The following is a 56899-nucleotide window of genomic DNA, read 5'->3' on the forward strand; positions in this document are numbered from 1 at the left end:
TCAAGTGCGCCCCGTCGGTGAAAAGCCCTCTAAGCCCAGCAAAAGGATCGGTCAAGCGATTCGATGACACTTTTTTGGCCCGCGTGCGACGAATGTGCGTCAGCGCCGCTTTAATACAATCGGACGGCCTGTTTCCCTCCGTCGCACGAGCATTGGGCTTCTGCTATCGACCCCCGCCATGCCGATCCGTTTTCCGATCCGCGCGGCGTTGCTGCTGCTCCTGTTGTCGTTCATGCCCGCGCCGTCGTTCGCGCAAGCGACTGACGACGGTCCCGCCATTCAGTTGATGCGGGCCGAAGCCGATGTGCGCGCCGTCGACCGCGCTCTCGACCTGCGCGTCGACGACGACACGCGGAACGCGTTGCGCAAACGCATCATCGCGGCGCGCCTAGCGGCCACCGCAGCGACGGCCGATCTTGCCGGGGACCTCGCGCTGGTCGACGCCCGGCTCGCCGGGCTTGGCCCAGCCAGTGTCAACGAGGCACCCGACCTTCGCGCACAACGGCAACGACTCGCGCGCCAGCACACCGCCCTTGATTCGAGCGTGAAGCGCGGACGGTTGATCGGCGTCGAGGCGCAGCAGCTCGCCGACGAACTCGACCAAAGCGTGGCCGAACGCTTCAGCCAGACGATCACCGCGCGCAGCCCCTCGCCGCTGCTCCCCGCCTTCTGGGTCGCCGTTCTCGAGGCGTTGCCGCGCGATTTGCGACGTGTGGAGCATTATGTCGCGACCGGCGTCGACGCGATCGGACGCGGGCACGGATCGATCTGGCCGGCGCTGCTCGGGATGATTGCCGCACTGGCGATCGCCTTTCCGGCGCGTAGCGCCGCGCAGCGCTTCGGGCGGCGCTTTCTGATCGAGGATGCGCCCGGACACCGCGTCCGTCGGTCCGCCGCCGCGATCTGGCGGGTCCTGGTGGGGACGCTCGTGCCGTTCCTGGCGGTGTCGGTGCTGATAGCGGGGTTGCGTTGGTCGCAATGGCTGCCCGCCACATGGGAAGCGATCGCCGACGATGTGACGGTTGCCGCTACCTATGCGTTTTTTGCATCGGCCGTTACAGGGGCGCTGCTGTTGCGCCATCAGCCGAGCTGGCGGGTGGCGCCGATCGCAGACGATGTCGCCACCGAACTGCGTCCATATAGCTGGTTGCTCGCCGCGACGGCGTTCGTCAGCTACATGCTGGAGCGGATCAACATCGAGATCGGGATCAGCCCTGCGGCGCAAAGCGCGACGCATCTGCTGGAGATCATCCTCCATCTCCTGGTGCTCGCGGGTGCCTTGCTGGCACTCGGCCGATTGCGCGCGAACCGTGCCGACGAGTCGGCGACCGCACCGGCGCGCGCCGGGCTGGGCGCGGCGGCGCTGTTCGCTTGGGTGCTGGCGCTCGCGACGCTGGCGGCGTTGCTGCTTGGCTTCCTGGGCTTCGCGCTGTTCACCATGAAGCTAGTCGGGTGGAGCATCGTGCTTGCCACCGCCACCTATCTCCTGATGGCCGCGGCCGACGATCTGGCGATCACCTTGTTTGCGCGCGACAGCACCCTTGGCCGCGCGGTGTCGCGGGGTTTGGGATTGCGTGGCGCGGTGGTCGACCAGTTCGGGGTGCTGCTGTCGGGCGTGACGCGCGTGACGCTTGCGTTGATCGCGCTGGGGCTGTTCTTCGTGCCGTTCGGCGCGGGCAGCGGGATCGGCACCCTGGTCGCGCGGATCGGCTTGCTCGCGCAAGGGGTTCAGGTCGGCGGCATCGCGGTATCACCGGGGGCGATCGTGCGAGGCGTCGCGGTGCTGTTCATCGGGCTGACGCTGGTGCGCGCGTTCCGCCGCTGGCTGGAGGAAAAGTACCTGCCCGCCACCGATCTCGACGGATCGGCGCGCAATTCGGTGGCACTGGTCGCCCGCTATGTCGGGATCGCGCTGGCCGTTATCTGGTCGCTCGCTTCGCTGGGAATCGGAGTCGAGCGCATCGCGTTGTTGCTGTCGGCGCTGTCGGTCGGAATCGGGTTCGGGCTTCAGGCGATCACATCAAACTTCGTCTCGGGCCTGATCCTGCTTGCCGAGCGTCCGATCAAGATCGGCGACTGGATCCGCGTCGGCACCGACGAGGGAGACGTAAAGCGGATCAGCGTCCGCTCGACCGAGATCGCGCTGCCCGATCATTCGACGTTGATCGTGCCCAACTCGGAACTGATCACCAAGTCGGTGCTCAACAAGACGCTCGCCGGGCCGCTCGGCCGTATCCAGGTCCAATTTTCGGTTCCGCTGGAGACCGATGCCGACCGCGTGTGCATGATCGTGTCCGACACGTTCGCCCAAGAGGCCGAGGTGCTCGACGACCCCGCGCCGAAAGTGTTCGTCGATTCGATCGCCGACGGCAGGATCTTCTTCAATTGTTTCGGGCACGTCGCGTCGCCGCGCGTCGCCTATGCCACGCGCAGCGCGGTTCTCACCATCCTGCTGCGGCGTTTCCGCGCCGAAGGCATCGAGATCGGGACGATGCCGCAGCGCTTGGAGTTGATCGACGGCCGGCAGATTCCGGCTTAGCATCTTGTTAACCTTTTAGCGGTAAAATCCGACCCGGGGTGTCAAACGCGGGGGACGCGCGTGCGCGGAGGGAAATGCTGGCGACTGTATCGCTGGTACGCCGATTTGGGGAGCGATCCGCGACTGGCGGTTGCGCAAGCCGTGTCGCTCCAGCGGCAATTGCCCTTCCTCTATGCCTTGCTGCTGGTCAATTCGCTGGCAATCGTCTTAACCCACCGCCATGTCGCGCCATTCGCGATCAGCACGACAGTCCCGCTATGCCTGTTCACGCTCAGCAGCCTGCGGCTTCTCCACTGGTGGCGGCGTGCGAACCGCGATGAACAGCTGAATGCCGGCGATGCGCGCCGCCGCCTCCGAATGATCACGTTGATCGGGATGTTTCTGGCCGCCGCGTATATCACATGGTCGATCGCGTTGCTGGGGTACGGCGACGCCATCCAAAAGGCGCACGTGATGATCTACGTCACGACGACCGCGATCGGCTGCATCTTCTGCCTCGGCGCGCTGCCGCAGGCGGCGTTGCTGGTCGGATTTATCGTGATCCCGAGCTTCATCGGCGCGTGCCTGGCGCGACAGGACATGATGTACACCGTGATCGCGGTGAACGTCGCGCTGGTATTGGTCGTGCTGCTCCATGTCCTGTTCAACAGCTTCGACCACTTCCGCAAGCAAGTGATCGCACAGACCCGGCTCAAGCGCCAGCATGACGAGCTGATCCGCCTGAACCAGGACAATGAGCGGCTGGCGCATACCGACAGTCTCACCGGACTGCCCAACCGACGCCGCTTTCACGACGACCTCGCCGAACTGGTTGCCAGCGGCGGGGCCGGGCCGTTCGCGGTCGGGCTGCTGGATCTAGACCGATTCAAGCCCGTCAACGATACCTTCGGCCATCATGTCGGCGACATCTTGCTGGTTCAGCTCGCCGAGCGAATGCGCCCGATGCTGTCGGGGGGCGCGAGCATCTATCGGCTGGGCGGCGACGAATTCGGCGTGCTGATCCCCGGCAACGTGAGGACCGCGGCGATGGTCGGCGCGCGGCTGTGCGCGGCGCTCGAAGAGCCGTTCGCGATCGGCGAGTTGACTGTTTCGGTCGGCGGCTCGCTGGGCATCGCGCAATCCCCCGACGCCGGACACGTCGCCACCGAGCTGTTCGATCGCGCCGATTACGCACTTTACCACGCCAAGCGCATGCAGGGCGGCGGGCTGTGCATCTTCACCCCCGATCTGGAAAGCGCGATCCGGCGCGACCGTGCGATCGAAGCGGCGTTGCAAGCGTGCGTTTTCGACGAGGAACTGCACCTTTACGGTCAGCCAATCGTCGGTGCGCGAACCGGACAGGTCGAAGCGGTCGAACTGCTCGCGCGCTGGCGCAGCCCGATCGTCGGCGAGATCGCCCCCAGCGACTTCATCACGATCGCCGAACGCTCGACGCTGATCCACGGCATTACGTTGGCGATGTTTCGCAAGGGACTGGCGGCGGCGCGGCTGCTGCCGTCCGACGTCGCGCTGTCCTTCAACATTTCGGCCTGCGACCTCCACTCGCCCGCGACGCTCGCCGCAATCGAGCGCGAGCTGTTCGCGTCGGGAGTTGCGGCGTCGCGGATCTGGATCGAGGTCACCGAAACCGCCGTGATGCGCGATCCCGCCGCGGCGGCGCGGGTACTGCAACGCCTCAGAGGTTTGGGGATGAAAGTAGCACTCGACGATTTCGGCACCGGCCATTCCAGCCTCAGCAACCTCCACCAATTACCGCTCGACAAGGTCAAGATCGACCGCAGCTTCATCAACGATCTGCAGGCGCAGCGCGGTTGGGCGGTGGTCGAGGCGATGGTGGGCCTGTGCCGCGCGCTGTCGCTCGAATGTGTCGCGGAGGGGGTGCAGACCGCGGAACAGCTCGAGACGCTGCTGCGCATGGGGTGCGAGCATATGCAGGGCTTCCTGTTTACCGAGCCATTGCCCGTCGCCTTGCTACCCGACGCGGTCCGCATCATCGGGCGCCGCGCCGCTGCCTGAAGATGAGCCCGGCCCGTTTGTCGCGGGGATGGCCGGCGCGACCGGTTCGTGGCGGAGCTGACCGCTTTCCCGACACGCCGCAACACTCTACCCCGCCGCCCATGTCGCGTTCCCTTGCCCCCACCTATCGGCTGCTCGCCGCCTTCTCGCTGGCGCATGCCGGAGCGGTGATCGGGTATCTGCCGTTCCTCTCGCTGTTACTACCGCTCAAGATCGATCGGCTGGCGGGCGAGGCGCGGATCGGCTGGTTGACAGTGGCGGTAGTTCTCGGCGCGGGGGTGGCAAGCGGGGCGAACATCCTTTTCGGCTGGCTCAGCGATCGGCATTATGCGCGAGGCGGCGGGCGGCGCGGCTGGATTGCGGGCGGGCTGGTCGCGCTCGCGATCAGTTACGCGGGCATCGCGTCCGCTGCGCAGCCCGCGACGCTGATCGTAGCGGTGCTGGCGTTCCAGCTGGCGGTCAACGCCGTGCTCGCGCCGATGATGGCGATCATGGCCGACGAAATCCCCGACGATCAACGCGGGCTGGCCGGCGGCTTGCTCGCGATCGGCCCGCCGGCGGCGGGTGCGGTATCCGCGTTGCTCGTTGCCGATCCAAATGGGACTGACGCCGGGCGTCTCGCATTGATCGTTGGACTCACGATCGCGGCGATCCTGCCGCTCCTCGTTATCCGTCGCCCGCCCATCCCGGCCGCACCGGCCCTGCCCTCCGCCGCTCCCGCACATCGGTTGTGGGTAGCGAGCCTCTCGCGGTTGCTGGTGCAGCTCGCGGGTGGCGCGCTCTCACTCTACCTCCTCTATTACTTTCAGAGCATCGCCAGCTCGGTTCCGCCGGCGACGCTGGCCGCGCGCGTCGGCACGCTGCTGACGATCAGCTACATTCTTCCGCTGCCGGTTGCAGTTTTCGCGGGACGACTGTCCGATCAGGCGGACCGCCGCACGCCCTTTCTGGTCGGCGCGGCGATTGCGGCGACGCTTGGGCTGCTGGCGATGGCGACACTCGCCCATCCGCTCGGTGCGGCGATCGGCTTCCTCGTCTATTCGGTCGCCGCCGCGGTGTTCCTTGCGCTGCATCAGGCGTTCGCGGTGCGAATTCTCCCCGATCGGCGCCATCGCGGCCGTGATCTGGGCGTCATCAATCTTTCGAACACGGTGCCGTCGCTGCTCGGCCCGCTGCTAACTTGGACCTTGGCGAAGCCAGGGGATTTCACGATTCTTCTGCTGGTGCTCGCGGGGCTGACGCTGACGGGCGGCGTGCTGATCCTGCCGTTGCGGCGGGTGCAAACGCAGACAGGTCCCGCTTGACGGCTCCGGGGCCGCCCCGCCGCTACCGCCCAAGCGCCTCGACCAGCACCTGCACCTTGCGCTGCCGCCATTGCGGGGTCGGCGCGACCAGCCAATAGCCCATCCGCGACGGCTGCGCTTCGCCCACCACCACGACGCGCCCGGCGGCGATGTCGCGGGCCGCAAGCATCTCCGGCACCGTCGCGCGGCCCAATCCTGCCGCGGCCGCATCAATCGCCAGCCCGGCGTCGCCGACCCGGACCTGCCCGGCGCTTTCCGGCTCGGGCGCGCCCGGCCACAGGATAGCGGTGTCCGCCGCACGATCGGCGCGCGCGACCGTCACCAGCCCCTCGCTCTCGATCGCCTCGCCCTCGTGCGTACCCGGGCCTTCACCCCAGCGGATCGCAAGGTCGAGATTGGCTTCGGTGAAATCCATCCCCTCGTCCGCGGCGACCAGCACGAAGCGCAGGTCTGGGTCGGTCGCGGCAATATCGGCGAGGCGCGGGAGCAGCCATTTCTCGGTCACGTCGCGTGGGGCCGCGATCGTCAGCGACTTGGACGATTGCCCGGCCTGCATGGCGCGCACCGCTTCCTCGAACTCGAGGAACGCCTGCCGCAAAGGCGCGAGCCCCGCCTCTCCCTCCGGGGTCAACTCCAGCCCCTTGGTGGTGCGGCGGAACAGCACGACGCCAAGCGTATCCTCGAGTGCGCGGATCTGCTGCCCCACCGCCGCCGGGGTCACCGCCAGCTCGTCGGCGGCGCGGGTGAAGGACAGATGGCGCGCGGCGGCGTCGAGCACGCGCAGCCCGTTGAGCGGCAGGTGCGTCCGCTTCACCGCGTCACTCCGCCACCGCCGGCGCGTGGAGCGCGAAACGCGGGATCGCGACATCGAACACGCGCCCGTCCTCAGCGACCATGCGATAGCTGCCCTGCATCGACCCGCTCGGCGTTGCGAGCGGACAGCCGGAGACATAATCGTAGCTGCCCTCGGGCTGGATCACCGGCTGTTCGCCGACGACGCCCTCTCCTTCGACGGTGTGGCGCGCGCCGCGCCCGTCGGTGATGATCCAGTGCCGGGTCAGCAATTGCACTGCGCCCGCCCCGTCGTTCTCGATGCGGATGTGATAGGCCCAGAACCACCGCCCGCGCCCCGGCTCGGATTGTTCGGCGAGATAGCTGACCGAAACGCGCACGGTAACGTCCTCGGTCGTCGCGGCGTCGGTGAACAACGCCTCCATGCCGGTGGCGGTGCTCACAGTCCGACCTGCCGCAGCGCGCGATCGAGATCGCCGATAAGGTCCTGCGGGTCTTCCAGCCCGACGTTGAGCCGCAGCAGCCCCTCCGTCACGCCCATCTCGGCGCGCGCCTCGGGCGAAACGCCGTAGTGGGTCGTTGAGGCCGGATGCGTCATCAGCGAGCGCGAGTCGCCGATGTTGTTCGATATATCGATCAGCTCCAATGCATTGAGCAAGGCATGCGCCTGCGCGCGGTCTTCGACCTCGAAGGCGAAGATTCCGCCCACCGCGCTCATCTGCGACATCGCCAGTTCGTGCTGCGGGTGGCTGGGCAAGCCGGGGTGGAGGATGCGCGGCACACGCGTCTCGAGGAAGCGCCCGACCAAGAGCGCATTCTCCGACTGGCGGCGGATGCGCAGATCGAGCGTCTCCAGCCCCTTGAGCACCACCCAGGCGTTGAAGGCGCTCAGCGTCGGCCCGGTGTTGCGCGTGAACGGCAGCAAGGTATTGTCGATGAAGTCCTGCGTTCCGCACACCGCGCCGGCCAGCACGCGACCCTGTCCGTCCATCATCTTCGTCGCGGAATAGGCGGTCACGTCGGCGCCGAATTCCATCGGCCGCTGGAGGGCGGGCGTCGCGAAGGCATTGTCGACGACGCTGGTGATCCCGCGCTCGCGCGCGATCCCGCACACCGCGCGCAGGTCGACCACGTCCATCGTCGGGTTGGCGGGCGTCTCGAAGAAGAACACCTTGGTGTTGGGGCGCACCGCATCCTCGAACGCCTGCGGATCGCGTGCGTCGACGGTGGTGGTCTGGATGCCGAACTTTGGCAACAGGGTATCGACCAGCCAGCGGCACGAGCCGAACGCCGCGCGCCCGGCGACGACATGGTCGCCTTGTTGCAGCTGGCACAGCAGCACGGCGGTCATCGCCGCCATGCCGGTCGCCATCGTTCGGCACGCCTCGGCACCTTCCAGCAGCGCGATCCGCTGTTCCAGCATCTCGACAGTCGGATTCTGGAGTCGCGAATAGGTCATGCCGGTCTGTTCGCCGGCGAAGCGCGCCGCCGCATCCTCGGCGCGATCGTAACAATAGCCCGATGTCAGGAACATCGCTTCGGATGTTTCGCCATATTCCGACCGGGCGGTGCCGCCGCGAACCGCGAGGGTCGCAGGGCGCCAGTTCTGGGTGATCGACCGATCCTGTCCGCTGTGCCGCTTCATGCCCCCGCTTAGCCTCCGCGCACCCGCCAGAACAAGTCAAACCAGCATCGCGCGGGCTTGTCGCCGTCGCGCTCCTGTCGCAAGCCCGCGCGAGGCGTGACGGAGGAAATGCCGCGGTGACGACATTCGGACGACAGCAGGGATCGCCGCGGCTGATCGCGCTCGGCATCGCGCTGTTCAGCTGGCTGATGTTCGTTTTGCGCCTGTCGATGCCGACCAAACCGGTATTCGACGAGGTCCATTACCTTCCCGCCGCACGCGCGCTGCTTGCGCTGTCCGGCCCCACAAACATCGAACATCCCCTGCTCGCCAAGGAATTGATCGCGGCCGGCATCCATCTGTTCGGCGACGTGCCGTTCGGATGGCGCATCGCCTCGACGCTGGCGGGCAGCGCGACGGTTGCCGGCGTGTTCGCGCTGACCCACTTACTGACGCAGCGGGTCCGTCCGGCGCTGCTCGCCACGGTCTTCGCGCTGCTCGGCTTCACGATCTACATCCAGGCGCGGATTGCGATGCTCGACACGTTCATGGTCGCATTCCTGATCTGGGGCATCGTGTCGCTCAGCTCGGCGATACGCGACGGCAGCGTGGCGCGGTGGAGCGCGGGCAGCGTGCTGATGGGGCTTGCCACGGCCTGTAAATGGACCGCCGCACCCTATGTGGGAGCGGCCGCCGTCACCTTCGTGCTGATGCGCCGCGAACGACGACAGCGCTGGCCGGGGCTCGGGACCGTTCCGGCGTTGGCGTTGCTCGGCGGATTGTCGGTCATCACCTATTTCGTGACCTTCGCGCCCGCGTTCTTCTACGCCAATGATGCGCTGACACTTCACTCCCTACCGCATTTCCAATGGGATATGTATCTGCGCCAGACGCAGAAGCTGCCGCCGCACACCTATCAGTCGAACTGGTGGACATGGCCGCTGCTGATCCGCCCGATCTGGTATCTCTACGAGCCGGTCGATGGCGCGCAGCGTGGCATTCTGCTGCTCGGCAATCCCGCGGTGATGTGGGGCGGGCTGGTCGCGGTCGTCGCCTGCTATCAGGCGTGGGTGCGAACCGGCGCGGCGCGGCTGCTCGCGCCGGCCGCGCTCTGGACCTTTTCGGTGGCGATCTTCGCGATCATCCCGAAGTCGCTCGGCTTTTATTACTATTACTATCCCTCGAGCGTGCTGCTGTGCGTCGCGTTGGCGGTGGCGATCGATCATCACCGCGCGGTGCTCGGGCGATGGGTCGAGCTGTTCCTGCTGCTGGTGTTCGCGCTGTGGCTCTACTTCCTGCCGGTACTCAGCGCCCAGGCGCTCGCCAACCCGGCGGCGTTCCACCGCTTCACATGGTTCAACAGCTGGGTGTGATGCCACGTCGGCGACTCAGCGATAGCGCCCCCACGTGAACCGCGACGACAGCGCGTAATTCCATACTGCGCCGACAAGCACGCCGAGCAACGCCGACGCTGCCCATGCGCCCTGCCGCACGTCGTGGAGGAACGCCGCCACCCCCACGTTCGCCACCGCTCCGACCGAGCAGACGAGACAGAACGCCACCCAGCCGTCGAGCAGCGCACGCGCGCCGCGCAGGCGTCGGTCACGGTAGGTCAGAACATTGTTAAGAAAGAAGTTGAAGGTCATCGCCGCAAAGGTCGCGATGATCTGCCCGGTCAGGAACGTCAGCCCGGCCACGACATAGAGCAATGACAGCACGCTCATATGCACTCCGGCCCCCAACGCCCCGATCATCGAGAACATCGCGAAGCGTACCGGCACGACGCGGCCCAGCCGCCGATCATAGAGCGCGATTAGATATTCCATCGCCACGACGTGATCGAGCTTGCTCTCCCCGATCGCGCGCGTGCGGAAGACATAGGGCAGTTCGACGAAGCGGAGCCGGCGCGGCGCGGCGCCGATGATGTCGAGCAGGATCTTGAACCCGATCCCGCCCAGTTTCGGCACCAGCCCGCGCAGCACCTCGGTCCGGATCGCGAAGAAGCCGCTCATCGGGTCGCTGAGATCGGTGCGCACCACACGCGCCGCGATCCGCGTCGCGAGCGCCGATTTCGCGACCCGATCGCGGTCCCACTCCCCGGTCCCGCCGCCCGCGACGAACCGCGAACCGATCGCGAGGTCGAGCGTGGGGTCGTCGCGTAGCACTGCGACCATCTTCGGCAGCAGCGTCTCGTCATGCTGGAGGTCGCCGTCCATCACCGCGACAACCGGCGCGGCAGTCGCGCACATCCCCTCGATGCACGCGCTCGACAGCCCACGCCGCCCGATCCGCTGGATCACCCGCACGCGCGGGTCATGCAGCGCCAGGTCGCGAACCGCCTGTGCGGTGCCGTCGGGGCTGTCGTCGTCGACGAACAGCACCTCCCAGTCGAGCCCTGCCAGCGCCGCCTCCAGCCGCGCCACCACCGCCGCGACATTGCCGCGCTCGTTGAAGGTCGGGACGACGACCGCGAGGTCGAGCATCGGCACCGATCCGTCATTGCGAGCGTAGCGAAGCAATCCAGGGCGTCCTGATCCGGCCCTGGATTGCTTCGCTACGCTCGCAATGACGTGTCATCTCGGCTCCGTCGTTCGCTGGCACCCCTACAGCGCCGCCAGCACCGCATCGCCCATCGCGCGCGTCGTCGCGAGGCCGCCCAGATCGGGGGTGCGCACCCCTGCCGCCAGCGCCGCCGAAACCGCCGCCTCGATCCGGTCGGCGGCGTCGCCGGCCCCCAGCGAATGCCGCAGCATCATCGCCGCCGACAGGATCGCCGCGCACGGATTGGCCTTGCCCCGCCCCGCAATGTCGGGCGCAGAGCCGTGGATCGGTTCATACAGCCCCTTGCCGTGCGCATCGAGCGATGCCGAGGGCAGCATCCCGATCGATCCGACGCACATGCTCGCCTGATCCGACAAGATGTCGCCGAACAGATTGCCGGTCACGATCGTGTCGAACGCGCCCGGGTTGCGGACCAACTGCATCGCGGCATTGTCGACATACATGTGCGTCAGTTCGATCTGCGGATAGTCGGCGGCGACCTCGATCACCACGTCGCGCCACAATTGCGAGGTTTCCAGCACGTTCGCCTTGTCGACCGAGCACAATTTGCCGCGTCGCTTCGCCGCGGTTTGAAATCCCACATGCGCGATGCGGCGGACTTCGTTTTCGTCATAGCGCATCAGGTCATGACCTTCGCGCAGGCCCGCCGCGGTGGTGCCGCGGCCCTTGGCGCCGAAATAGACGTCGCCGTTCAGCTCGCGAACGATCACCAGATCGATCGCCTTCGCCACCTCAGGCTTGAGCGTCGAGGCGTCTTCCAGCCCGGCGAACATCCGGGCCGGGCGGAGATTGGCGAAGGTGGTCAGGTGCTTGCGCAGCCCGAGGATCGCCTGTTCGGGGCGCAGCGCGCGTTCGAGCGAGTCGAATTCGGGGTCGCCGACCGCGCCGAACAGCACCGCATCGGCGCGCTTGGCCAGCGCCAGCGTCACCTCGGGCAGCGGATGCCCGCTAGCGCGATAGCCCGCGCCGCCGACCGGCGCCTCCTCGAACACCAGCCCGAGATCGAGCGCGTCGAGCACGCGCCGCGCCTCGGTGGTCACTTCGGGGCCGATCCCGTCGCCGGGCAGGATTGCGATGAGCTTGCCGTGTGTCATGGCCGCACCGCATGGCGCGCCCGCGCGCGTCACGCAACCGCCCTCTTCAATCGCTCGACGAGCCGCGCGCGTGCCGGCAACGGATCGCGGCGGCGTTCGAGCAGCACGTCGCGCGCGAGGAAATGGCCGGTGATCGCAAGCGCCTCAAGCACTTGCGCGCCGCCCGCCGCGCCACCGTCGCGCAGGAACGCGGGCAGCGGGAACAGCCGCGCCTCATAGCCCGCCGCCGCGCCGCGCGAGACCGCCGCGCCGCTCTTCGGGCTGACGAAGGCAAGGTCGTCGGTGGCGCCGGTGGCGATGCACGCGGCGAGATCGAGCCCGAAGCCGAGTTCGGCGAGCACCAGCAATTCGTAGCGCGCCATCGCCGCCGCCCAGCCCCGCGCGCTGGGTGCCGCTTCGATCGCGTCGAGCACGCCGCCGAGCGCGTCGTAGAGATAGGGGTAAGGCTGAGCCTCAGGGAGCGCCGCGGCGGTCAGCGCGGTCAGCCAGTCGAGCCCCGCAGCCGGGAGCGCCGATTCGTGGAGCGCCGCGCGGCTGTGCACCAGTTCGCAGGTCAGCGCGGCGAGTTGTTCCTCGGTACGCGCGCGCCACTCGCCGCGGATCAGATTGCCGGGCTGAAGGACCGGCCGCAGCCCGCGTGCGTGCCCGCCGCGGACGTAGCCGGGGCGGACGCCATCCTCGCGCGTCAACGCCCGCGCCACCGCGCCATGCTCGCCGTGTGCGCGGACGGAGAGCAGGATGGCGTCGGCGGTCACGTGCATTAGAACGTGCCAGTCACAAAGCCGTCACCGCGCATGATAGAAGTCGTACACCTGCTGCGCGACCGCCGCGCTCACGCCCGGCGCTTTCCGCAAGTCCTCCAGCGACGCATTCCGCACCGCGCGCCCGGTGCCGAAGTGCATCAGCAGCGCCTTCTTGCGCGCCGGCCCGATCCCCGGCACTTCGTCGAGCGGGCTTGCCCCGATCGCCTTCGCGCGCTTGGCGCGGTGCGCGCCGATCGCGAAGCGGTGGACCTCGTCGCGCAATCGCTGGAGATAGAAGAGCAACGGCGCATTGACCGGCAGCGTCAGCTCGCGCCCGTCCATCAGGTGGAACACCTCGCGCCCCTCGCGCCCGTGGTGCGGCCCCTTGGCGACCCCAACCAGGCAGACGTCCTCGATCCCGAGATCCTCCAGCACCGCCTTGGCGGCGTTGAGCTGCCCGCGTCCGCCGTCGAGCAGCACCAGATCGGGCCATGTCTCGCCGTCGCGATCGGAGTCCTCCTCAAGCGCGCGCGAAAAGCGCCGCGTCAACACTTCGCGCATCATCGCATAATCGTCGTCGGTCGCCGCCTGCTTGATGTTGAACTTACGATACTGGCCCTTGCGGAACCCCTCCGGCCCCGCGACCACCATCGCCCCCAGCGCGTTGGTGCCCTGGATATGGCTGTTGTCATAGACCTCGATCCGGTCGGGCGGGTCGCCCAGCTCGAACAGCTCGGCCAGCTCGCGATGCAGCCGCGCCTGTGTCGTGCTCTCGGCGAGCCGCCGTTCCAGCGCTTCCTTCGCATTGCGCGTCGCCTGATCGAGCAGCCGCCTGCGCACCCCGCGCTGCGGCACGGTCAGCTCAACCCTGCGCCCGGCCTGTTCGGACAATGCCTCGACCAGCACCTCGGCGTCGGGCAGGACGCGGTCGATCAGGATTGTGCGCGCCGGCGGCACCTCCTCATAGAATTGCGCCATGAACTGCGTCAGCACCTCGTCCTCGGGCACGTCGGCGGTGTGCGCGGGGAAGAAGCTGCGGTGGCCCCAATTCTGCCCGCCCCGGATGAAGAACGCCTCGATCCCGATCAGCCCTTCGTGGCACGCCAGCGCGAAGATATCTGCGTCGCCCACCCCCTCGGCATTGATGAACTGCGACCCCTGGATGAAGGTTAGCGCCTTCAGCCGGTCGCGCAGGATCGCGGCCAGCTCGAAGTCCATATTGGCAGCGGCCGCCTCCATCTGCGCACCCAGCTTGGCCTGCACATCAGTGGCCTTGCCGGCAAGGAACTTCTTCGAGTCGCTGACCAGCTCGGCATAGCCGGCTTCGTCGATCCGCCCAACGCACGGTGCCGAACAACGCTTGATCTGATACAACAGGCATGGACGGTCGCGCGTCTTGAAGAACCCGTCGGTGCACGACCGAAGCAGGAATAGTTTCTGTAGCGCGTTGAGCGTGTTGTTGACGCTCCCCGCACTTGCGAACGGCCCGTAGTAATCGCCCTTGGCGCGCCGCGCGCCGCGATGCTTCTGGATGCGCGGGAATTGATGGTCGGCGCGCAACAGGATGAACGGAAACGACTTATCGTCGCGGAGCAGCACGTTGTACGCGGGGCGGTAGCGCTTGATGAGCTGCGCCTCGAGCAACAGCGCCTCGGCCTCGTTATTGGTCGTCACGATCGTCATCGACCGCGTCTGCGCGACCATACGCTGGAGCCGCTTGGACAGCCGGTCGACCTGCACGTAATTGCCGACACGATTCTTCAGCGCGCGCGCCTTGCCAACGTACAGCACGTCGCCTTTGGCATCGTGCATCCGGTACACGCCGGGCTTGAGCGGCAGCGTCTTGAGCACGTTGCGGATCGCCGCCACCCCGCCTTCCAGATCGGGCGCATCGGCGCCGCGGATCGCGTAGGTGGCCTTTTCCTCGTTGAAGCGGTCGGGGGGGCCGTAGCTGCCTGTCATCCTCCGCGATCTAGGAAGTGCCGCGCGGTGGGGCAACGGGGTGCCGTCGCCAAGTTACACCGTCACCCCTGCGCAGGCAGGGGCCTCTGGCTGCCGTCGCCTCTCGGACCGCCCGACACAGCGAGCGCGCGACGTGTGTCATACCGGGCGCCTCACTCGACAGACATGGCCCCCCTGCCTGCGCAGGGGCGACGGCTTGTTGTGGCACCGCATCCCCCTTCTTCGCCACGGACGGTATCCAGGATGATCGCGGCGGCCTTACCTGCCCCCCGCCTTCGCCCAATCGGCGATCTTCTTCTCCAGCACCGGCATCGGCAACGCGCCGGTATCCAGCACCTGCGCATGGAATTTCCGCGGATCGAACCGCGCGCCCAGCGTCTTCTGCGCATTCGCCTTCACGCGGGAGATCGTCAACTGGCCGATCTTATAGGCAAGCGCCTGCCCGGGGATCGCGATATAGCGCTCGACCTCGGCCGTCGCGTCGGTGCGCGACATCGGCGAGTTGGCGAGCATGTACTCGATGGCCTGATCGCGCGTCCAACCCTCGGCATGGATGCCGGTGTCGACCACCAGCCGCATCGCGCGCAGCATCTCGTCGTTCAACCCGCCCATTCGCTGGTATGGATCGGTTTCCATTCCGAGCTGCGGCCACAAGGTCTCGGAATAAAGCGCCCAGCCCTCGACATAGGCGGTGTTGCCACCGAAGCGCATGAACGCGGGGAGGGCGTCGTTTTCCTGCGCGAGGCTGATCTGGAAATGATGCCCCGGCACCGCCTCATGGAGATAAAGCGTCTCCATTTCCCACATATAGCGCGTCGGCAGGTCGTAAGTGTTGTAATAGAAGACGCCAGGCCGCGAACCGTCTGGGGTGCCAGACTGATAGGAGCCGCCAGCGTCGGTCTTCTCCTTGAACGCCGGAACCGGGCGGATCTCCAGCCGCGTTTTAGGGATCAGCGAGAATTGCTCGCGCACCCGCGCGTCGACGCGGCGGCCAATCGCTTCATAACCCTCGCGGAGCTGCGTCGCGGACGACGGCTGAAAGCGTTTGTCGGTGCGCAGGAAAGCGAAGAAGTCGGGGAGTGTGCCCTTGAAACCGACCTTGGCCTTCTGCACCTCCATCTCGCGGGTGATCCGTGCAACCTCGGACAGACCGAGCTTGTGGACCGCATCGGCCTTGAGCGGCAACGTCGTATTCGATTCGATCAGGTAATCGTAGAGCTTTGCGCCGCCCGGCATCGCCGATAGCCCGACGCTGTCGCGCGCCACCGGCAGATAATTGTTCTGGAGGAAATCACGCAGCCGCTGCTGCACCGGGTTGAGCACCTCGGCGATCTGGCGGGTGTAGGCGGCGCGCAGCCGTGTCTGATCGGCGGCCGGCATCGCCGCGGGGAAGGTCTTGACTGGACCGTAGAACGGCGACGCCTCGGCACCGCCCGCCAGCAGATTGTCGAGCTGCCCGATCATGTTGTGGACGACCAGCTTGGGCTGAACGATCCCGCTCTTCATACCCTCGCGAAAGCGCGCGATCGCGGCATCGATCTGCGCGGCATATTGCGCGTTCCGCTTCAGGTTGTTGTCGTAATCGGCAACGGTCTTGAACGGTGCCGCGCCCTGCCCCGACGCCAGCTCGGGGTAGAAGGTATGCAAACCGTAGAAATGGTCGAGTGGGCGGACAATCTGCGTCTCGATAAGATCCGGCGCATAGCCCCGTAGATTCAGCTCGGCCTGCTGCTTGAACACGTCATAGGCGATCTGGTCGACCGGCGTCAGCTTCGCCCGGTCGATCGTGGCGAGCGTCGCGAGATCCTGCCGCGTGGCGTCACGCTCGGCGGCGAGATGCGCGTCGGAGAAGAAGTCGCCGAGCTGGTCGGCATAGCGCATGTCGCCGCGGAACAGCGCCTGCACCGGGTTGCGGCGCAGGCTGCCCTCGTCGCTGTCATGGAAGAGCTGGCGGAGCCGCGCGTCGGCACTTGTCGCGGCGGTCGGCGGCGCGGCGGGCGCTTGCGCCATCGTGGGTGCCGCGGCCGAGGCGAGCAACACTGCGGCAGTGATCGGGAATCGCATCGTCGGGCTTCCTTCCGGTCAGATGACGCTCGGCCTGTCCGTCGTTGCGAGCGTAGCGAGGCGATCCAGGGCCGATCAACGTCCGGTGATCCCCGGACGGATCCTCACCTCGTTCGTCGCACCGGCCTTGAGCCGAGGCCCCGCTTCTTGCGACATCGGTCGGTAGCGGGATCCCGGATCAGGTTTGGAATGGCGGAAGGAGGATGTTGGAGCCCGGGGAGTCGGTCGATCCTGGATTGCTTCGCTACGCTCGCAATGACGCAAGAAGGCTGCTTGTCAACGCCATGCCGTCCTCGCGATCCGCAAGAAAGATGGCCAGTCTCAAGACCGACCAAAAACGAAAACGGGCGCTGATCGCGCCCGCCTCGTCCCGTCTGACAAGCGATCAGCTCAGTTGAGGCGCCCCACGCCGGAGATCGCACGGTCGATCAACGGGCGGTCGGCATCGGCGCCGTGGCGCTCGGCGATCAGCGCCGCCGCCGCCGCGGTCGCGGCCTCGGCGGTGCGCGCACGGACCTCGGCGATCGCGGCGCGCTCGGCAGCGGCGATCTTGTCCTCGGCCATGCGCGTGCGGCGCTCCATCAGCAACTCGGTGTCGTGCTTGGCCTTGGCGACGATCTCGGCCGCCTCGTGGTGCGCGTTGTCCCGCATCTTTGCGGCATCGACCTCGGCACCGCGCGCGCGGGCGGCATATTCATCGCGCAGCGTCTCGGCTTCCTTGCGGAGCGCGGCGGCTTCGTCGAGCTGGTGGCGGATCTCGGCGATGCGTTTGTCAAGCATCGCACCGATCGCAGCCGGCACCTTCCAGATTACCATGCCGATCAGCACGACCAGCGCCGCAATGCCGACCCAGCCGGTGTCGTTGAGACCTAATGCGGTCGGCGCAGCGTGCGATTCACCGTCGCCGGCGGTGGTGCCGGCATGGATGCCGCTGCCGTTCGCCATATCCTGATGCTCGAGCGGCTGCGCCTCGAGGTCCTGCGCCAGCGTGGAAGGATTAGCCATGATTCAGCTGCCTGCGGACCGCCTCGTTGGCGGCGTCCGTGGGGACCGCGACGCCAGACAGGCGCTGCACCAGCTCCTGCGCGGCCTCCGTCGCGATCGTCTGTACGTTGACCATCGCCGCCGCCTTGGCATTGCCGATGGCGACGTCGTGATGCGCGATACGCTCTGCCAGATCGGCATCAGCGCTGCGTAGCTGCGCCTCAGCCGCGGCCTGGGCGCGCGCCTTGGCGGCGGCGACCTCGGCCTGCGCCGCGGCGCGCGCGGCGTCCATGTCGGCGTTCCAAGCCGTCTCGGTCCGATCGGCTTCGACCCGTGCCGCCTCGGCGGTGGCAAGGTCCTGCGCAATCTGCGATTCACGCAATTCCATCACGCCCTGCACTCGGGGCACCATCATCTTGCCGATCCCGAAATACAGGATGCCGAAGGTGATGAGCAGCCAGAAGAGCTGCGAGGCATAGGTGGCGGCGATCTGACTGATTTGGGGCATGGTGATCCGCTTCCTAGGTCAGCCCCGCCCGCTGCGGGCGGGGCCATGTCGTCGGCGTGGTTACGCGACGAACACCAGGATGATCATCGTCACGAAGGCGAGCAGGCCCAGAAGCTCGGCACCGGCGAAGCCGATGAACAGGCGGCCCTGCTGGCCGTCGGCAGCACCCGGGTTGCGCAGCGCGCCTTCGAGGAAGGCGGCGAACACATTGCCCACGCCCAGCGCGGCGATGCCCATGCCGATCGCAGCGAGACCGGCACCCAGCAGCTTGGCGGCGTTTGCGTCCATGATAATAACTCCCGTTCGAAAAGATTCAGTGGTGGAAAAGAAACTCAGTGCAGGTTGACCGCGTCGTTCAGATAGACGCTGGTCAAAAGGGCGAAGACGTACGCCTGGATCGCCGCGACCAGCAGCTCCAGCAGCGTGATGCCGATCATCAGCACGAAGCTGGGCAGCGACACGATCGCCATATAGCCCGGCCCGAGATTGATGCCGTTGATGACGAACGCCGCCAGCACCTTGAGCAGGATGTGCCCCGCGGTCATCGCGACGAACAGCCGCAGCCCCAGCGAGAACGGGCGGACGAGGAAGCTCAGCAGCTCGACGACGAAGATCAGCGGGATCATCGGCAGCGGCGTGCCGTGCGGCACGAACAGGCTGAAGAAATGGAAGCCGTGCTTGCCGAAGCCGACGATCAGCACGATCGAAAAGCTGATGATCGCCAGCACGCCAGTGACGGTCAGATGGCTGGTGATCGTGAACGGGTGCCAGCCCGGCACGATGCCGACCGGCATCAGGCCAAGGACGTTGGCGAACAGGATGAACATGAACAGCGAGAAGACGTAGGGGACGAAGCGCTTGCCCTCCGGCCCGACGTTCGAGACCAGCATGTTCTGGACGAAGCCCGTGAAGCCCTCCACCGCCGCCTGCCAGCGGCCGGGAACCAGCTCGCGCTTCATCCCCCCCAGCATGAACAGCCACAGCGCGACTAGCGTGATGACCATCCACAGCGCGGAATTGGTGAAGGACAGATCATAGCCGCCCACGATCCAGGGCCGACCGAGCACAGGCTCGATCAGGAACTGGTGCATCGGATCGATCTTGCCGCCTTCTGCCGCCACTGCCGGATTCCCGCTTCTCACATACGTCAAGCGCCCGGGTCGCCCGGACGCTTGCTCGTCAACCGAATGATTTGCCTGAACGCCACGCCGATCCCGAGGAACAGCATGACGATCAGTCCCCACGGCGCGGTGCCGAACCAGCGGTCGATACACCAGCCGATCAGCGCCGATCCGACCAGACTTCCGATCAGGGCGGCGAGTACGCGATTGCCGAGCGAATACCCTGCATCCGCATCGTCACGCACCGTTCCCTGCCGAATCGCTTCGTCCCTGCGCGCCTGCTCCAGTCGACGATCGAGCTGTGTCAGGCGCGGGTCGTCCGCGTCGTGGAAATCCCGTCCGGAACCGTTCTCCGCCACGCAGCCACCCTCACCCTGGTTTTTTCTCGCCGGGGACAAGGGTGCGCGCAAGCGGCGAGCAGCCCCGCCAAGGCAGGGTCCGGTTAGACGGGGGGTCCGGGGGTGTCAACACCGCCGTCGCTCCTGCGAAGGCAGGAGCCTAAGTCTGTGCCGTCCCGCGCAACATCCGAGCCACTACCACCGCCTATGCGTCATGCCGTCCCGAAGTACGAGACAGCCATGGCCCCCGCCTGCGCAAAGGCGACGGGATCAGACACAGCGCGGATCGCGCTGCGGCGCGCCCGCGCCACGCGTCTGCCACGATCCGTCAGGCGCACGGTATTTTTCGCCCGTCTTGGTCTGCGCGATCAGGTTGCACCCGCTGGTGAAGGCAAGCTGCTCGACGGTCGCGCCCGACGCCTGCGCCTTTTGCGTGTAAGCCGCCTTGCGCTGGATGTTGATGTTGCTGACCAGGGCACGCAGCGATGCCGATCCACCGCCCACGATGCCCAGATAGCCATCGGGCTGCTCGCCGACCTCGCCCGCGGCGCGCGCCGCGGCATAAGCCGGGTCGCGCTGCGCCCAGGCAGCGACGGGCAGGGCCACCGCGACCAGCGCGGCGATCACGACAAGGCTCTTCATACGCATGGCTTAGAAAATCCCCGGGTTCTGCTGGATCAGCGACTTGGCCTCGTTGTCGAGGCGATACACCACTTCCTGCGTCACGTTGATGTTGAGGTTGATCTGGATCGGCTTGTCGGGGGCGGAAATGTTCACGCAGCCTCCCAGTCCGCCGGCCAGCATCGTCATCGCCATCAGGGCATAGGTCGTGGGGCGCATCGCGTTCGTCAATCCTGTTGCCGTCATGGTACATTCTCGCTTGCGGGCGGCTGAACGCCCGTCTTCCGGTTCTGCTCGTCGATCAACGCCTGCAGGTTGCGCTTCACCAACCGCTGCGGGTCGTAGAAGCTCGCCGCCGAATCGATCAGCCCACGGAAGGGCGCGCGGATCGTGATGTTGAAGCGGATCGGCAGGCGCGTCAGCCGGCGGAGCAGGAAATTGCTCTTCGCCCCCTCGCCTTGCTTGATCCCGGTAAAGCTGACGCCTGTCACCATCTCGCCCGCGAGTGGCCCGTTCATCTGCACGTCGAGGCTGCGGTAGGTCAGCGAGCGCAGCGACTGAAACGCCAGATTGCCCCAGAAGCCCAAATCCTTCTCGGTCAGCTCGCCCAGATAGGCGATCGACCCGCCGCCGGCGCGCGCCGTTAGCCGCCCGTCCGCGATCCGCCCGCCCTGTTCGTCGAAGAGCATCGGCAGCACGCCGTCAAAGGTGCCGGTGGCGTTGAGGTTTGAGAAATCGAACTGTTGCAGGAACTTGCCTGCATCCATCCCTTCGACCCGAAAGGTCATCCGCCGCGCGGCGTCCGATCCGAAATCCAGCACGGTCGGCTCCAGCGTCAGCGTGCCGCCCGCGAACGGCCAGCGCGCGGTATCGACTTGCACCTTCAACTCGGGGAGCAAGCGGTAGACGATCCGCCCATCGGTCACCGCGATACCCGGATTGATCGAGGTCACGGTCGCCACCTGGTCCGGCGCGCTGACCAGCCCGAGCAAGTCGGTGAAACGAATCTTCCCTGCCAGCCCCTCGACCGGGCCGAACGCCGCCGCCAGGTTCATTGCGTCGGTCGAGAAGGTGCCGCTGCTGTCGACCTTTTGCGGGGTCCAGCGGATCTCGCCCGCGCCGCGCATCGTGCCCGCAACGTCGGCGATCACCCCGAAGGTGAGGCGCGTAAGCAGCTCCGGCTGAAATCCCTTGGTAAAGGTGATCCCCGGCACCGTCAGCGTCGCCTTGCCGCTGCCGCTCGACAGACGGTGATCGATTGCCAGCTCCGCGATCGACGTGCTCGTGGTCGGCTCGACCAGTCGACCGGTGGCGTGGATCGTTCCACCCTCGAGCACGAACGCGACGTCGCGCGCTGCCATCGGCTGGAAGCGCGGCGACGTGGCGGTGTCGGCGACGCGAAGCGCCCCGTCGAGCACCAGCCGGCGGCCATCGAACCGCCATTTGCCCTCGCCCGCGCTCATCAGCAGCGGCACCGTCCCGACCTGACCGCCGGCGCCGGTGAACGTCCCCTGCGCGCCGCCGCCGGTTACCTGACCCACCAACTGTGTCGCTGCGATCCGGGTCGTGCCGATCGTCGTCGCGACGTCCCGGAGCGCGAAGCGGCGATCCGCGAGCGTCAGCGTCGCGCTGCCGGTGTCGAGCCCTAGGGCCGATCCGCCGAGCGTCCCTGCGAGACGCGTCGCGCCGAGCCGCGCGCCGCCACGCACGCTCCCGCCGGCAATCTCGACCAGCGCCGCGCGGATCGGGCAGAGCCGCAACGCGCCATGAGCCAGCATGAGACTGGAAATCGTCAGTCGCTCGAAGCCGACCGGCGTACACCCGCTGTTGACCGTCAATCGTCCGCGCCGGTCCCACAATGCCGCGATGGGCACTTGCAGCCGTTCGACACGGCCACTCGCCAGCGGCCCGCTGAGCGTCGCCTCGGTCGTGATCCGCGTCGCGCCCTGCCCGCCGGTCGTGAAGCGCACCGGCGTTAGCGTCAGGGTCGCGCCATCTCGAGCGTAGCGGGCGATCTGTGCCGTTCCGCTGATCGCGGCACCCGGTGCAGACTGCGCCAGGCGCACCGTCGCGGCGGGCAGCCCGCCGCCGCCGAGCGTTATCTGCCCGGCGAGCTGCACCCCCGCCGGGTGCCCGATCGTCACTGCGCCGTCGTCGAGCACGGCGCGCGCGCCGCTCGCCGCCGTCATCGTCGCACGCTCGATCGTCAGTAACGTTTGCGCGCCGGTCGCCAGCGCGAGTTCGGCGGCGACCTGCATATCGCGGCTCGCGCGCGCCGCATCACGGGATGCACCCGACAGCAACGGTGCGACCGGCAGCCCCGCCGCACCGTCGCCCAGGGCCGCGATCCGGCGCTGCCGTGTGGGGGCAAGTGCGACATGCTGCGCGACGAGGCGGCCCGCCAGCGTCGCGCGACCGTTCGTCAGCCGCCATTGACCATGCCAGTCGGTCGCTCCGCTGCTCGCCGCCGCGGTCTGCACCCCGTCCACCATCACGGTCGCGACCCCGCTCGTGCGATCGGCGTCACCGCGAAAGCGTGTCGCCAGATTGACGTTGCGGAGGGTCGCGGCGGTCGTCCTAACCCGCGACGCGGTGACCTGCGTCCGCCCGAACCAACGGTCGAGCCGCGGGGACAGGCCGAGATCGAGGTCTCCGGCTACCGATTGCGCCATCACGCCACCGCAGGCGATTGCGGTGGCGCGCGCCGGGCCGGCGACGCGGGGTGCGGTTGCGGTCACGCGCAGCGCCATGTCGGCCCGGAGCGCGCCGATCCGGCATCCCGCCACCGACAGAAGCGGCGCGGTGGCGACCAGCCGCCCGCGAAAGCCGTCGTTGAGCCGTCCACGCCCGCTCAGCCGCAACGCCGCCGCCCCGAAGGGAGAGTCGAGCGCGATCCGCGCATCCGCCACGTCGACGTCGAGTGCAGGCAATGCCACCGGTCCGCCCGACGACGCGGGCAGCAGCCGGTCGATCGCACCCAGCGACAATTTGCCATCGCGCAGCCGCGCCGCCACGCGCACATGCCCGGCGCGCACCGCCACCAGCTTCGGTCCCGATAGGGTCAGGTCGGTCTGGGTCTCGACCCAGTCGGCGACCAAGTCGGGCCGCGCCGGATCGCCGATGACCACATCGGTCAGCCGCTGCCGCCCAAGCCCCAGATCGGCGATCTGGTAGCGCGCGGGCACGCCCTTTGCCGCCAGTTCCTTGTCGATCACCCGCGTCGCGATCGGCACGCGTGACAGCCACAGGCCGCCGCCGGCCGCGAGCGCCAGCAACGATACCGCCACCACTATGCGCCGGCCTGCGTCGCTCACGCGCGCCCTGTCGATTGCTGGCCTGCATCGCTCATCGTGCCGCCGTCATAGGGCAGCGCGCGGCGCACACGCAATTGCGCGGGGCGACGAACCGACCTACCCCGGCGCGCATGGCCGAAAACGACGACGAAACGCGCGCGCTGGATGCAAAGGGGCACCGTGCCCGCCTGCGCGCGCGCCTGCTCGCCGATCCGGATGGGCTGCTCGATCACGAATTGCTCGAATATCTGCTCGCGTTGGCGATCCCGCGACAGGATACCAAGCCGCTCGCCAAGGCATTGCTGCGCGAATTCGGCGGGCTGCCGGGCGTGTTCACCGCCGACCCGACCGCGCTCGCGCGCGTCCCCGGCATGGGCGACACCAGCACCGCAGCGGTCCGCGTCGCGCATGCCACCGCGATCCGGCTCGTGCGCGCCCGCACCCGCGAGGCGCCGGTGCTGTCGAACTGGCAGGCGCTGTCCGATTATCTTCATGCCGATATGGCGCACGACATGGTCGAGCGGTTCCGCGTACTGCATCTAAATACCCGCAACATGCTCATCCGCGACGAGGTGATGGCACGCGGCACGATCGACGAAGCGGCGGTGCATGTGCGCGAGGTCATCAGGCGCGCGCTCGATTTCGGCGCCGCGGCGCTGATCCTGGTCCACAACCATCCCTCCGGCGACCCCTCACCCAGCCGCGCCGACATCGACATCACCCGCGCGATCATCGCGGCGGGCAAGCCGCTCAACATCGCGGTCCACGATCATCTGATCGTCGGGCTGAACGGGCAGGTCAGCCTGCGCGCGAAGGGACTGATCTGACGATCAAGGCAGCAGGAAAGTGCCCTCGATCGTCGTCACGCACGTCCCGCTCAGCACGACCCGATCTTTTACGACGTGGCAGCCGATCCGGCCGCCGCGCGCGCTCGCCTGATAGGCCGAGAAGCGGTCACGCCCCAGCCGCTGCGCCCAATACGGTGCGACGACTGCGTGCGCGCTCCCGGTGACGGGGTCTTCGGGAATGCCGAATGCCGGGGTGAAGGCGCGGCTGACGATGTCGCTGGCGTCGCCGGGCGCGGTGACGATCACCAGCCATCGCCCCTGCGCAGCGAGCGCGGCCTGATCTGGCGAGCAGCCGCGCACCGCCGCTTCGTCCGCCAGCACCGCGACCGCGTAGCCGGCATCGTGCCACAGCGTCTCCACCGCCTCTACCCGGAGCGCAGCCACCACGTCGGGCAAATCGCGCGGCACCGGGGCAAGTGAAGGCAGCGCCAGCGCGTAGTCAGCGCCGTCGCGCGCGACCTCCAGCACCCCCGACTGACGCGTGCGGAAGCGCACCACGTCGCGATCCGGATCGGACGCGAGCACGACATGCCCGGCGGCGAGCGTTGCGTGGCCGCACAGCGCGATCTCGGCGACGGGCGTGAACCAGCGCAGCTCGAAGTTCGCCGCTCCGCTGGCGTCCGCCACCAGAAAGGCCGTTTCCGACAGGTTGTTCTCCTGCGCGATGCGCAGCAGCGTCGCATCGTCGAGCCAGCCCGGCAGCGGCATTACCGCCGCCGGATTGCCCCCGAAGGCCTGCGCAGCGAAGGCATCGACCTGCGTGAACGGAATGCGCACCGCCCGCCGCCTACAGCCGTTTCGAGAACCAGTGCGGCGTCACATCCGCCTCGACCAACGGGTTATCGGTATCGACATGCCCCTCGGGATCGAGATGTATCAGCGTCTCGACGCGCGGAAAGGTATCGCGCAGCGCGTGCTCGACACGCTCGACGATATCATGCGCGTCACGCACCGACAGAGTCGCATCGACCTCCATGTGGAATTGCGCGAAATCGTGGCTGCCCGCGCGGCGCGTCCGGAAATCGTGGATGCCGCGGATGCCCGGCTGGCGCGCGGCGACCTCCATGAAGGCGGCGCGCTGCGCCTCGGGCCATTCCTTGTCCATCAGCATGTCGATCGCCTGGCTCGACGCCTGGAAGGCGCCCCATGCCAGCCACGCCGCAATCGCGATGCCGAAGACGGGATCGGCGCCCGAGATGCCGACATATTGGTCGAGCACCAGCGCTGCGATCACCGCGACGTTGAGCAGCATGTCCGACTGGTAGTGGACGTTGTCGGCCATGATTGCGATCGAGCCGGTCTGGCGGATGATGCTGCGCTGATAGGCGAGCAGCACGAAGGTCGCGACGATCGCGGCGATCGATACGCCGATCCCCAAGCCGGCGTCCTCGTTGGCGACGGGATCCGAAAAGCGGCGGATCGCCTGCACCGCGATCCCGATCGCCGAGGCGGTGATGAGCACGACCTGGAACAATGCGGCCAGCGCCTCGGCCTTGCCGTGGCCGAAGCGATGATCGTGGTCCGCGGGCTCGGCGGCGAGCTTGACGCCATACAAGGTCACGAGGCTGGCGAGCAGGTCGAGGCCGGTGTCCGCAAGGCTGCCCAGCATTGCGATCGATCCGGTATGCCATGCGGCATAAGCCTTCACGATCAACAAGGTGCAGGCCATCGCCACGCTCGCCAGCGCGGCGCGCATCGCGAGCGGGATGATGCGGCGGCGTTCGTCGCGGGTCATGGGAACAGCAGCCCTTCGGTCCATCCGCCGTGTTCGTCGGGCGTGAACACGCGCCGTTCATGCAGGCGATGCGCGCGATCGTGCCAGAACTCGAATTGGTCGGGGGTGATGCGATAGCCGCCCCAATCGGGCGGGCGCGGGACGTCCTGCCCGTCGAAGCGGGCCTTCATTTCGTCGAAACGCGCCTCGAAAGTGGCACGGTCATCGAGCGGGCGCGACTGCTCCGACGCCCACGCGCCGAGCTGCGAATCGCGCCCGCGCGTGGCAAAATAGGCGTCGCTCTCTTCGTTACTGGCATGGGTCACCGCGCCCTCGATTCGGATCTGACGACGCAGCGACTTCCAGTGAAAGAGCAACGCCGCCTGCGCATTGACGGCGAGATCGGCGGCCTTGCGGCTGCCACGGTTGGTATAGAAGACGAATCCGTCCGGCCCGTGCCCCTTGAGCAGCACCATCCGCAGCGACGGCCGACCGCGGGCATCCGCGGTCGCGAGCGCCATCGCATTGGGATCGTTCGGCTCGCTCTCGCGCGCTTCGGTGAACCAGCGGTCGAACAAGGAGAAGGGATCGTCGGCCATGCCGGCGCTTTTATCGCCATCGGATCGAAAGGTCATCATTGTCGTCGCGACCAACTAGACGCAGATCAAAGGGCGGAACCGTGTCCGCGCCCGGCGATTGAATCGCTTTCGCAACGAGGGGCGAATCCGATGGCGGCGCGCGCATATTGGCAGGGACAGATCCGGTTGGCGCTGGTGTCGATCCCGGTTGAAATCTATTCGGCCACCAAGTCCGGCGCGCAGGTCGCGTTCCACCAGATCCACGAGCCGAGCGGCCAGCGAATCAAATATGAGAAGGTCGCACCCGGCGTCGGCCCGGTCGACACCGACGAGATCATGAAGGGTTTCGAGATCGAGAAGGGCGAATATGTCCTTCTCGAACAAGACGAAATTGACGCGGTGAAGCTCGAGTCGAAGAAGACGCTGGAGCTGACGCAGTTCGTCGACGCGCACGAGATCGACGTGCTCTATTACGAGAAGCCCTATTTCGTCGTCCCCGCCGACGACCTTGCCGAAGAAGCGTTCATCGTGTTGCGTGAAGCCTTGCGCCGCACGAAGAAGGTGGGCCTGGGGCAACTCGCGATGCGCGGGCGCGAATATGTCGTCAGCCTGAAGCCGTGTGGGCGCGGCATGATCCTGGAAACCTTGCGCTACGCCGACGAGGTGCACCGCGCACAGGGGTATTTCCGTGACATTCCCGACGATAAGCCCGACGCCGAATTGCTGGATCTTGCCGAAGCGCTGATCGAGAAGAAGGCCGCCGCATTCGATCCGGCCGGGTTCCACGACCGCTACGTCGACGCGCTCAAGGACCTGATCGAGCGCAAGCGCAAGGCGAAGGGGCGCAAGATCATCGAGGACAAGGGTGGCGACGGCGCGCGCCCGGGCTCGAACGTGGTGGATCTGATGGCGGCGCTCAAGAAGTCGATGGAGGGCAAGGGCGAAACCCCGGAGAAGAAGACGTCGACGCGCAAACCTGCTGCCCGCAAACCGGCGGCGAAGAAAAGTGCTTGAACGTCATAGCCGTAGCGGGAGGGGCACGTGACGACGGATCCGCTTGCCCTCTACAATGCCAAGCGCGATTTCGCGAAGACCGCCGAGCCGGCCGGGACGCTCGCGCCGGGCAAGGGAAACAGCTTCATCGTCCAGAAGCATGATGCGACCCGGCTGCACTGGGATTTCCGCTTGGAAGTCAATGGCGTCCTGAAAAGCTGGGCGGTGACGCGCGGGCCGAGCCTCGACCCGAACGAGAAGCGTCTCGCGGTGCGGACCGAGGATCATCCGCTTTCTTATCAGACGTTTGAGGGGACGATCCCGGCCGGGGAATATGGGGGCGGGACGGTGATGTTGTGGGACCGCGGCACCTGGTCGCCGGTCAAGGGCAAGAGCGCCGCCGATATCGACAAGGGCCACCTTCATTTCATCCTCGACGGCGAGCGGATGAAGGGCGAGTGGCTGCTGATCCGGCTGCGCCCGCGCGGGAAAGAAAGGCGCGAAAACTGGCTGTTACGCAAGATCGAGGATGGCGAGGCCGGCGGCACCGACACGCTGGTGGAGACCGCGCTGACCAGCGTTGCGACCGGGCGGACGATGCAGGAGATCGCCGAGGGCAAGCGTGGCGGCGCACCGGCGAAACCTGGCCGGAAGCGCAAGACGGGCAAGCCGCCGGCGTACGAGCCGCCGCAGCTTTGTACGCTCGTGGAGCGCGTTCCGAGCGGTGCGGGGTGGATACATGAGGTAAAATACGACGGCTATCGCGCGTTGGTCGCGGTCGGGGGCGGCAAGGCGAAGGTTTTTACGCGCAGCGGGCTCGACTGGAGCGACAAATTTCCCGGCATCGCCGAAGCCGCCGCCGCGCTGCCCGCGACGACCGCGCTGATCGATGGCGAGATCGTCGCGTTCAAGGACGGCCGACCCGATTTCTCGACGCTGAAGGATGCGATCGGCGCGGGCGGCGCGATGACGCTGTTCGCGTTCGACCTGCTCGAACTCGATGGCGAGGATCTGCGCGACCAGCCCAACGTCGCGCGCAAGGAGCGGCTGCGCGCGCTGGTCGGCGATGGAGAGGAAAGGCTGCGCTTCGCCGAGCATATCACCGGTTCTGGAGAGCAATTGTTCGAGACGATGTGCCGCGAAGGGTATGAAGGCATCGTCTCCAAACGCGCCGACGCGCCGTATCGCGGGCGGCGGACGCCGGCGTGGCTGAAGATCAAATGCACCCGGCGGCAGGAATTCGTGATCGTCGGCTGGCTGCCCTCCACCAAGTCGCGCGGGCTGCGGTCGTTGCTGCTCGGGGTGCATGACGGCGACACGCTGCGCTATGCCGGCAAGGTCGGCACCGGGTTCGACAGCGCGATGATCGACAAGCTGCGCACGCGACTCGACAAGCTGGCGCGGAAGACCGCCACCGTCGACGCGCCGCGCGCCGCGGTGAAGGACGCGCATTGGGTGAAGCCCGTGCTGGTCGCGGAGGTCGCCTTTGCCGAGACGACGCTCGACGGCGTGCTGCGGCATTCGAGCTTCATCGGGCTGCGCGGCGACAAGCCGGCGGCGGAGGTGGTCGCCGAGGCCCCCGCCCCGGTGCCGGCGGTCGAGTCGCGGATCAAGGTGACCAATCGCGATCGCGTGATCTTTCCCGAGAGCGCCGTCACCAAGGGCCAGCTCGCCGATTATTATGCCGCGGTCGCCGGGATCATGCTGCCGTGGGCCGGGCATCGCCCGGTCAGCCTCGTGCGCTGCCCGCAAGGACGGGCGCGGCAATGCTTTTTCCAGAAGCACGACGCCGGATCGTTCGGTGACACCGTGCATCAGGTGCCGATCCGCGAGAAGGACGGCAGCACCGAGAATTACCTGTATGTCGACGATGCCGACGGGCTGGTCGCGTGTGTGCAGATGGGGACGATCGAGTTCCACGGCTGGGGATCGCGCGTCGACGCGCTCGAACGGCCCGACCGGATGGTGTTCGATCTCGATCCCGACGAGGGGCTCGGCTTCGAGGAAACCAAGCGCGCCGCCGTGCACCTGAAGGAACAGCTCGCCGAACTGGGGCTGGTGAGCTTTCCGCTGCTGTCGGGGGGCAAGGGCGTGCATGTCGTCGTGCCGCTGACCCCCAAGGCCGAATGGCCGGCAGTGCGCGACTTCGCCGAACGCTTTGCGCGGGCGCTGGCGCATGCCGATCCAGAACGGTTCGTGGCGGTGATGAGCAAGGCCAAGCGCAAGGGTCGGATCTTCATCGACTATCTGCGCAACCAGCGCGGCGCTACCGCGATCATGCCCTATGCCGCCCGCGCGCGCGCCGGCGCGCCGGTCGCGGCGCCCGTGTCGTGGACCGAGCTGCGCGACCTCGACAGCGCGGCACATTGGCATGTCGGGGATGCCGATGCGTTGATCGCACGCGCCAACGGGCGATCGCTGAAGGGCTGGGGCATCGCCGATCAGGTGCTGCCGGACCTTTGAGGCGGGTCGGTCGATTCCGATTGCTTAACCCGGCTGCGCCACTACGGTCCCGACCGGTTGGCTGAAGGAGGAAACGCTGGCCACGCAGCCCCTCTTCGACCCCGGCACCCTTGCCCGCCGCCGTTACGACGATTATGCCGGCGCACCGTCCGACACGATGCGCAGCGGCAATGCCGCGCCGTGGCTGGCGGAGCTCGAGGAATTGTCCACGATCGCCGGCGACGATCTCGGCCATGCGCGCGAGCGGGTGCAGCGGCACGCGATCGATATCGGCACCGGCTTTCGCATCATCGGCGAGGACAGCGAGCGGCCGTGGCCGGTCAGCCCGATGCCGCTGCTGATCGAGGCGCAGGAATGGGCATCGATCGAGCGCGGGATCATCCAGCGCGCCGACCTGTTCGAGACGATCCTCGCCGATCTCTACGGCCCGTCCAGGCTGGTGGAGCGCGGGCATTTTCCCGCGACGCTCGTCACCGGCAGCCCGTTCTTCCTGCGGCCGCTGGTCGGGCTCGAACCGCCGGGCGGGCATCATCTGCACTTCGTCGCGATCGATCTGGGGCGCAGTCCGTCGGGCGAGTGGCGGGTGCTGGCCGATCACCTGCGCGCGCCGACCGGGGCGGGCTATGCGCTCGAAAACCGGCTCGCGGTCAGCCGCACGCTCGGCGGGTTGCAGGCCCGGCTCAACGTCCGCCGCCATGCGCCGTTCTTCGCCGCGTTCCGGGAGGGGCTGGCGGCGGCATGCCGGCGCAGCGATCCGCGCATCGGGTTGCTGACGCCCGGGCGTTACAATCCCAGCTATCCCGAACAGGCGCATCTGGCACGCTATCTGGGGCTGTTGCTGGTCGAGGGCGACGATCTCGCCGCGCTGGAGGATCGGCTCTACGTCCGCACGATCGCGGGGCTGAAGCGCGTCGACGCGCTGTGGCGGCGGCTCGACCCGCGGCTGCTCGATCCGCTGGCGTTCGATTCGCACTCGCGGATCGGGGTGCCGGGGCTGATCGACGTGTGGGCGCAGGGCAATGTCGTGCTCGCCAACGCGCCCGGCGCGGGAGTGCTGGAAAGCCCCGCGTTCGGGGCCTTCCTGCCGCAGCTCAGCACGCGGTTGACCGGCGCGGACCTGATCCTGCCCAATATCGCGACCTGGTGGTGCGGGCAGCCGCGCGAGGCGGCGCATGTCGCGGGCGAGTTTGGGTCGATGCTGCTGTCCCCGGCGTTCGGCGCGCGGACGCTGGGGCTGCCGGGTGACGCGCCGGTGGCGGGGGCGGACCTGACGGCCGAGCAGCGCGCGTCCTTCCTCGACGACCTCACCCGCCGGCCGCAGGATTACGTCGGGCAGGAGATCATCCGGCTCTCGACGATGCCGGTCATCATCGAGGACCGGCTGGAGCCGCGGCCGTTCACGTTGCGGGTGTTCGCGGCGCGCGATGCGCAGGGAAACTGGCAGGTGTTGCCGGGCGGGTTCGCGCGGATCGGGGAGCATCCGGACCCGCGCGCGGCGGTGCTGGGCGAGGGCACGTGGTCGGCCGACGTGTGCGTGCACGGGGCGGAGCCGGTGTCGCCGGTGTCGCTGCTGCCCGCGCCCGATTCGCTGCACGTACGGCGCAATCCGGGAACGCTGCCGAGCCGCGTCGCGGACAATTTCTTCTGGCTCGGCCGCTATCTGGAACGCGGCGAGGCGTTGCTGGCGGCGATCCGCGTCATGCTGGGCCATTCGATCGACGCCGATACCGGCGCGGCCCCCGACGAGGCGACGATCGCCAAGCTGGTCGCCGAGATCGTCGACAGCGGCGCGGCCCCCACCCCGGCCAGCTTCCGCCGCGCCGACCTGATCGCGTTCGCGCGGATCGCGATGGAGGCGCGCGACGGCTGGCAATCGGTGGCGGCGATCAACACCCATGCGCAGCGGATCGCGGGCGGATCGCGCGACCGGCTGTCGGTCGACATGGTGCGGCTGCTCGATGCGCCCTTCCCGACGCATCGCGGGATGCTCGACCGCGCCGGCTCGCTCCAGCGCCGCTATGCCGCGATCGCGGGGCTGTCGGCCGAGCATATGGGGCGCACCGCGGCGTGGCGGTTTCACGATCTCGGCCGGCGGATCGAGCGCGCGCGCGCGATCACCCGCGCGGCGCGGATCTTCGGGATGAGCGGCGCGTCGGCGGGCGATCTGTCGACGTTGCTCGATCTCGCCGACAGCCAGATCAGCTATCGCCAGCGCTATCTGACCGGGATCGCGCGGGTGCCGGTGGTCGACCTGACGGTGCTCGATCCGGGCAATCCGCGCGCGCTCGCCTTTCAGGTCGATTGCATCCGCGCGCATCTCGCCGCGCTGCCGGTGCTCGACGACGACGGCATGGCCGAGCCGCAGCAGATCGAGGCGACCGAGCTGCACGCGTTGGTCGCCCCGGCACAGGCGGCGCTGCTCGATCCCGAGACGCTGTCGGAGGTGGAGCATCGGCTGTTCCGGCTTTCGGAGGCGATTGCGCGGCGATATTTCCTGCAGGGCGCGGAGCCGTTGCGGGCAAGCGGGTTGACGCTGGCGTGAACCCAATTGTTCTTTCCACTACCCCCGTTCGCCCTGAGGAGAGGCTGAGCCTGTCGAAGCCTCGTCTCGAAGGGCGCGCGCCTCGAGGTGCTTCGAGACGGCATTTCGACCAGCTCATGCCTCCTCAGCACGAACGGAGATTGGGAGCGGAGACTATGTCGACGGTGGAGCATCAGCTGCTCCGGCTGTCGGAGGCGATCGCGCGGCGGTATTTCCTGCAGGGCGCGGAGCCGTTGCGGGCGAGCGGGTTGACGCTGGCGTGAACCCGATTGTTCTCTCCACCATCTCCGTTCGCCCTGAGGAGAGGCTGAGCCTGTCGAAGCCTCGTCTCGAAGGGTGCGCGCCTCGAGGTGCTTCGAGACGGCATTTCGACAAGCTCAATGCCTCCTCAGCACGAACGGGGATCGGGAGCGGAAAAGTTTGACCGATGCGCTATGACATCCGCCACATCACCCGCTTCGATTACGGCAATGCGGTCAAGTTCGCGCGCTGCAACCTGCGGCTGAAGCCGATCGACTGGCCGGGGCAGAAGCTGGAGGATTATGCGCTGCACGTCGCGCCCTCGGGGCGGACGATGGATGCGCATGCCGAGGCCGGGCTGGCGCATGTCACGCGACTGGTGGTCGACGAGCGCGTGCGGCGGCTGACGATCGAGAGCGTCGCGCGGATCACGGTCGACCGGCTGGTGCCGGTGCCCGACGCCAGCGACCCGACGATCGCCGAGGTCTGCGCACTGGCGCGCGCGTCGGTGGACGTGTCGGCGGCGGGGCCGGCGGCGTATCTGTTCCCATCGCCGCTGATCCCGCTCGACCGCGCGATCGCCGATTATTGCGCGCCCGATCTGTCGCCGGACCGCAACGTGCTGGAGGCCGGGATCGCGCTGGCGCGGCGGATCCAGCGCGACTTCGCGTTCGATCCCGCCGCGACGCTGGTCGATACGCCGCCGCACGAGGCGTTCGCCAAGCGCAGCGGCGTCTGTCAGGATTTCGCGCAGATCATGCTGACGGGCTTGCGCGCCGCCGGGCTGCCCGCGGCCTATGCCTCGGGCTATATCCGCACCATCCCGCCGCCCGGGCAGGAGCGGCTGGTCGGCGCCGACGCGACGCACGCGTGGGTGCTGATCTGGTGCGGGCCGGTGCGCGGCTGGGTCGGGGTCGATCCCACCAACGGCATCTGGATGGCGGGCGACCATATCGTCGTCGCGATCGGGCGCGACTATGCCGAGATCGCGCCGGTCGACGGCGTGGTGCTGGGATCGGGCGCGCAGGCGATGGAGGTCAGCGTCGACGTCGCGCCGATCATCGAGCCGATCGCGGAGCCGATCGGAGAGCCCGCGTAACGATTGCGCTTCGCGCGACACTCCCCCACATAGGCGAGTAACACACCAACCGGGGACGACATGGCCGATCCATATGCGACGCTGGGCGTGGCGCGCGGCGCCAGCGAGGCGGACATCAAGAAAGCGTATCGCAAGCTCGCGAAAGAGCTGCATCCCGATCGCAACCGCGACAATCCCAAGGCGGCGGAGAAGTTCGGGCAGGTCACCAGCGCCTACGACCTGCTGACCGACAAGGACAAGCGCGCGCGCTTCGACCGCGGCGAGATCGACGGCGATGGCAACCCGACCGCGCCGTTCGGTTTCGGCGCCGGGGGCCGCGGTCAGGCGGGCAATGGCGGGTTCCGGCCCGAGGGCTTCGACATGAGCGGCATGGGCGGCGGTGCCGGCGGGCCGGACATGAGCGACATCTTCGAGGGGCTGTTCGGCGGCGCGCGCGGGCGCGGCGGTGCGGGCGCGGGCGGGTTCGCCAGCGGGTTCGGCCGGCGGCAGCCGCCGCCCAAGGGCAGCAACGTCGCCTATTCGCTGCGCGTGCCGTTCACCGATGCCGCGACGCTGGCGCCGCAGCGCGTGACGCTGGCGAGCGGCAGCACGATCGACCTGAAGCTGCCCGCCGGGGTCGAGACCGGCACGCAGATGCGGCTGGCGGGCAAGGGCGACGACGGCCCCGGCGGCGCGGGCGACGCGATCGTGACGATCGAGGTCCAGCCACACCGCTTCTTCACGCGCGAGGGCGACGACGTGCGACTCGACCTGCCGATCACGATCAAGGAAGCGGTCGAGGGCGGCAAGGTGAAGTGCCCGACGGTCGACAAGCCGGTGATGATCACGGTGCCGACCGGGGCAACCTCCGGCAAGACATTGCGTTTGAAGGGAAAAGGCTTTCACCGCAAAGGCGGCGAGCGTGGCGATCAGCTGGTGACGCTGATCGTCGACGTGCCGGCGGACGATGCGGCGTTAAAGGCGTTCGTCGCCGGCTGGGACGGCGGGGGGAACCCGCGCGCCGCGATGGGCGTCTGAGCGTGCGTGACCGACGCCCCCCTTTCGCTGACGCCTGAGGACCGCGCGCGCCATCACGGTGCCGCGCGGCGCAGGCTCGACCGGCAGCTCGCGCGCGTCCGCCCCGGTGCCTATGCGTGGGAACTGTTCCGACGTGCGGTGATCGGGGTGTGGACCGACGGGTTCATCCATGCCGGCAACCTCGCCTATCTCGCGCTGATGACTGTCTTTCCGTTCTTCATCGTCGCGGCGGCGGTGGCGTCGCTGTTCGGGCAGAGCGACGAGGTGCAGCACGGACTGGCGAGCTTCCTGTCGGTGTTGCCGCGCGACGTGGCGGAGGTGCTGCGGACGCCAATCGCCAATGTGTTGCAGGCGCGGACCGGGCCGTTGCTGTGGTTCGGCGCGCTCGTCGGGTTGTGGACGGTCGGCAGCTTCGCCGAGACGATCCGCGACATCTTCCGTCGCGCCTATGGCACGCGGTCGTCGCAGTCGCTGTGGCGCGCGCGGCTGGGGCTGAGCATCGCGATCATCGCCTCGGTGGTGATCGCGCTGTTCGCGTTTCTGGTGCAGGGTATCCTGACCGCGGCCGAGCAATTCATCTATCGCCTGCTGCCGGTCGCGCAGCATGTCGCGGAGTGGCTCAACATCGCGCGGCTGGTGCCGGCGGCGATCATGTTCGGCGCGCTGTACATGCTCTTCTTCTCGGTGACGCCGGGCAAATATCGGCGCAGCGATGCGCGCAAATGGCCTGGCGCGCTGTTCACGACATTCTGGTGGGTAAGCATGACCGCGGGGCTGCCGTGGGCGCTGTCCCAGCTCGGCGGCTACGACCTGACCTATGGCAGCCTCGCCGGCGTGGTGGTGATGCTGTTGTTCTTCTATCTGATCGGGCTGGGGCTAGTGTTCGGCGCGCACCTCAACGCGGCACTGGCGGAGCCGCCCGAACCGGTTGTAGAGGGGACCGGACAGGGTGAATAATGAAGCAGGTACACGCGTGAACGGATTGATGGCGGGCAAGCGCGGGCTCATCATGGGGCTGGCCAACGACAAGTCGCTAGCCTGGGGAATTGCCAAGAAGCTGAGCGAGGCCGGCGCGGAACTCGCCTTCTCCTATCAGGGCGCGGCGATGGAGAAGCGCGTGCGCCCGCTCGCCGAGCAGCTGGGCGTCGCGCGGCTGTTCGATTGCGACGTGGCGGACATGGACGCGCTCGACGCGACCTTCGCGGCGCTGGCCGAGGAATGGCCGACGATCGACTTCGTGGTCCATGCGATCGGCTTTTCGGACAAGTCGCAGCTGCGCGGGCGCTATTACGACACGACGCTCGACAATTTCCTGATGACGATGAACATCTCGGCCTATTCGCTTGTCGCGGTGGCGCAGCGCGCGCGGCGGCTGATGCCCGAGGGCGGGTCGATCCTGACGCTGACCTATTATGGCGCGGAAAAGGTCATCCCGCATTACAACGTCATGGGCGTGGCGAAGGCGGCGCTGGAGACGAGCGTGAAGTATCTCGCGGTCGATCTCGGCCCCGACAACATCCGCATCAACGCGATCTCGGCCGGGCCGATCCAGACGCTGGCGGCGCGCGGGATCGGCGACTTCAACTATATCCTCAAGTGGAACGAGCTTAACGCGCCGCTGCGCCGCACCGTGACCATCGAGGATGTCGGCGGCGCGGGGCTCTACATGCTGTCCGATCTGGCGAGCGGCGTGACCGGCGAGATCCACCATGTCGACGCCGGCTATAACGTGATCGGGATGAAGGCCGAGGACGCACCGGACATCGCGCTGGCGTGAGCACGACAGGCGTGACGATCGCGATCCGCGCCGCGCAGGGCGGCGACGTCGCCGCGATCGACGCGCTGCTCCGCACCGTCTTCCCGCGCGCCGACGAGGCCGATCTGGTGCGGCAGCTGTGCGTCGACGGCGACATGGTGCTGATGATGGTCGCAGTCGACGAGGACGCCGACGAGGTTGGGGGCGCGCTGGTCGGAGCGGTCGCGTTCAGCCGGATGGCGGTCGATGTCGGCGGCAAGGCGATCGCGGCGGTCGCACTCGCGCCGGTGGCGGTCGCCGAAAGCTATCGTCGGCAAGGCGTGGCCGAGGCGTTGATCCACGCCGGGATCGAGCGGATCGAGGCGGCGCGCGTCGTGCTGTGCTTCGTCCTGGGGGAGCCGGCCTTTTACGCCCGGTTCGGCTTTCATGCCGATTACGCGAGGAACTTCGCATCGCCGTACGCGGGCGCGCATCTGATGGCCTTGCCGGTGCAGGGCGGGTTGATGCCGTGCGGGGAGCGTGGCGAGGCAGCGCATGCGCCGGCCTTCGCACGGCTTGGCTGAGCAAGGGCGGCGCGCAGAAATCGCTCCGCACTTACGGTAAGTTAAGCACCGATTCTTACAAACCTGCGGAATGGATCACCGTTCCGACCGGCTGTTACTCGTGGCGCAGGCGGGTGTCGGCGTCGCCGCACTTGCGATCATGAGCCTGTATCCGCCCGCCGAGGGGCGCATCCTGCTGATTCCGATCGTCGACCGCGACGCCAACGCCACCGCGCGGCTGGCGCTGTCGTCGGGGGCGGCACTGCTCGGCGAGGGGCCGCTGCGCGGATCGCTGGTGGTGGTGGGGAGCCGCGCGCGGATCGCGGCGCAGCTTCGACCGTGGCGCACCGTGATGCTGGCCGCCCCGCCGGCCGGCTGTGGGCCCCTCCCGCGACAAGGGACCGTCGCATGACCGCCGCGACCGATCCGCTCGACCGGATGCGCCTGTACGGCGTCAAGGGCTGGGCCTGGGCAGGCTGGATCGTGCTCGCCGGGCTTTGCGTGGGCGACGTGCTGATCGGCGGCGGCAAGCTGCCGATAGTGCTGGCGATCGGGCTGCTCGCCAACATCGGGCCGACCGCGATGATGATGCTGGGCAGGCACGATGCGGTCGCGCGGGCGATGATGGGATCGCTGGCGACGGTGCTGCCGGCACTGCTGGTGTTCGTGCTGCAAGGGCGCGCGTGGCAGATGGACGCGCATATGTATTTCTTCGTCGCGATGGCGGCGTTGCTGGTGCTCGCCGACTGGCGGCCGATCCTGCTCGCGACCGGGCTGACCGCGGTGCATCATCTGCTGCTCGAATGGTTTGCGCCCGACTGGGTGTTCGACGGCAACGGTGATCTGGGGCGGGTGCTGTTCCATGTCGTCGCGGTCGGGTTGCAATTCGGCGCGCTGACGGTGGTGACGCTGATGCTGGAGCGGCTGTTCGCGGCGCAGGAGCGCAGCCTGCGACGCGCGCGCGAGCTGACCGCGATCGCCGAGGAGGGCCGCCGCGCCACCCAAAGCGCGCTGGAGCAGGCGCGGCTGGCCGAGGAAGTCGCGGCGCGCGAGCGGCGGCGGCGCGGGGAACAGGCGGCGCAGCTTTCGCAGGAACGGCGCGGCGAGCTGATGATGCTGGCGGGCGAGTTCGAACGATCGGTGACGTCGATCGTCGGCGGGATCGCACAGGCCAGCGAGCGACTGGAGCAGGCGGCGATCCAGCTCGAAGGCGGAACCGCCGCGGCGCGCGGCGACGCGGTGTCGGCGGCGACCAGCGCCGGCGAGGCCGCGACCGATATCGCGCAGGTCGCGGCGTCGATCCGCGATCTGACGCGCTCGATCCAGACGATCGCAGTGGCGGCCGAGCGGCAGTCGCACCTGACCGATGGGGTCAGCACCGCGGCGCAGCGCAGCGTGCAGACCGCGGCGATGCTGGAGGAACAGGCGGTGCAGATCGAGGGCTTTCTCGACGATATCCGCCGGATCGCGGCGCAGACCAACCTGCTGGCGCTCAACGCGACGATCGAGGCGTCTCGCGCGGGCGAGGCGGGGCGCGGCTTTGCGGTGGTGGCGGGCGAGGTGAAGGCGCTCTCCGCCGACACGACGCGCGCCAGCGACCGGATCGGGGTGCTGATCGCGGGGATCCGCGAGGGGGTGGCGGAGACGGGCGAGAAATTGCGCACGGTGACGCAGGCGGTGGCGGAAGTGTCGGGGGCAGCGCGCGGGATCAAGGTGGCGGTCGACGAGCAGCGCAGCAGCGCGCTGGCGGTCGATGGCGGCGCGGCGCGCGCGGCGGATATGGCGGAGGCGATCGGCGGCGGGATCGGTGCGCTGGTCGAGACGGTCTGCAAGGCGTCGACGCTGTCGGCGACGGTGCGCAACAGCGCGAGCGCGCTGGCGACCAGCGCGCGCGATCTGCACGGGTCGACGAACCGGTTCGTGGCGTTCCTGACGTGCGAGCGGGCGGCGGCGGAGTAAAGGGTGTTTGCTTGGGTGTTTCGCGGCGCCCACACCGTTCGTGCTGAGCCCGTCGAAGCACGTGCCGCAGGCGCATCGTACGGGCACGCCCTTCGACAGGCTCAGGGCGAACGGAGGAGAGAGTTGGAAATGCTCATCTGCTGCACCGCCTCCAGCGCGATACCCGCCAGATTCTGCGTCCGTTTGATGTAGCGGATGCGCAGCCGGCCGGCGGGGCGCGGGAGCGCGTGGAAGCGTTCGTAATGATCGCGATAGGCGGCCGGGCAACGGATCGCGCCGTGCGCCTGGGCGATCACCGCCGCGGCGTCGCCGAGCAGTACCGCCTCGGCGAGCCCGAGATCGTTGGCGAGCGTCAGCGCGGCGGTCAGCGCCAGCCACTCGGCCTCCATGCTGCTGCCGGGACCAAGATCACGGCGCATGTACGTCCGACCGCCCGCGACCAGCGCATATTCCATCCCGGCGGGCGAATAGCCGCCGTCGAAGAATATCTTCATGCCGCCCGCCACGCGCCGGGCGCGAGATCGCCGAGCGACCAGTCGCCGACCCGCCAGCGGATCAGCCGCAGCGTCGGGTGGCCGACCGCGGCGGTCATGCGGCGCACCTGCCGGTTGCGCCCCTCGCGGATCGTCAGCGCGATCCATGTGTCGGGAATGCTCGCGCGGTAGCGGATCGGCGGCGTGCGCGGCCACACGTCGGGCGCGGCGAGCGGTTCGACCTCGGCGGGGCGGGTCATGCCGTCCTTGAGCAGCACGCCGGTGCGCAGCGCCGCCAGCGCGGCCGCGTCGGGCACGCCCTCGACCTGCACCCAATAGGTCTTGGGCAGCTTGAATTTTGGGTCGGCGATCCGCGACTGGAGCCGGCCGTCGTCGGTGAGCAGCAACAGCCCCTCGCTGTCGCGGTCGAGCCGACCGGCGGGGTAGACGCCGGGCATGTCGACGAAATCCGATAGCGTCGCGCGCGTGGTGGGCGAACCTCGGTCGGTGAACTGGCTCAGCACGTCATAGGGCTTGTTGAACAGGATCACCGTCATGCGCGCGCGATCTGCGCCGCCACCGCCTCCGCCACGCGGATGCCGTCGACCGCGGCCGACAGGATGCCGCCGGCATAACCCGCCCCCTCCCCCGCCGGGTACAGGCCGCGCGTGTTGAGGCTCTGCATGTCTTCGCCGCGCGTGAAGCGCACCGGCGAGGAAGTACGCGTCTCGACCCCGGTCATCACGACATCGGGGTGGTCGTAGCCGTTGATCTGGCGGCCGAACACCGGGATCGCCTCGCGCATCGCCGCAATCGCGAAGTCGGGCAGGCATTCGGCGAGATCGGTGGGGGTGACGCCGGGCTTGTACGACGGCACGACGCTGCCGAGCGTCGTCGAGGCGCGGCCAGCGAGAAAGTCGCCGACGCGCTGCGCGGGGGCGTGATAGTTCGAGCCGCCCGCGACGAAGGCTTTCGCCTCGATCTCGCGCTGCATGGCGAGCCCGGCGAGCGGGTCGCCGGGGTAGTCGCGCTCGGGATCGATCGCGACGACGAAGCCGGAATTGGCGTTGCGCTCGTTGCGGGAATATTGGCTCATGCCGTTGGTGGCGACGCGGCCTTCCTCGCTGGTCGCGGCGACGACGGTGCCGCCGGGGCACATGCAGAAGCTGTAGACCGTCCGCCCGTTCGAGCAGTGATGCGAGATGTGATATTCGGCCGCGCCGAGCACCGGATGCCCGGCATCGGGGCCGAAGCGCGCGCGGTCGATCCACGATTGCGGATGCTCGATGCGGACACCGATCGAGAAGGGCTTCGCCTCGGCATGGACGCCGGCCTCGACCAGCATTCCGAACGTATCGCGCGCGCTGTGGCCGATTGCCATCACGACATGCTCCGCCGCCAGATAGCCGCCGTCGTGGAGGTGCAGGCCCTTGATGCGGCGCTCCCCGCCCTGCTCGACGACGTCGAAGCCGGTGACGCGGGTCGAGAAGCGATATTCGCCGCCGAGTTCCTCGATCGTCGCGCGCATGCTCTCGACCATCGTCACGAGGCGGAAGGTGCCGATATGCGGATGCGCCTCGATGAGGATTTCCTCGGGCGCGCCGGCCTTGACGAACTCGGTCAGCACCTTGCGGTTGAGGTGGCGCGGGTCCTTGATGCGGCTGTAGAGCTTGCCGTCGGAGAAGGTCCCCGCCCCGCCCTCGCCGTACTGGACGTTCGATTCGGGGTTGAGGACACTGCGCCGCCACAGGCCCCAGGTGTCCTTGGTCCGCTCGCGCACCACCTTGCCGCGCTCGAGGATGATCGGGCGGTAGCCGGCCTGCGCGAGGATCAAGGCGGCGAACAGGCCGCAGGGGCCGGCGCCGATCACCACCGGGCGCGGCGCGCCGTCCTTTGCGGGTTCGGGGGCGCGGTAGCGGGTGTCGGGGGTGAGCGAGACGTCGCGGTCGCGGCGGTTGCGCGCGAGCACGGTGCCCTCGTTCTTCACCGCGACGTCAACCGTATAGACGAGCTGGATGCGGCCATGTTCGCGCGCATCGTTGCCGCGCCGCGCGACCGTGAAGCGGATCAGGTCGCGCGGGGTGATGCGCAGCCGCTTGACGATCGCGGCGGGCAGCGCCTCCTCGGAATGGTGGAGCGGCAGTTTCAGGTCGGTGATGCGGATCATGGCGGCGGGGCTTTAGCGGGGTTCGCGGGGGGAGGCGAATGTTGCGAATGTTGAGACGCGAGCGGGGGTATGCGTCGGGGCTGCGGCTATGGAATGAATAGCCGAATGCGGGTGGTGTAGGACATCGCCCACCCCGTCATTGCGAGCGGAGCGCGGCAATCCAGGGCCGGATCAGGACGCCCTGGATTGCTTCGCTGCGCTCGCAATGACGGCGAGCGTCACCGCCAGCCCAGCGCCGGCGCGACGTGGCGGAGGATGTTCTCCAGCACATGCGCGTTGTAATCGACGCCGAGCTGGTTGGGGACGGTCAGCAGCAGCGTATCAGCCTCGGCGATCGCCTCATCGGCGCGGAGCTGTTCGATCAGCCGCTCGGGCTCGGCGGCGTAGGAGCGGCCGAACACCGCGCGCATGTTGTCGATGACCCCGATCTGGTCGCCGCCGCCGTCGCGCCCGAAATAGGCGCGGTCGCGATCGTCGGTGAGCGCGAAGATCGAGCGCGACACGGAGACACGCGGGGTGCGGGTGTGGCCGGCCGCCTTCCACGCCTCGCGATAGGCGCGGATCTGCTTGGCCTGCTGGACGTGGAACGGCTCGCCGCTCTCGTCGGCCTTCAGCGTCGAGCTTTGCAGGTTCATCCCCATCTGCGCTGCCCAGACCGCCGTGGCGTTCGATGCCGAACCCCACCAGATCCGCTCGCGCAAGCCGTCGGCGTGCGGCTCGAGCCGGAGCAGGCCCGGCGGGTTGGGGAACATCGGCTGCGGATTGGGCTTGGCGAAGCCCTCGCCGTCCAGCAGCCGCAGGAACAATTCGCTGTGGCGGCGGCCCATGTCGGCATCGCTCTCCCCGGCGGCGGGGGCGTAGCCGAAGTAACGCCAGCCCTCGATCACCTGCTCGGGCGAGCCGCGGCTGATCCCGAGTTGCAGGCGGCCGCCCGCGATCAGGTCTGCCGCGCCCGCATTCTCGGTCATGTAGAAGGGGTTTTCGTAGCGCATGTCGATGACGCCGGTGCCGATCTCGATCGTGCGCGTCCTCGCGCCGACCGCGGCGAGCAACGGGAACGGCGAGGCGAGCTGCTGCGCGAAATGGTGGACGCGGTAATAGGCGCCGTCCGCGCCGAGTTCTTCCGCGGCGACCGCGAGGTCGATGGACTGCAGGAGCACGTCGCTGGCCGAGCGGGTGGCGGAGCCATGCGCGTTCGACCAATGGCCGAAGGAGAGGAAGCCGATCTTTTTCATGTGATGGTCTTTCGAGAACCCATCTCCGTTCGCCCTGAGGAGGGGCTGAGCGAAGTCGAAGACCCGTCTCGAAGGGCACGCGCGCGGGGCAGTGCTTCGAGACGGCATTTCGACAAGCTCAATGCCTCCTCAGCACGAACGGGTTGGGGAAAGGAACGGGACGACGAGGTATTCAGGCCGCCACCTTCTCGTCGAAGCTGCGGCGGGCTTGCTCGACGTGGGGCATGTTCTCGATCGTCCAGCGGTACAGCGCCTTGAACGGCTGGTGGAGCGAACGCCCGAGCGGGGTGATCGCGTACTCGACCGCGACCGGCGAGGCCGGGATGACGCGGCGCGAGACCATGCCGTTGCGCTCCAGCCGGCGCAGGCATTGCGTCAGCGCCTTTTGCGTCACGCCCTCCAGATGGCGGCGGATCGCGTTGAAGCGCATCGGCCCGGCGTCGAGCACGGTCAGCACCATCATCGACCATTTGTCGGCGATCTGGTCGAGCAGCGCGCGGCTGGGGCAATCGACCGAAAAATGCTGGCAGACGGGCTGGTAGCCGGGGGGCGGCGAAAGGGTGGCGGTTTCCATGAGTATACCTAGTCGATCGCAGGTGCGTTATTGACCTCAGGTTTCCGATATATACCTGAAGGGCCGCAATCACAAGAAAAGGCGCCGTGGATGTCCTCCGCTTCGGTCGATACGTTGTTCCGTCCCTTCTCGCTCGGCTCGCTGGAGCTGCCCAACCGCATCGTCATGGCGCCGATGACGCGCACGATGGCGCCGGGCGGCGTGGTCGGCGAGGCCAATGCCGCTTACTACCGCCGCCGCGCCGAGGGCGGCGTCGGGCTGATCCTGTCCGAAGGGACGGTGATCGACCGGCCATCGTCGCGCAACCATCCCGGCATCCCGTTCTTCCACGGCGACGACGCGCTCGCCGGCTGGAAGGGCGTGATCGACGCGGTGCATGAGGCAGGCGGCAAGATGGGGCCGCAGATCTGGCACACCGGTGCGACCAGCGGCCCGCCGGCGGGCGACTGGGCACCGCCGCAGCCGGTCGAAAGCCCGTCGGGCTATAACGCACCCGAGGAAGCGCGCGGTCAGGCGATGAGCGACGAGGATGTCGCCGACACGATCGCCGCCTTCGCGCGCGCGGCGGCCGAGGCCAAGGCGCTCGGCTTCGACACGGTCGAGATCCACGGCGCGCACGGCTATCTGATCGACCAGTTCTTCTGGGGCGGCACCAACCAGCGCAACGACAATTACGGCGGCGCGACGATCCGCGAACGGTCGCGGTTCGCGGGCGAGGTGGTCAAGGCGGTGCGCGCGGCGGTCGGGCCGGACATGCCCGTGATCCTGCGCGTGAGCCAGTGGAAGCAGCAGGATTATCGCGCGCGGCTGGCCGAGACGCCGGAGGCGATGACCGACTGGCTGCTGCCGCTGGTCGAGGCCGGGGCGAACGTGCTGCATTGCTCGCAGCGGCGCTTCTGGGAACCCGAGTTCCCCGAGCTGGACGGCGAGGGCGGGCTCAACTTCGCGGGCTGGGCCAAGAAGCTGGCCGGCGCGACGACGATCAGCGTTGGCTCGGTCGGGCTGTCGGGCGAGTTCCTCGCGGCGTTCGGTGGCGAGGGATCGACCAGCACCGATCTCGACCGACTGGTGGCGCGGATGGAGCGCGACGAATTCGACCTGATCGCGGTCGGGCGCGCGCTGATCAGCGACCCGGAATGGGTGGCGAAGGTGCGGGCGGGCGATGCCGCGGGGCTGAAGGGCTTCGAGGCGAGCGCGCTGGCCGAACTGGTGTGACCTTGAACGGTATGCAATAATCGCGATTGCCTCCCCCTGCGTGGCCGATATCATGGCCGCTCAGGGGGAGCTTTCGAACGATGCGATGGTGGACGACGGCGGCGGTGTGCGCACTGGCCGCAGGGGCGGCGAACGCGAGCGAGACGCCGCTTTATCAGCCCGCGCCCGACTGGGTGAAACCCGCCCCGCCGATCACCCCCGCGCAGCTGACGGCGGCTGCGCCGGTGCTGGTGCTGCTCGACACGCAACAACGGCTGAAGGACGGGCAGGTGTGGCGCTATGTCGACACCGCCACCCGCGTCGCCTCGCCCGAGTTGATGACGCAGGCCGGGATGCTGGCGATCCCGTGGCAGCCCGATCAGGGCGATTTCATCGTCCACCGCGTCGAGATCATCCGCGGGGCCGAGCATATCGACCTGCTGGCGGGGGGAAAGCGCTTCACGGTGCTGCGCCGCGAGACGAGCCTGGAGCAGCGCGAGATCAACGGCGTGGTGACCGCCAACCTGCCGATCGAGGGGCTGCGGATCGGCGACGTGGTGCACACGACCATCTCGATCACGCAGACGGACAAGGCGCTGAAGGGCCAGATGCAGGCGCAGGCCGGGCTGGTCGTGGCGCCGCAGCGCGCCGGCTATGCCCGCACCCGGTTCCTGTGGCCCGCCGACACCGCGATGCGCTGGAAGGTGCAGGCCGAGGGTGCCAAGCCGGTCGAGACGACCGCGGGCGGGATGCGCGAACTGGTGATCGCGGACGCGCTGCCCAAGCAGCCCGACATGCCCGGCGACATGCCCGCCCGCTTCGTCCAGCCGCCGTTCGTGGAGGTGGCCAGCTTCCCCGATTGGGCGGCGGTGGCGCGGACGATGGCGCCGCTGTACGCGACCGACGGGCTGATCGCGCCGGGCAGCCCGCTGGCCGCCGAGGTCAAGCGGATCGAGGCCGCCGACCGCGACCCGGTGAAGCGCGCCGGACTGGCGCTGGAGCTGGTGCAGGAAAAGATCCGCTACCTCTACAACGGCATGGCCGGGGGCAATTACACGCCGCAGGCACCGGCGCAGACCTGGACGCTGCGGTACGGCGACTGCAAGGCCAAGACGCTGCTGCTGCTGGCGCTGCTGCACGCGATGGACATCGACGCCGAGCCGGTGCTGGCGCCGGCGCAGGCCGGGGACGTCTTCTCCGACCGCCTGCCCTCCCCCGGCGCGTTCGACCATGTGCTGGTGCGCGCGACGATCGGTGACGAGGTCCTGTGGCTGGACGGCACGATGACCGGCACGAAGCTGACCGATCTGCGCGACGTGCCCGCATTCCGCACCGTCCTGCCGGTTCGCGCCGCGGGCGCGACGCTGATGCCGGTGCCGTTCCGCGCACCGGCGCGCCCCGACGGCGACATGACCGTCGTGCTCGACAATCGTGCCGGGGTGACGCTGCCCACGCTCGCGACCGTGACGATGAAGATGCGCGGACCGGGGGGCGCGATGCTGGGGCTGGTCGCGACGCAGGCGACGCCGGAGCAGACGCGCGAGATGGCGCAAGGTGCGCTCACCCCGGTCCTGGGCGAGTTGTGGGTGGTCGATCAGTCGCTGGGGTTCGATGCGGACACCGGCATCGGCACGCTGACCGCCACCGCGATCATCTCGACGCAGTGGAAGGAAGAGCGCGGACGGCGACGGCGGCTGTCGCTCGATCGCACGCTGGACGATCTGTCGTTCACGCCAGACCGCGGCCGCCCGGCATGGCGCGCGATCCCGGTCGCGCTGGGGCAGCCGTCACGCACCCTGTATCATCTCCGCGTCGAGATGCCCGGCGACGGCAAGGGCTTCGATATCGAGGGCGCACGCAGCTTCGACGCGCCGCTGGCCGGTCGCACGGTGAAGCGCAGCGTCGCGCAGAGCGGCGCGACCATCAGCGTCGACGACGACGTGGCGCTGATCCAGCCCGAGGTCGCGGTCGCGGCGATCCCGGCGGAGCGCGCGCGGGTTGCGCTGGCGCGGACCCGCAAGCTGGAGGTCGCCGCCCCCGCCTCGCTGCGCGCGCATATCGCGGAAGTGATGAGCGCGCGGCAAGGCGACCGGCTGAAGCCGCTGGAGGCCGCCTATGCCAAGGCGATCGCCGCCGAGCCGACCGAGGCGGGCGCGTACCAGAACCGTGCCAATTTCCGGTCGGGCATCTTCGATTTCGCCGGGGCGATCCCCGATTTGAGCAAGGCGATCGAGATCGCGCCCGACGCGGACCTGCACCTGCGACGCGCGTACCTCTATGCCATGACAGGCGATGCGAAGCGGCAACGCGCCGACCTTGACGAGGCGCTGGCGCTGAGCCCCGACGCGGCGGGCGCGACGATGCAGATGGCGCGCTTCATGCTGGATCACGGCGAAAAGGACGCCGCGCTGGCGATGCTGGACGAGCGGATCGCGGCAGGCGGCAGCGAGGTGCCCAATTATATGTCGGAAAAGGCCAATCTGCAGGCACGTGCCGGCGACGCCGCCGGGGCGGTGGCGACGATGGACGCCGCAGTCGCGGCCAACCCCGGCAATGCGCAACTGCTCAACAGCCGCTGCTGGACCAAGGGGACCGCGCGCATCCAGTTGGACAGCGCGCTGAAGGACTGCACGCAGGCGATCGAATCCGGCGCGCGGCTGGCCGCGCTCGACAGCCGCGCCATGGTCTATTTCCGGCTCGACCGGCTCGACGCCGCGCTGGCCGATCTCGACGCGGCGCTGGAGGACGAGCCGGATCTGCCGGCCAGCCTGTTCCTGCGCGGCGTGATCCGCAACCGGATGGGAAGAAAGGCGGAGGCCGCCGCCGACCTGCTGGCCGCGCGCACGGCGTGGCCGGTGGTGGATGCGGAATATGCGCATTGGGGCATCAAGCCGTAACGGACCCCATGCCGCCGCTTGTGCGTAGGGACCGTATATCCCGCGCACGGAGAGCGACATGACCGACAAGCAACCGATGCAAGCCGACGGCGAGGGCACCGCGCCGCACGATCCCGACGGCACCGGCGAGGTGGCGAGCCGGCGGGACAGCAGCGGCGAGAGCCAGGGCGGCGCCTATCCCAACCCGCATTCGGGCAAGCAGGGCGGGCACTTCAAGGGCGGGCAGAGCGAGCGCGGCTATCACGGCGGGAATCAGGCCGGCGAGGAGAAGGACGGGCATCAGCCGAACGCGCCGTCGACGGAGTGAAATTTCTGCCGTCACCCCTGACTTGATCCGGAATCCCGCTCCGGCCGACCGCAGAATAGGAAGCGGGGCCCCGGATCAAGTCCGGGGCGACGATACTCTGGTCAGTAACCCGCCGGCAGGCGCTGGCCCTGATTACCGTCCGCCGCGCAGGTATCCGGATGCTTGCGGCATTCCTCGTCGCGCTTTTCCTGCTCCTTGCGCAGCTTGCGGACGTATTTCTCGTCACGCTCCTTGGAGCTGGTCGTCATCAGATCGGCGGTCTTGCCGACCGCCTTCACCGGCAGCGTCGCGACGTTCCACGCGGTGCGCACGCACCCGCTGGTCGCCAGCAACACCGCGCCCGCCATCACCACCTTACGCATCATTCCTACCTCCCGCCTTTCCGCGTCGCATAGCAGCGGAAAGCTGAACAATTCCCATGAGAATCGTTCGCACGGACCTCCGCTTGCCCACCGACGTTCTTGCCGGGTCAGCGGAGAGGCGGAACACATGCACTTCACGATCAATGGCCAGTCGCACGAGGCGGAGGTGGATGTCCGCACCTCGTTGCTCGATCTGTGCCGCGAACATCTGGGGCTGACCGGCTCCAAGAAAGGCTGCGACCACGGGCAATGCGGCGCGTGCACAATGCTGGTGAACGGGCGGCGGATCAATTCCTGCCTGACGCTGGCGGTGATGCACCAGGACGACGAGATCGTGACGATCGAGGGGCTGGGCACGCCCGAAAACCTCCACCCGCTGCAATCCGCGTTCGTGCGGCACGACGGGTATCAGTGCGGTTACTGCACGCCGGGACAGATCTGCTCGGCGGTCGGGATGCTCGACGAGGTGAAGAAGGGATGGCCGAGCCATGCCTCCGCCGATCTGACCAGCGCCGACCTCGACAATGCCGAGATCAGCGAGCGGATGAGCGGCAACATCTGCCGCTGCGCCGCCTATCCCAACATCGTCGATGCGATCCGTGAGGTCGCCGACGCCAGCGCGAAGGTGGACGCATGAAGACCTTCGACTATGCGCGCGCCGACAGCGTCGAGAGCGCCACGCGTGCCGGCGGGCGGTTCATCGCTGGCGGCACCAACCTGCTCGACCTGATGAAATTGCAGGTCGAGACGCCGGAGAAGCTGGTCGACATCAGCCGGCTGGACCTGAACACGATCGAGGAGCGCGAGGACGGCGGACTGACGATCGGTGCCTTGGTGCCGAACAGCGACCTTGCCGCCGATCCGCGTGTGATCGCCAAGTACGAGGTGCTGAGCCGCGCGCTGCTGGCCGGCGCGTCGGGGCAGTTGCGCAACAAGGCGACGACCGGGGGCAATCTGCTCCAGCGGACGCGCTGCTATTATTTCTACGACACCGCCGCGGGGTGCAACAAGCGCCAGCCGGGCAGCGGGTGCGAGGCGATCGGCGGATTCAACCGCATCCATGCGATCCTCGGCACCAGCGATCAGTGTATCGCGACGCACCCCGGTGACATGCCGGTGGCGATGCGCGCGCTCGACGCGGTGATCGTCACGCAGAAGGCCGATGGCGACAAGCGGCGCGTGCCGATCGGCGACTTTTATCGCCTGCCCGGCGACACCCCACACATCGAGAACGTGCTGGAGGCGGGCGAACTCATCACCCATGTCGAATTGCCCGCGCCGCCGGGCGGGCGGCAGTTGTACCGCAAGGTGCGCGATCGCGCGTCGTACGCGTTCGCGCTCTTCTCGGTCGCAGCGGTGGTGACGGTCGAGGACGGCGTCATCACCAAGGCGGCGCTGGCGTTCGGCGGGGTCGCACACATGCCGTGGCGGAACCCGGCCGTCGAGGCGGCGCTGGTCGGCAAGGCACCCTCCGACGCCGCCTTCAACGCCGCTGCCGATGCGTTGCTCGACGGCGCGAAGGGCTTCGGCACCAACGACTTCAAGATCCCGCTGGCGCGACGCACGTTGATCGCCAGCCTGCGCGAGGTGACGCAATGACGCTGATCGACAAGGTGCTCGGGCGCGAGGATACGCGCAGCCTGACGATGAACGAGCCGCATCCGCACAGCTGGCTCGACGCGGGCACGCAGGGCGTGATCGGCAAGCCGCTCGACCGCGTCGAGGGACCGCTGAAGGTGTCCGGCAAGGCGACCTATGCCGCCGAATATCCGACCGAGCGGCTGAGTTACGGCGTGCTGGTGCGCGCGCCGTTCGGATCGGGCAAGATCACCGACGTGGTCGCCGACGCGGCGCGCAGCCTGCCCGGCGTGATCGACGTCATCACCGACTATCCCAGCTTCATCCGCAACCCGCAGCAGGGCGGCGCGCAGAAGGCGCCGACGCAGGGAGTCGAGAAGGTCGACTATCACGGCGAGATCGTCGCGATCGTCGTCGCCGAGACGTTCGAGGCGGCACGCGACGCCGCGGCGCAGGTGACGGTGGCGTATGAGCCCGCCGAGGGTCAGTATGTGTTCGCCGCACATCGCGACCAGGCGGATCGTCCGCCCGCCGACCAAATGCCGGCGCATGTCGCGAAGGGCGATCTGGACAAGGCGATGGCCGACGCCGCTTTCACGATCGACGAAACCTACACCACCCCCAGCCAGAATTCGGCAGCGATGGAGCCACATGCCTCGATCGCCGAATGGAAGGACGGCGCGCTGACGCTGCACGGCAGCTATCAGATGATCGCGTCGGACCAGATGCAGCTCGCAGCCGCATTGGGGGTCGGCAAGGACAAAGTGCGGATCGTCTCGCGCTATGTCGGCGGCGGGTTCGGGTCGAAGCTCGGCATCGCGCCCGAAAGCGTCGCAGCGGCGATCGCGGCGAAGCGGCTCGACCGGCCGGTGAAGGTCGCGATGGCGCGCCAGCAGGTGTTCGACGCCACCGTCCGCCGCTCGAACACCGAGCAGCGCATTCGGCTGGCGGCGGACGCGCATGGCAAGCTGACCGGGCTGGGACACGAGACGCTGGCCAGCAATCTGCCGGGCGAGGATTATTTCGAGCCGGCCGGGATCGGGACGCAATTCGCCTATGCCGCCGAAAACCGGCTGATCGATCACAAGCTGGTGCGGCTCAACTGGCTGCTCGCCGGCTCGATGCGTGCGCCGGGCGAGGCGGTCGGCATGCTGGCGCTGGAAGCGGCGATGGACGAGCTGGCGTACAAGGTCGGGATCGACCCGATCGAGCTGCGCCGCCGCAACGAGCCGGCGAGCGACCCGCAGGAGGATATCCCCTTCTCGTCACGCTTGCTGGTCCCGTGTCTCGACAAGGGGGCCGAGCTGTTCGGCTGGGCCGACCGGAAGGCCCAACCGGCGAACGACCGGCGGGGCGAGTGGCTGCACGGCATCGGCGTCGCGGCGGCGGTGCGGTCGAACATGCTCCAGAAGTCGTCGGCGAGCGTCGAGCTGACGAGCGACGGTCGCGCGATCGTGTCGACCGACATGACCGATATCGGCACCGGCACCTATACGATCCTCGCGCAGATCGCCGCCGAGACGCTGGGCCTGCCGCTCGAGAGCGTCACCGTGGAACTCGGCGACGGCGCCGCCCCGCCGTCGGCGGGGTCGGGCGGATCGTGGGGCGCGGGATCGTCGGGATCGTCGGTCTATCTGGCGTGCGAAGGGCTGCGCGAGAAGCTGGCCAAGGCGATGGGCGTCGACGTCGAGGCGATGACGCTGAAGGACGGGCGCGCGATCGCCGAAAATCGCGCGGTCGCGATCGGTGAGCTGGTCGGCGAGGGCATGACCGTCACCGGGAGCATCGCACCAGGCAAGCAGGAGAAGCTGCATCGTCAGGCCAGCTACGGCGCGCACTTCGCCGAGGTGAAGGTCAATGTGACGACCGGCGAGGTCCGGGTCGAGCGGATGCTGGGCGTGTTCTCGGCGGGGCGCATTCTCAACGAGAAGACCGCGCGGTCGCAATGCCTGGGCGGCATGACGTTCGGGATCGGCGCGGCGCTGACCGAGGAGCTGGTACACGATCCGCGCAACGGCAAGGTGGTGAACCGCGATCTCGCCGAATATCACGTGCCGGTGAACGCCGACATTCCGCAGATCGAGGTCGCGTTCCTCGACGAGCGCGATATCCACGCCAATCCGATCCACGCCAAGGGGATCGGTGAGCTCGGCATCTCGGGCGCGGGCGCGGCGATCGCCAATGCGATCTATCACGCGACCGGCGTGCGCGTGCGCGACTATCCGATCACCTGCGACAAGTTGCTGGCGGAATTGCCGGCGGTCTAGTTCGTCATTGCGAGCGTAGCGAAGCAATCTAGGGCGTCTCGCGGTACACTGGATTGCTTCGCTACGCTCGCAATGACGGACTCACCCGAAAGAACCTCATGGCCGACAATGATTCCGTCCTCGCCGCCGCAGCCGCCTGGAAGGGCGAGCCGCTGGCGCTTGCCACCGTCGTCTCGACCTGGGGCTCGGCGCCGCGGCCGCGCGGCAGCCATATGCTGGTCCACGGCGACGGGCGGTTCGAGGGATCGGTGTCGGGCGGATGCGTCGAGGGCGACATCCTCGACACCGCCGCGCAGGTGATCGCGGGCGCACCATTCGCGGTGAAGACGTACGGAGTCGCCGATGACAGCGCATGGCAGGTCGGCTTGCCGTGCGGCGGCGAGATTTCGGTAATGGTCCAGCCGGTCAGCGCGGATGGCTTCGACCCCGAATTGTTCGACCGGGTCGCCGAGGCGCGCGCGGCGGGACAGTCGCTGACCGTCACCACCGATCTTTCCACCGGCCATTCCGACCTGCGCCCGCAGGAGACGGGCGAGGTGTTCGTCAACCGCTACGACCCGCCGCGCCGGTTGCTGATCGTCGGCGCGGTGCAGATCGCGCAGAGCCTCGCGGCGCTGGCGACGACGTTGGGGATCGAGGTGGTGGTGATCGACCCGCGCGGCCGGTTCCTGACCGAGGAGCGCTTTCCGGGCGTGACGCTCGACGATCGCTGGCCCGACGAGGCGGTGGCGGCGTGGAAGCCGGGGCGCGCGACCGCGGTCGTGACGCTGAGCCACGACATCAAGATCGACGACCCTGCGCTGATCGCGGCGCTGGCGAGCGACGCCGCCTATGTCGGTGCGCTGGGCAGCCGCCGCAGCCATGCCGCGCGGCGGGAGCGACTGGCGGCCTCGGGCGTTGACACCGATCAACTCGACCGCATCGATGGCCCGGTGGGCATCGACATCGGCGCGATCGGCCCGGCGGAGATCGCGCTGTCGATCGCCGCCGCCATGGTGGGAGCCTTTCATGATCGCCGTTGAAGATACCGTCCTGATCCTGCTGGCCGCCGGACGCTCCGACCGGTTCGGAACGGGCAACAAGCTGGAAGAGCAGTTCCTCGCGCGCCCGCTGGGGCTGCACGTCGCGGTCGCACTGGAGGACATGCCGTTCCGCGAGCGGATCGTCGTCGTTGACGGCTGCGCGATCGATTATGCCGCGCATCGGTTCACGGTGCTGCACAATGATGCCGCGGACCGCGACATGGCATCGTCGGTGCGGATGGGGGTCGATTGCGCGCGGGCACGCGATGCCAAGGCGGTGCTGATCGCGCTGGCCGACATGCCGCGCGTCACCGCCGCGCACATCTACCGCCTGTTCGACGCCGCGGCCGTGCTCGACGGGAAAGCGGTGGTCGCGTCGAGCGACGGCACCACCCCGCGCCCGCCGGTGCTGTTCGGACGCGACCGCTTCGAGGAAGTGCTGGCGATCACCGGCGATCAGGGCGCACGCGATCTGATCCAGTCGGGGCGGCACGTCGTCGCGAACGCCGCCGAACTGATCGACGTCGACACGCAGGAGGATCTGGAGCGACTGCGCGAGCTGGTCCACGCGCCCGAGGCGTTGCTGCGGCCCGATTCGCACCTGTTGCGCGCGGGGTCGCGCGAGGAGCGTCAGGCCGCGATCGATAAGGCTGGCTGACGCGCGCGTCACGCACCTTCCGGGCGTTAACCATCTTTTTACCGTTTGCCGTTAAGATCACCCTTTGGTGCAAGTGGCAGACCTGCGATGACGAACCCGGGAACCAGCGTCAGTAAGTCCTTGTTCGAAATGGCGCTCGACTCGCTGCCGGACGGCGTCGTGCTGATCGATGCCGATCGCCGCGTGATCTACAGCAATGCCGCGCTGATTCGCCAATGGGGCGTGCCCGAGGAAATCGCGGCGACACGCGACGAGCATCTGATGCTAGGCTATGCGTGTCAGCAGCTCGTCGACCCCGCGCAATTCCTGAACGAAGTCGATCGCGTCACCCCGACGAACGAGCCGGTCGAGGACGAACTGCTGCTGCGCGACGGGCGCATCCTGATGCGGCGTAGCGTGCCGTTCGTCACCGACGGCGCGTTCGCCGGACGGCTGTGGGTGTTCTCCGACGTGACCGAGGCGCGGTCGGCGCGGCTCGATCCGCTGTGCGGCATCCCCAATCGTCGCGCCTATTCGGCGGACTTCCCCGCCTTTGCCGAGGCGGCGACCGACGGGTCGGTGCGATCGGTGGGGATCGTCGATGTCGACAATTTCAAGGCCTATAACGATCTGTACGGCCATGCCGCCGGCGATCTGGTGCTGCGGCAGATCGGCGCGCTGTTGCGCAAGCGGATCGCGCCGGTCGCCGACATGGCGTTCCGCATCGGCGGCGAGGAATTTCTGGTCGCATGCCGCGTCGCCGAGGAAGGCGATGCGGTCGCCTTCTTCGAGGCGTTGCGCGCGGCGGTCGCCGGGCTCGACCTGCCGCATGACGGCAATGTGCCGCACGGCAAGGTGACGATCTCGATCGGAGTCGGCACGTTCCGCGAGCCGCAGCCCCCCGGCGACCTGTTCACGCAGGTCGATGCCGCGCTGTACCGGGCCAAGCGCGACGGCCGGAACCGGATCGCGCGCGCCGACGCCGAGGTCCTTCGCGCCGCCTGCTGAAGCGCCGCCGCTATTCGTGGCGAAGCGCGTCGATCGGGTTGAGCGCCGCCGCGCGCCGCGCCGGGAAATAGCCGAAGACCACGCCGATCACCGCCGAGATCGCGAAGGCGATCATGTTGATCTGCGGGTCGAACGTCCACGGCACGTCGAGCAGCGGGGTCAGCCCGGCGATCACCGCTTGTGCGATCACCAGCCCGATCAACCCGCCGAGGCATGACAGCACCACCGCCTCGACGAGGAACTGCAACAGCACCTCGTTGGCGACCGCGCCGATCGCGAGCCGGATGCCGATCTCGCGTGTGCGTTCGGTGACGCTGACCAGCATGATGTTCATGATCCCGATCCCGCCGACGACGAGGCTGATCGCCGCCACCGCCGCGACGATCCGGGTCAGCGCGGTGGTGGTGCCGGTCAGCGTGTCGCTGATCTGCTTGGTATCGAAGATGTTGAAATTGTCCTCGCGCCCGTCGGTGATCGTGCGGCGCTCGCGCAGCAGATCGGTGATCGCGGACTGCACCCCGGCGGTCTGGTACCGCTGGTCGACGCCGACCAGCATCAGGCGGATGTCGCGGTTGCCGGTGAACCGGCGCTGGACCGCCTTGATCGGCATGATGACGACATCGTCCTGATCGCCGCCGAACCCGGCCTGCCCGCGCGTGCTGAGCGTCCCGATCACGTCGCAGCTGACGTCGCCGAGCCGGAAGCGCTCGCCGACCGCCTCGCCGCCGCGGAACAGGTTCTGGCGGACGGTATTGCCGATGATGCACACCGCCTTGCCCGCCTGTTCCTCGGGCGTCGTCCAGTATCGTCCGCTGGCGAGCGGCCACGGCTGGACCTGAAAATAGGCCGCCGTGGTGCCGTTGATCGTCGTCGACCAGTTCGCGCCTTCGTAGATCGCGGTGGCGCTGGCCTGCGCCTGCGGGGCGACCGCGGTGACGCCGGCGATCTGCGTGGCGATCGCGGTGACGTCCTCCGGCGTGAAGTCGGGCGGGCGTGGCCCGCCGCCGCCGCGCCCGAAGCCCTGACCGGGGCGGATCTGGAGGATGTTGGTGCCGAGCGCGGCGATCTGCGACTGGACCGCGGCGGTGGTCGCCTTGCCGAGCGTCACCATCGTCACCACCGCACCGACGCCGATGACGATGCCGAGGATCGTCAGGAACGAGCGCAGGATGTGCCGGCGGATCGAGCGCAGCGCGAGGAGGAGCGTGGTGCCGAACATCTACGCCACCTTCGTCATTGCGAGGAGCGAAGCGACGCGGCAATCCAGAGCCGCGCGCGTGCCGCCCTGGATTGCTTCGCTTCGCTCGCAATGACGAGTCCTCACGACACCTTCTCCCCTTGCGCATGTTGCGCCTCGATCCGCTCGACCAGCCCGTCCTTGAAGTGGACGACGGTGCGCGCGAAGGCGGCCATGTCGGGTTCGTGGGTGACCATCAGCACGGTGATCCCGCTCTCGCGATTGAGGTCGGTGAGCAATTCCATGATCTCGACCGAGCGCTCCGAATCGAGATTGCCGGTCGGCTCGTCGGCGAGCAGCACGTCGGGGCGGGTAACGATCGCGCGCGCGATCGCGACGCGCTGCTGCTGGCCGCCCGACAATTCCGCCGGGGTGTGGTCCCACCAGCGATCGAGCCCGACCTTTTCCAGCGCCGCCATCGCGGTCGCACGCCGCGCGCGCTTCTCGTCGCCGCGGTAGAGCAACGGCAGCTCGACATTTTCGAGCGCGGTGGTGCGGCTGAGCAGGTTGAAGCCCTGAAACACGAAGCCAAGATAGCGGCGGCGCAGCAACGCGCGCTCGTCACGGTCGAGCGTCTCGACATGATGGCCGCGGAACAGGAACGTGCCCGCGGAGGGCACGTCGA

Annotated in this window: 51 protein-coding genes (1 of these 51 cut by a window edge); 24 read left to right on the forward strand and 27 right to left on the reverse strand. The window is 68.2% G+C overall.

The window, feature by feature from the left end:
- The first annotated feature begins 178 nt into the window (after positions 1-178).
- The 3 genes from AADI75_RS06225 (at position 179) to AADI75_RS06235 (ending at position 5859) form a co-directional block, all read left to right on the forward strand.
- Positions 179-2539 (forward strand): DUF3772 domain-containing protein, encoded by a 2361-nt coding sequence (locus tag AADI75_RS06225; protein WP_341208176.1) that lies wholly within the window; start codon positions 179-181, stop codon positions 2537-2539.
- A 60-nt stretch (positions 2540-2599) separates the two neighbouring features.
- Complete coding sequence (locus tag AADI75_RS06230) at positions 2600-4555, forward strand: EAL domain-containing protein (protein WP_341208177.1); 1956 nt, start codon at positions 2600-2602, stop codon at positions 4553-4555.
- Between the two features lie 101 nt (positions 4556-4656).
- The gene (locus tag AADI75_RS06235; RefSeq protein ID WP_341208178.1) at positions 4657-5859 is read left to right on the forward strand and encodes an MFS transporter; all 1203 of its coding nucleotides are present in this window, start codon (positions 4657-4659) and stop codon (positions 5857-5859) included.
- Between the two features lie 22 nt (positions 5860-5881).
- On the opposite strand, the gene AADI75_RS06240 is transcribed toward AADI75_RS06235, so the two are convergent.
- From AADI75_RS06240 to AADI75_RS06250, 3 genes are read right to left on the reverse strand one after another with little or no spacing between them, the layout of a single operon-like run.
- Entirely contained in the window at positions 5882-6673 is a 792-nt protein-coding gene (locus AADI75_RS06240) for a LysR family transcriptional regulator (RefSeq protein WP_341208179.1), read from the reverse strand.
- A gap of 4 nt (positions 6674-6677) precedes the next feature.
- Positions 6678-7076 (reverse strand): Co2+/Mg2+ efflux protein ApaG, encoded by a 399-nt coding sequence (gene apaG, locus AADI75_RS06245; RefSeq protein WP_341208228.1) that lies wholly within the window; start codon positions 7074-7076, stop codon positions 6678-6680.
- A 14-nt stretch (positions 7077-7090) separates the two neighbouring features.
- Positions 7091-8296, reverse strand: coding sequence for an aminotransferase class I/II-fold pyridoxal phosphate-dependent enzyme (locus AADI75_RS06250; protein ID WP_341208180.1), 1206 nt, complete (start codon positions 8294-8296; stop codon positions 7091-7093).
- A 116-nt stretch (positions 8297-8412) separates the two neighbouring features.
- On the opposite strand from AADI75_RS06250, the gene AADI75_RS06255 reads away from it, so the two are divergent.
- Positions 8413-9648 (forward strand): glycosyltransferase family 39 protein, encoded by a 1236-nt coding sequence (locus AADI75_RS06255; RefSeq protein WP_341208181.1) that lies wholly within the window; start codon positions 8413-8415, stop codon positions 9646-9648.
- Positions 9649-9663: 15 nt separating this feature from the next.
- On the opposite strand, the gene AADI75_RS06260 is transcribed toward AADI75_RS06255, so the two are convergent.
- The 13 genes from AADI75_RS06260 to AADI75_RS06320 form a co-directional block, all read right to left on the reverse strand.
- Entirely contained in the window at positions 9664-10758 is a 1095-nt protein-coding gene (locus AADI75_RS06260) for a glycosyltransferase family 2 protein (RefSeq protein WP_341208182.1), read from the reverse strand.
- A gap of 120 nt (positions 10759-10878) precedes the next feature.
- The gene (leuB, locus tag AADI75_RS06265; protein ID WP_341208183.1) at positions 10879-11931 is read right to left on the reverse strand and encodes a 3-isopropylmalate dehydrogenase; all 1053 of its coding nucleotides are present in this window, start codon (positions 11929-11931) and stop codon (positions 10879-10881) included.
- A 29-nt stretch (positions 11932-11960) separates the two neighbouring features.
- The gene (gene recO / locus AADI75_RS06270; protein WP_341208184.1) at positions 11961-12692 is read right to left on the reverse strand and encodes a DNA repair protein RecO; all 732 of its coding nucleotides are present in this window, start codon (positions 12690-12692) and stop codon (positions 11961-11963) included.
- A 24-nt stretch (positions 12693-12716) separates the two neighbouring features.
- Entirely contained in the window at positions 12717-14636 is a 1920-nt protein-coding gene (gene uvrC, locus AADI75_RS06275) for an excinuclease ABC subunit UvrC (protein WP_341208185.1), read from the reverse strand.
- Between the two features lie 258 nt (positions 14637-14894).
- Complete coding sequence (locus AADI75_RS06280) at positions 14895-16700, reverse strand: DUF885 domain-containing protein (protein WP_341208186.1); 1806 nt, start codon at positions 16698-16700, stop codon at positions 14895-14897.
- Positions 16701-17090: 390 nt separating this feature from the next.
- On the reverse strand, positions 17091-17705 hold the full coding sequence (locus AADI75_RS06285; RefSeq protein WP_341208187.1) for a hypothetical protein: 615 nt from the start codon (positions 17703-17705) through the stop codon (positions 17091-17093).
- Complete coding sequence (locus tag AADI75_RS06290; RefSeq protein ID WP_341208188.1) at positions 17698-18192, reverse strand: ATPase; 495 nt, start codon at positions 18190-18192, stop codon at positions 17698-17700. Before AADI75_RS06290 ends, AADI75_RS06285 begins: the two co-directional genes overlap by 8 nt.
- Before the next feature lie 60 nt (positions 18193-18252).
- Positions 18253-18480 carry a F0F1 ATP synthase subunit C gene (locus tag AADI75_RS06295; protein ID WP_019515901.1) on the reverse strand — a complete coding sequence of 76 codons (228 nt, stop codon included), beginning with the start codon at positions 18478-18480 and terminating at the stop codon, positions 18253-18255.
- A gap of 44 nt (positions 18481-18524) precedes the next feature.
- Positions 18525-19313 carry a F0F1 ATP synthase subunit A gene (locus AADI75_RS06300; RefSeq protein WP_341208189.1) on the reverse strand — a complete coding sequence of 263 codons (789 nt, stop codon included), beginning with the start codon at positions 19311-19313 and terminating at the stop codon, positions 18525-18527.
- A gap of 26 nt (positions 19314-19339) precedes the next feature.
- Positions 19340-19672: an AtpZ/AtpI family protein gene (locus AADI75_RS06305; protein WP_341208190.1), complete on the reverse strand. Its 333-nt coding sequence runs from the start codon at positions 19670-19672 to the stop codon at positions 19340-19342.
- Between the two features lie 249 nt (positions 19673-19921).
- A complete protein-coding gene (locus tag AADI75_RS06310) occupies positions 19922-20293 on the reverse strand; it encodes a YdbL family protein (protein WP_341208191.1) in 372 nt (123 codons plus the stop codon).
- 9 nt (positions 20294-20302) lie between these two features.
- Positions 20303-20518, reverse strand: a complete 216-nt coding sequence (locus tag AADI75_RS06315; protein WP_341208192.1) for a YnbE family lipoprotein — start codon at positions 20516-20518, stop codon at positions 20303-20305.
- Complete coding sequence (locus tag AADI75_RS06320; RefSeq protein WP_341208193.1) at positions 20515-23586, reverse strand: YdbH domain-containing protein; 3072 nt, start codon at positions 23584-23586, stop codon at positions 20515-20517. Before AADI75_RS06320 ends, AADI75_RS06315 begins: the two co-directional genes overlap by 4 nt.
- A gap of 110 nt (positions 23587-23696) precedes the next feature.
- Here AADI75_RS06320 and radC point away from each other — a divergent pair, with 110 nt between their 5' ends.
- Entirely contained in the window at positions 23697-24392 is a 696-nt protein-coding gene (gene radC / locus AADI75_RS06325; RefSeq protein WP_341208194.1) for a DNA repair protein RadC, read from the forward strand.
- 3 nt (positions 24393-24395) lie between these two features.
- On the opposite strand, the gene AADI75_RS06330 is transcribed toward radC, so the two are convergent.
- From AADI75_RS06330 to pdxH, 3 genes are read right to left on the reverse strand one after another with little or no spacing between them, the layout of a single operon-like run.
- Complete coding sequence (locus AADI75_RS06330; RefSeq protein WP_341208195.1) at positions 24396-25190, reverse strand: PhzF family phenazine biosynthesis protein; 795 nt, start codon at positions 25188-25190, stop codon at positions 24396-24398.
- A gap of 10 nt (positions 25191-25200) precedes the next feature.
- A complete protein-coding gene (locus AADI75_RS06335; RefSeq protein ID WP_341208196.1) occupies positions 25201-26148 on the reverse strand; it encodes a cation diffusion facilitator family transporter in 948 nt (315 codons plus the stop codon).
- Positions 26145-26726 (reverse strand): pyridoxamine 5'-phosphate oxidase, encoded by a 582-nt coding sequence (gene pdxH / locus AADI75_RS06340; protein ID WP_341208197.1) that lies wholly within the window; start codon positions 26724-26726, stop codon positions 26145-26147. Before pdxH ends, AADI75_RS06335 begins: the two co-directional genes overlap by 4 nt.
- Before the next feature lie 129 nt (positions 26727-26855).
- On the opposite strand from pdxH, the gene AADI75_RS06345 reads away from it, so the two are divergent.
- The 10 genes from AADI75_RS06345 (at position 26856) to AADI75_RS06390 (ending at position 39316) form a co-directional block, all read left to right on the forward strand.
- Positions 26856-27719 (forward strand): Ku protein, encoded by an 864-nt coding sequence (locus tag AADI75_RS06345; protein ID WP_341208198.1) that lies wholly within the window; start codon positions 26856-26858, stop codon positions 27717-27719.
- 27 nt (positions 27720-27746) lie between these two features.
- Positions 27747-30161, forward strand: coding sequence for a DNA ligase D (gene ligD, locus AADI75_RS06350; RefSeq protein WP_341208199.1), 2415 nt, complete (start codon positions 27747-27749; stop codon positions 30159-30161).
- 157 nt (positions 30162-30318) lie between these two features.
- The gene (locus tag AADI75_RS06355; protein ID WP_341208200.1) at positions 30319-32703 is read left to right on the forward strand and encodes a circularly permuted type 2 ATP-grasp protein; all 2385 of its coding nucleotides are present in this window, start codon (positions 30319-30321) and stop codon (positions 32701-32703) included.
- 427 nt (positions 32704-33130) lie between these two features.
- Complete coding sequence (locus AADI75_RS06360) at positions 33131-34042, forward strand: transglutaminase family protein (protein WP_341208201.1); 912 nt, start codon at positions 33131-33133, stop codon at positions 34040-34042.
- Positions 34043-34102: 60 nt separating this feature from the next.
- Positions 34103-35059: a DnaJ C-terminal domain-containing protein gene (locus tag AADI75_RS06365; RefSeq protein WP_341208202.1), complete on the forward strand. Its 957-nt coding sequence runs from the start codon at positions 34103-34105 to the stop codon at positions 35057-35059.
- A 6-nt stretch (positions 35060-35065) separates the two neighbouring features.
- Entirely contained in the window at positions 35066-36016 is a 951-nt protein-coding gene (locus tag AADI75_RS06370) for a YihY/virulence factor BrkB family protein (RefSeq protein WP_341208203.1), read from the forward strand.
- A gap of 16 nt (positions 36017-36032) precedes the next feature.
- Complete coding sequence (gene fabI, locus AADI75_RS06375) at positions 36033-36836, forward strand: enoyl-ACP reductase FabI (protein WP_341208204.1); 804 nt, start codon at positions 36033-36035, stop codon at positions 36834-36836.
- Positions 36833-37378, forward strand: a complete 546-nt coding sequence (locus AADI75_RS06380; protein WP_341208205.1) for an N-acetyltransferase — start codon at positions 36833-36835, stop codon at positions 37376-37378. The genes fabI and AADI75_RS06380 overlap by 4 nt, the downstream gene beginning before the upstream one ends.
- A 70-nt stretch (positions 37379-37448) precedes the next feature.
- A complete protein-coding gene (locus tag AADI75_RS06385) occupies positions 37449-37769 on the forward strand; it encodes a hypothetical protein (RefSeq protein WP_341208206.1) in 321 nt (106 codons plus the stop codon).
- On the forward strand, positions 37766-39316 hold the full coding sequence (locus AADI75_RS06390) for a methyl-accepting chemotaxis protein (RefSeq protein ID WP_341208207.1): 1551 nt from the start codon (positions 37766-37768) through the stop codon (positions 39314-39316). The genes AADI75_RS06385 and AADI75_RS06390 overlap by 4 nt, the downstream gene beginning before the upstream one ends.
- A gap of 101 nt (positions 39317-39417) precedes the next feature.
- Here the strand turns inward: AADI75_RS06390 and AADI75_RS06395 are convergent, their stop codons facing one another.
- The 5 genes from AADI75_RS06395 to AADI75_RS06415 all read right to left on the reverse strand — a co-directional run bounded on the left by AADI75_RS06395 (position 39418) and on the right by AADI75_RS06415 (position 43765).
- A complete protein-coding gene (locus AADI75_RS06395; protein WP_341208208.1) occupies positions 39418-39810 on the reverse strand; it encodes a reverse transcriptase-like protein in 393 nt (130 codons plus the stop codon).
- On the reverse strand, positions 39807-40346 hold the full coding sequence (locus AADI75_RS06400; RefSeq protein ID WP_341208209.1) for a pseudouridine synthase: 540 nt from the start codon (positions 40344-40346) through the stop codon (positions 39807-39809). The genes AADI75_RS06395 and AADI75_RS06400 overlap by 4 nt, the downstream gene beginning before the upstream one ends.
- Positions 40343-41956 carry an NAD(P)/FAD-dependent oxidoreductase gene (locus AADI75_RS06405; RefSeq protein WP_341208210.1) on the reverse strand — a complete coding sequence of 538 codons (1614 nt, stop codon included), beginning with the start codon at positions 41954-41956 and terminating at the stop codon, positions 40343-40345. The genes AADI75_RS06400 and AADI75_RS06405 overlap by 4 nt, the downstream gene beginning before the upstream one ends.
- Before the next feature lie 218 nt (positions 41957-42174).
- The gene (locus AADI75_RS06410) at positions 42175-43191 is read right to left on the reverse strand and encodes an LLM class flavin-dependent oxidoreductase (RefSeq protein ID WP_341208211.1); all 1017 of its coding nucleotides are present in this window, start codon (positions 43189-43191) and stop codon (positions 42175-42177) included.
- Positions 43192-43363: 172 nt separating this feature from the next.
- Positions 43364-43765 (reverse strand): helix-turn-helix domain-containing protein, encoded by a 402-nt coding sequence (locus AADI75_RS06415; protein WP_341208212.1) that lies wholly within the window; start codon positions 43763-43765, stop codon positions 43364-43366.
- A 90-nt stretch (positions 43766-43855) separates the two neighbouring features.
- On the opposite strand from AADI75_RS06415, the gene AADI75_RS06420 reads away from it, so the two are divergent.
- The 3 genes from AADI75_RS06420 (at position 43856) to AADI75_RS06430 (ending at position 48163) form a co-directional block, all read left to right on the forward strand.
- The gene (locus AADI75_RS06420; RefSeq protein WP_341208213.1) at positions 43856-44980 is read left to right on the forward strand and encodes an NADH:flavin oxidoreductase; all 1125 of its coding nucleotides are present in this window, start codon (positions 43856-43858) and stop codon (positions 44978-44980) included.
- A gap of 80 nt (positions 44981-45060) precedes the next feature.
- Positions 45061-47856: a DUF3857 domain-containing protein gene (locus AADI75_RS06425; RefSeq protein ID WP_341208214.1), complete on the forward strand. Its 2796-nt coding sequence runs from the start codon at positions 45061-45063 to the stop codon at positions 47854-47856.
- A 58-nt stretch (positions 47857-47914) separates the two neighbouring features.
- Positions 47915-48163, forward strand: a complete 249-nt coding sequence (locus AADI75_RS06430; protein ID WP_341208215.1) for a hypothetical protein — start codon at positions 47915-47917, stop codon at positions 48161-48163.
- Positions 48164-48264: 101 nt separating this feature from the next.
- On the opposite strand, the gene AADI75_RS06435 is transcribed toward AADI75_RS06430, so the two are convergent.
- The gene (locus tag AADI75_RS06435; RefSeq protein ID WP_341208216.1) at positions 48265-48525 is read right to left on the reverse strand and encodes a hypothetical protein; all 261 of its coding nucleotides are present in this window, start codon (positions 48523-48525) and stop codon (positions 48265-48267) included.
- 127 nt (positions 48526-48652) lie between these two features.
- On the opposite strand from AADI75_RS06435, the gene AADI75_RS06440 reads away from it, so the two are divergent.
- The 6 genes from AADI75_RS06440 to AADI75_RS06465 all read left to right on the forward strand — a co-directional run bounded on the left by AADI75_RS06440 (position 48653) and on the right by AADI75_RS06465 (position 55037).
- Positions 48653-49162, forward strand: coding sequence for a 2Fe-2S iron-sulfur cluster-binding protein (locus AADI75_RS06440; RefSeq protein WP_341208217.1), 510 nt, complete (start codon positions 48653-48655; stop codon positions 49160-49162).
- A complete protein-coding gene (locus AADI75_RS06445; RefSeq protein ID WP_341208218.1) occupies positions 49159-50124 on the forward strand; it encodes a xanthine dehydrogenase family protein subunit M in 966 nt (321 codons plus the stop codon). Before AADI75_RS06440 ends, AADI75_RS06445 begins: the two co-directional genes overlap by 4 nt.
- A complete protein-coding gene (locus AADI75_RS06450) occupies positions 50121-52370 on the forward strand; it encodes a xanthine dehydrogenase family protein molybdopterin-binding subunit (RefSeq protein WP_341208219.1) in 2250 nt (749 codons plus the stop codon). The genes AADI75_RS06445 and AADI75_RS06450 overlap by 4 nt, the downstream gene beginning before the upstream one ends.
- Positions 52371-52468: 98 nt before the next feature.
- Positions 52469-53392, forward strand: a complete 924-nt coding sequence (locus AADI75_RS06455; protein ID WP_341208220.1) for an XdhC family protein — start codon at positions 52469-52471, stop codon at positions 53390-53392.
- On the forward strand, positions 53379-54050 hold the full coding sequence (locus AADI75_RS06460) for a nucleotidyltransferase family protein (protein WP_341208221.1): 672 nt from the start codon (positions 53379-53381) through the stop codon (positions 54048-54050). Before AADI75_RS06455 ends, AADI75_RS06460 begins: the two co-directional genes overlap by 14 nt.
- An 87-nt stretch (positions 54051-54137) precedes the next feature.
- Positions 54138-55037, forward strand: coding sequence for a diguanylate cyclase (locus AADI75_RS06465; protein ID WP_341208222.1), 900 nt, complete (start codon positions 54138-54140; stop codon positions 55035-55037).
- Positions 55038-55047: 10 nt separating this feature from the next.
- Here AADI75_RS06465 and AADI75_RS06470 read toward each other — a convergent pair whose 3' ends face one another.
- Both AADI75_RS06470 and AADI75_RS06475 read right to left on the reverse strand, forming a co-directional pair.
- The gene (locus AADI75_RS06470; RefSeq protein ID WP_341208223.1) at positions 55048-56256 is read right to left on the reverse strand and encodes an ABC transporter permease; all 1209 of its coding nucleotides are present in this window, start codon (positions 56254-56256) and stop codon (positions 55048-55050) included.
- Between the two features lie 101 nt (positions 56257-56357).
- Positions 56358-56899, reverse strand: the 3' portion of a protein-coding gene (locus AADI75_RS06475; protein WP_341208224.1) for an ABC transporter ATP-binding protein. 181 nt of this gene lie beyond the right edge of the window; the window shows 542 of its 723 coding nt (coding positions 182-723); its start codon lies beyond the right edge, outside the window; the stop codon is at positions 56358-56360.

The sequence above is a fragment of the uncultured Sphingomonas sp. genome, from assembly GCF_964021865.1.
In the GTDB taxonomy this organism is placed as follows: Bacteria; Pseudomonadota; Alphaproteobacteria; order Sphingomonadales; family Sphingomonadaceae; genus Sphingomonas.

What these genes read in the sequence shown, in the direction of transcription:
- AADI75_RS06435 (WP_341208216.1), bottom strand. Translation starts at nt 48,525, where the DNA reads ATGCGTAAGGTGGTGATGGCGGGCGCGGTGTTGCTGGCGACCAGCGGG.
- leuB (WP_341208183.1), bottom strand. Translation starts at nt 11,931, where the DNA reads ATGACACACGGCAAGCTCATCGCAATCCTGCCCGGCGACGGGATCGGC.
- AADI75_RS06360 (WP_341208201.1), top strand. Translation starts at nt 33,131, where the DNA reads ATGCGCTATGACATCCGCCACATCACCCGCTTCGATTACGGCAATGCG.
- AADI75_RS06455 (WP_341208220.1), top strand. Translation starts at nt 52,469, where the DNA reads ATGGCCGACAATGATTCCGTCCTCGCCGCCGCAGCCGCCTGGAAGGGC.
- AADI75_RS06285 (WP_341208187.1), bottom strand. Translation starts at nt 17,705, where the DNA reads ATGGCTAATCCTTCCACGCTGGCGCAGGACCTCGAGGCGCAGCCGCTC.
- pdxH (WP_341208197.1), bottom strand. Translation starts at nt 26,726, where the DNA reads ATGGCCGACGATCCCTTCTCCTTGTTCGACCGCTGGTTCACCGAAGCG.
- AADI75_RS06440 (WP_341208217.1), top strand. Translation starts at nt 48,653, where the DNA reads ATGCACTTCACGATCAATGGCCAGTCGCACGAGGCGGAGGTGGATGTC.
- AADI75_RS06260 (WP_341208182.1), bottom strand. Translation starts at nt 10,758, where the DNA reads ATGCTCGACCTCGCGGTCGTCGTCCCGACCTTCAACGAGCGCGGCAAT.
- AADI75_RS06430 (WP_341208215.1), top strand. Translation starts at nt 47,915, where the DNA reads ATGACCGACAAGCAACCGATGCAAGCCGACGGCGAGGGCACCGCGCCG.
- apaG (WP_341208228.1), bottom strand. Translation starts at nt 7,076, where the DNA reads ATGGAGGCGTTGTTCACCGACGCCGCGACGACCGAGGACGTTACCGTG.
- AADI75_RS06315 (WP_341208192.1), bottom strand. Translation starts at nt 20,518, where the DNA reads ATGACGGCAACAGGATTGACGAACGCGATGCGCCCCACGACCTATGCC.
- radC (WP_341208194.1), top strand. Translation starts at nt 23,697, where the DNA reads ATGGCCGAAAACGACGACGAAACGCGCGCGCTGGATGCAAAGGGGCAC.
- AADI75_RS06425 (WP_341208214.1), top strand. Translation starts at nt 45,061, where the DNA reads ATGCGATGGTGGACGACGGCGGCGGTGTGCGCACTGGCCGCAGGGGCG.
- AADI75_RS06385 (WP_341208206.1), top strand. Translation starts at nt 37,449, where the DNA reads ATGGATCACCGTTCCGACCGGCTGTTACTCGTGGCGCAGGCGGGTGTC.
- AADI75_RS06390 (WP_341208207.1), top strand. Translation starts at nt 37,766, where the DNA reads ATGACCGCCGCGACCGATCCGCTCGACCGGATGCGCCTGTACGGCGTC.
- uvrC (WP_341208185.1), bottom strand. Translation starts at nt 14,636, where the DNA reads ATGACAGGCAGCTACGGCCCCCCCGACCGCTTCAACGAGGAAAAGGCC.
- AADI75_RS06460 (WP_341208221.1), top strand. Translation starts at nt 53,379, where the DNA reads ATGATCGCCGTTGAAGATACCGTCCTGATCCTGCTGGCCGCCGGACGC.
- AADI75_RS06225 (WP_341208176.1), top strand. Translation starts at nt 179, where the DNA reads ATGCCGATCCGTTTTCCGATCCGCGCGGCGTTGCTGCTGCTCCTGTTG.
- AADI75_RS06420 (WP_341208213.1), top strand. Translation starts at nt 43,856, where the DNA reads ATGTCCTCCGCTTCGGTCGATACGTTGTTCCGTCCCTTCTCGCTCGGC.
- AADI75_RS06405 (WP_341208210.1), bottom strand. Translation starts at nt 41,956, where the DNA reads ATGATCCGCATCACCGACCTGAAACTGCCGCTCCACCATTCCGAGGAG.
- AADI75_RS06400 (WP_341208209.1), bottom strand. Translation starts at nt 40,346, where the DNA reads ATGACGGTGATCCTGTTCAACAAGCCCTATGACGTGCTGAGCCAGTTC.
- AADI75_RS06415 (WP_341208212.1), bottom strand. Translation starts at nt 43,765, where the DNA reads ATGGAAACCGCCACCCTTTCGCCGCCCCCCGGCTACCAGCCCGTCTGC.
- AADI75_RS06345 (WP_341208198.1), top strand. Translation starts at nt 26,856, where the DNA reads ATGGCGGCGCGCGCATATTGGCAGGGACAGATCCGGTTGGCGCTGGTG.
- AADI75_RS06295 (WP_019515901.1), bottom strand. Translation starts at nt 18,480, where the DNA reads ATGGACGCAAACGCCGCCAAGCTGCTGGGTGCCGGTCTCGCTGCGATC.
- AADI75_RS06290 (WP_341208188.1), bottom strand. Translation starts at nt 18,192, where the DNA reads ATGCCCCAAATCAGTCAGATCGCCGCCACCTATGCCTCGCAGCTCTTC.
- AADI75_RS06445 (WP_341208218.1), top strand. Translation starts at nt 49,159, where the DNA reads ATGAAGACCTTCGACTATGCGCGCGCCGACAGCGTCGAGAGCGCCACG.
- AADI75_RS06250 (WP_341208180.1), bottom strand. Translation starts at nt 8,296, where the DNA reads ATGAAGCGGCACAGCGGACAGGATCGGTCGATCACCCAGAACTGGCGC.
- AADI75_RS06395 (WP_341208208.1), bottom strand. Translation starts at nt 39,810, where the DNA reads ATGAAGATATTCTTCGACGGCGGCTATTCGCCCGCCGGGATGGAATAT.
- AADI75_RS06365 (WP_341208202.1), top strand. Translation starts at nt 34,103, where the DNA reads ATGGCCGATCCATATGCGACGCTGGGCGTGGCGCGCGGCGCCAGCGAG.
- recO (WP_341208184.1), bottom strand. Translation starts at nt 12,692, where the DNA reads ATGCACGTGACCGCCGACGCCATCCTGCTCTCCGTCCGCGCACACGGC.
- AADI75_RS06465 (WP_341208222.1), top strand. Translation starts at nt 54,138, where the DNA reads ATGACGAACCCGGGAACCAGCGTCAGTAAGTCCTTGTTCGAAATGGCG.
- AADI75_RS06410 (WP_341208211.1), bottom strand. Translation starts at nt 43,191, where the DNA reads ATGAAAAAGATCGGCTTCCTCTCCTTCGGCCATTGGTCGAACGCGCAT.
- AADI75_RS06280 (WP_341208186.1), bottom strand. Translation starts at nt 16,700, where the DNA reads ATGCGATTCCCGATCACTGCCGCAGTGTTGCTCGCCTCGGCCGCGGCA.
- AADI75_RS06310 (WP_341208191.1), bottom strand. Translation starts at nt 20,293, where the DNA reads ATGAAGAGCCTTGTCGTGATCGCCGCGCTGGTCGCGGTGGCCCTGCCC.
- AADI75_RS06235 (WP_341208178.1), top strand. Translation starts at nt 4,657, where the DNA reads ATGTCGCGTTCCCTTGCCCCCACCTATCGGCTGCTCGCCGCCTTCTCG.
- AADI75_RS06470 (WP_341208223.1), bottom strand. Translation starts at nt 56,256, where the DNA reads ATGTTCGGCACCACGCTCCTCCTCGCGCTGCGCTCGATCCGCCGGCAC.
- AADI75_RS06450 (WP_341208219.1), top strand. Translation starts at nt 50,121, where the DNA reads ATGACGCTGATCGACAAGGTGCTCGGGCGCGAGGATACGCGCAGCCTG.
- AADI75_RS06335 (WP_341208196.1), bottom strand. Translation starts at nt 26,148, where the DNA reads ATGACCCGCGACGAACGCCGCCGCATCATCCCGCTCGCGATGCGCGCC.
- AADI75_RS06355 (WP_341208200.1), top strand. Translation starts at nt 30,319, where the DNA reads ATGCGCAGCGGCAATGCCGCGCCGTGGCTGGCGGAGCTCGAGGAATTG.